The following is a 57,671-nucleotide window of genomic DNA, read 5'->3' as shown; positions in this document are numbered from 1 at the left end:
TCTTCATTACCTCTACCAAAACCTACAAAAGACAAAGCGTATTTTTGCTCCGGACGAACGGTTGTTCGAAGCAGATTCATACCTAAGACCTTGGTATAAAAATCAACTGAGCGCTGCATGTCGCCAACTCGGAGCATGGTATGGAGAATCATCATGTCGCTATTCACTTTCTTGGGGTGCTATTTCATGAGGTGCATAGGCATGAATGCTTAGCGCATGAATTTCCGCAGGAATATGGTCTTTCAGGGCCGCATAGACTGCACGATGCCTTGCAACAGAGTTAAGACCATTAAATTCAGGAGCAACCAGATGAATTCTGAAGTGTCCACCACCACTGGCAGCACCAGCATGACCAGCATGTAAATGGCTCTCGTCTTCGATCTCCAGATGCGAAAGCTTAAAGGCCTTGTACAAATCGCTTGTGAAGCGCTGGATTCTCTCTTGATTTTGGGTCATTAACTAGCTTGCTCCATGTGTTTGGAAAGCCACACGCCTTGCAATATGACAAACACGATCAGAAGCCCAGTACTACCGAAGAGTTTGAAGTTCACCCAGGTATCTTCAGAGTACTCAAATGCGACGTATAAATTCAGTGCCCCCATGAAAAAGAAAAAGAGGGCCCAAGCTGCGTTTAATTTTTGCCAAGCTGTTTTTTCACTATGGGGCTTTAGAGCAATTTGCTTACCCATCAGAACTTGTATCCAATTTTTCTGAAAAAAATGTGCACTAATCAGTAGCGTGCCAGAAAATAACCAGTACAGGGCTGTGGGCTTAAGTTGGATAAAAGTTTTGTCATGCAGAAAGATGGTTAGGCTTCCGAAGACCACAATGAGAACTAGGCTAACCCATTGCATGGCATCAATTTTGCGATGACGGTAATAGACCCAGAGGATTTGACCGATCGTTGCTACCATCGCAACAATCGTTGCTGTATAGATATCCGCAACTTTAAAGGCAATGAAAAAGAGGATGATTGGAAAGAGATCAAATAAAAATTTCATATACAGATTATGCCGTGATTAGCTCTCATCTATGGAGTTCGTCTTCAAAGCCAGATCGCTGGGCTCAAAACGCAGAGATGCAGAATTAATGCAATACCTTAGTCCAGTAGGGGCAGGGCCATCCTCAAATACATGACCTAGATGGGCATTGCAATTTGAGCAACGTACTTCGGTCCGGATCATGCCATGGCTGCTATCTTTTACCTCTTGTATTGCTGCTGTATTTTCAGGAGCGCTATAGCTCGGCCAACCACAACCCGCATCAAATTTAGTATTCGACATAAACAGAGGCGTATGGCAGCAAACACACTGGTATTGACCCTGATCCCAATGATCCCAATACTTCCCAGTAAATGGTCTCTCAGTCGCGGCTTCTCTGGTAACTTTGTATTCAATATCGCTTAAAGCAGATTTATATTCAGCATCCGTTTTTTTCATGTTGACTCCAGTAATTATGATGAGCAGCTTACTTCAACAGCGCGATGCTCAATAGAGGGTGGATTGGCGTAGGCTTCATTATCTTCTTGCTCATCAAAGGGATGCTCCAAAATACCCAATAGTTTGCTGACCTCAGAATAGTCATGTGCTTGAGCCTTTTCAATAGCATGTTGGGCTAAATGATTGCGCAAAATAAATTTTGGATTACAAGCCTTCATGAGTATCTTCCTTTTTTCATCAACACTCTTCTCGGATTGAAGTCTATGACCATAATCTTTAAACCATTCATCAATGACTGCAAGATGATTAAATAGATCGCGAGCCTCTTTGGGAGGTTGAAGATTGATAGAGTCGTAGTTAGCAAGTGCTCTAAAGAAGAAGGTGAAGTCTACCCTAGCATCGTGCATTGTTTGAAGCAATCTTTCGATGAGGGTGATGTCCTCATGTTGGCTTGTCTGCAGTCCTAGCTTAGTCCTGAATAAACTCTGCCAGTTGTTAGTATAGATCTTCGGAAATTCTTCTAAAGCAGTTCGCAATAATGTCTGTGCTATTTCGCTGGGGTGCTTGAGTTCAAGCAGGGGGCACATGGCACTGGCTAAGCAGGCCATATTCCAGTGCATGATTTGGGGTTGACGATGATAGGCATACCGACCACTGGTATCACTATGGTTACAAATATGATCAATCTGGAAATGATCTAAAAATCCAAATGGACCATAGTCGATGGTTAAGCCCAAGGCGCTGATGTTGTCGGTATTCAATACCCCATGGCAGAACCCAACCGCCTGCCATTGAGCGACTAAGCGTGCAGTTTTTGCTGAGATCGCTTTGAATAAATCAAGATATGGCTCAGTACTTGATTGGCATTCTGGATAAAAGTGCTTGATCAAGTAATCGGCAAGCTCTTGCAAGCGACCTTGCTTTTGTAGCGATGCGTAATGCTCAAAATGACCGATACGAAGAAAACTGGGAGCAAGTCGCGTACATACTGCAGCAGTTTCAATTTCCTCCCTGTGCACTGGTTCGTTTGAACCCACTACGGCAAGTGCTCGACTAGTTGGAATGCCTAAGCCGTGCATAGCCTCGCTACAGAGAAATTCTCTAATTGAAGAGCGGAGTACTGCACGACCATCTCCCATTCTGGAATAGCGGGTTTTTCCAGCGCCTTTGAGTTGCAGCTCCTGACCATGTATATCGCCCAGTAAGATTGCTCGGCCGTCACCTAATTGGCCTGCCCAAACACCAAATTGGTGGCCGCTGTAGGCGGTAGCAATGGGTCTGTCGAATTGGTGAGATCCATGATCAAGGCGATTGCCTGCAAGTACCTCAAGCCATTTAGGATCTTTTGGGTATTTGTCTTGTCCTAAGGGAATATCAATCAGCTTGGCGGCTGAAGCAGAAAAAGCGACCCAATAAGGATCGGGTAAGGGGCTGGGATTGACTTGATGTAATACATCGTCGCCTTGCAGTAAAAATGCCATAGTTTGTCTATTCTAGGGGGATTCTAGAAACTGGGTTGACACCGTAAAAGAGATCAACAATAAGCTTAAAATCAAGCCTATGACAACGCCATTACAAACTCAGACTTCCACCCAGCTAGCCAATTTGGGTGAGGAATTGAACGTCCCATTTTTAAAGTTATTGGGTGTTCGCCTTCTCAGTGCAGAAATGGGCAAGGGTGAAATTTTGCTGGCACTTAAGCCTGAGCATAAAAATACTTGGGAGGTTGCGCATGGTGGTGTTTTGCTGACCTTGATGGATGTGGCTATGGCAGTTGCAGCACGCTCGGCAGATCCTGGAGATCGTAGCGTTGTTACGATTGAATTGAAGAATAACTTTATGCAAGCGGCCAATGGAATCTTGCGCGTGAATGCTGAGACGGTTCGTCATACTGCCACAATGGCATTTTGCGAAGCGAAGTTATATAACGATCATGGTGAAGTCTGCTGTATGGCAACGGGGACATTCAAATACTTGAAACGCTTGCCAACTCGCAATGCCACAGGTGAAAAAGTCATCAACGACGACCTACGTTGGGAATAGTCCCGAACTAAACCGATAAATTGGAACCCGGTGCATTGCTCAGGACACCCGTGATGACATCATGCCCTATGGTTCCATTGGCATCAAAGCGACGTTCCACCATTTCAAAAGAACCATCTTTGCGGACTCTGAGTAGAGAGCTCGAACGAGTGCCGTACGAAGAAGTTTTAACAAACGCAGGAGAGAGCGCTTTCTCCCAATCTTTGCTTACACCAGTACTAGGCAATTCATGATCACTGGCTTCATGGGTGTCTGCCAGTAAACGTAAGTACTGGTCGGCATTCTTCAAACCACCATGATCCATTGCTAAAGTTTGTGCAAAGGCTGCTACACGATGATTTACCTTAGGCCAAGGTGTATCAAGCATGGCATTTGATAGGCCATAAACACCAGGCGTCAAAGGATTTTCAGGAAATACCTTGCGGGGACGAATCTGCTGACCCATCATGAGACGATTACTAACCCAGTGCATCTCCGCATTTGCAGGATTGCTGAAATCAGCCATCAATAGATTAAAGCCGTTGTATTGATCGAATCGCTTTGCATGAGTTTGAATAAATTCCTGGGGACGATCCTTGCCTGCAAGAAACATCAGGGACAGCTCACCACGGGTTCGCGTATCAGGTCGTTTTTCGCTTGGAGCTCTGACATTCGTTAAAGCAGCAAAGCGACCGGTTTTTGTGAAGCCTAGCCATGTACCAGGGCTGCCAAGAACATCTGCGCTATCTCTGCCCGCTAAGACGTCGGGATGCTCCGGCCACCAATGCATTGCTTGAGTGTCACGCTCATAAAATTCATCACGGTTTGCCGCTACTACCAAAGGGTAGTCAGGATGGGATTTCCAGGCAAAAAGAATTAGGCACATACTGGCGAGATCAAAAGTTTAGAAATTAGATTTCAATCAATGGGTAAGGTAATGGATCTATTTTTAACACAGGTCCATCTGCGCCTCCCAAATGAATTTCCCCTTTTTCGAGCGCCTCAAGCTTAAGCTCGACTTGGAGGTCAATTCTGTTGGGGTTGGATGGGTTTTTTGCTGAGAGTACGACCATGCCGGCCGGCTGATTTGGGTCGCTTGCATGAAATAGTTCTGTAGCGGGGCCGCAATGAATAACATCAGCATCCCCGCTTAGGAAGTGTGCCAAATGGAGGCGCCGTTTAATCACACCACGATATTGGCTTCTGGCAACGATTTCTTGACCTGGATAGCAACCCTTTTTGAAATCCACACCATCAACCGATTCAAAATTGATCATTTGTGGCACAAACTGCTCTTGGGTTGCCAGAACAATTCTGGGAATGCCGCTAATAACTTCAAGATCATTCCAAATCTCCAAGACTTCACTATGAGTAGCGTCGTAATGCGCTTGTTTTGGCTTAGCCGAAACAATGCGCTGAGTATTGCGGCTCTCAACACCTAGCTCTGGAAGTTGCAAGGCTATTTCATCAGAGGCAGAAAGATATTGAGCTTGTGCATCCTGATTGAGCTTGCCTTCAATCATCCAATGATCAGAGACGTCGGTGACTTTGACTTTAGATCTCAACACATACATGCCCAAACGCTTTGCAGTACTCCCCGCAATATCTTTTGAGATAAATAAGTAATAGCGTTTCACTTCACTGGACTCTACTGGGTATGTTTGCAGAGCCAGCCAAGCGCTAGCCAATAGACGCCCTTTAGGACTGCAGTAACCAACTAAGCGCACTTGATTATTGCCCTGGGCGACTTCAGTATCTTTCACAGACTGCATACCTAAAACTGTATTTGTCAGCTGGTTTTGGAGAAACTGCTCTGAATCAGGACCTTCCACTAGGATAAGACCCCAGCCTGATAGGGGGGTAGACTCCCAAGCGCCAGAGTTTTGTGTTTTTGTAGTGGAAATTGTGTTCACGCTTTTATCATAGCGTGATGAGTCAAAAATTTCAGAAAATGAATTTATTAAACCTAAAAAAGCAGCCAAGCTGGGTGTTATGGCTGCTTGGCGCATGTGCAGCCCTGTTGATGATTTTCTATGCTGCCATCTTCCTCGTCACAGTTGTGCCAGCAAATTCAAATTTCGCAGCTACCTCAGGCTACAAAGTCAAAATTCAGCCTAAATCTGGGCTTAGTAATATTGCCAGGCAAATGCAGGAGCAGGGCCTTTCAGTCAACCCCTTAGTTTTACAAATTAGTGCCCGAGCTCTATTTGTGGGCTCAAGATTAAAGCCAGGCACCTATCTTTTTCCACTTGATGCAGGGTTGGGAAGAATCTTATTGCAGATGGCTAGGGGGGATCGTGTCAAAGAGAGCGTTGCCATTATTCCAGGTATGACCATTTGGCAAGTCAGAGCTTTGATTGATGCGCATCCAGCTTTGATCCATCAAACACGATCCATGAGTTCAAAAGTGTTACTAGCTCAGTTGCATTTGGCTTATCCCAGTTTAGAGGGGGCATTTTTCCCAGATACTTATGTTTTTGATCCCGAGGAGCTTGATATCGTGATTTATCAGCGAGCAGCTCAAGCAATGCAAAAACAACTTTTATCTGCCTGGTCTGAAAAGACTATCAACAGCCCGCTGAAGACACCTTATGAGCTCCTCATATTGGCTTCCATCATCGAAAAAGAAACCGGGAGGCCCAGCGATCGAAATTTAATTGCCGCAGTATTTCTAAACCGCCTTAAACAAGGCATGAAGCTACAGACGGATCCGACCGTGATTTACGGTATAGGCCCTAAATTTGATGGAAATTTACGTAAAGCCGACTTGAGCAGGAGCAGTCCCTACAATACCTATATGCATATAGGTTTACCCCCCACGCCAATTTCAATGCCAAGTAAGGAGTCTTTACTTGCGGCCGTTGCGCCTGCTGATAGCAAGGCACTCTTTTTTGTTGCAAGGGGTGATGGCACTAGCCATTTCTCTACAACCCTCTCCGAACATGAATCAGCCGTTGATCAATATCAGCGCAAGAAAACATCCCCAATTCAACAACATTAAGTAATATGACGACTACTTCTAATCCGGGATATTTTATTAGCTTCGAAGGGATTGATGGGGCAGGCAAGAGTACACACATCGATGCTTTTGCTAAGCTGATGAAAGAACGTTTTCCTAATCGCGAAGTTGTTTTGACTCGAGAGCCTGGCGGGACAGCATTAGGGGAGCAATTGCGTCAGCTGCTATTAAATGCCCCCATGAATCTAGAGACCGAGGCATTACTCATGTTTGCGGCGCGGCGTGAGCACCTAATCCAAATCATTGAGCCCGCCTTATTGGCTGGGAAAATAGTCATCTCTGATCGTTTTACAGACGCGAGCTTTGCTTACCAAGGCGGCGGTCGAGGTCTGAGTCTTGATAAATTAAATACGCTTGAGAAATGGGTCCAAGGTAAATCTGATCAGACTATTTTGCAACCGAATCTCACGATTCTCTTTGACCTACCTGGATCCGTTGCAGAGGCTCGACGCTCCAAAGTGCGAGCTCCAGATAAATTTGAAAAAATGGACCTGGATTTCTTTGAACGTGTACGTCAAGAGTACTTACGTCGGGCAAAGAATGATATGAAACGTTTTCATATTGTTGATGCCACCCAAACGCAAGAGGTCATTTGGCGTGATCTAGAGCTACTCAAACTGCCAATCTAGCCGATGCTGAATTCATCTACCGATATTGCCGCGCCTAGCATTCCGCCTTGGCTTGAGCCTTTATGGAATAGTGTGGACCTGCAGAATTTTCCACATGCCGTTTTAGTTCATGGTCAGTCTGGTATCGGTAAGTTTGAATTTGCTATTGAATTAGCCAAGGCGCTACTTTGTGAATCGACTGCCACCTCTAAGCCCTGCAATGCTTGTGAGGCCTGTCATTGGTTTGATTCTGGAAATCATCCCGACTTCATTGCTCTCGCACCTGAAACCCATCAAAAAAGATTACCCAAATCAGATTTAGATTTAGATGCGGAGGCGCCGAAGAAAAAAACGGCAAGTGCTGATGATGAAGAAGCATCCGATAAAAAAGAAAAGAAAAATATAGCAATTGAGGATGCTCGAAAAGCCATTGAAGGCCTCTCTATTGGAACGCATCGCGGTGGTAATCGGGTGATCCTAATTTACCCCCTAGAGTCCTTGCGCCCAGACTCTGCTAATACATTACTAAAGTCTCTTGAAGAGCCGCCTGCTCAGACCATATTTCTTCTACTGGCTGATCGTCTTGAGAGAGTGCTGCCTACCATTCGCTCTCGCTGTCGTTTAATTGCAGCCCCAAGACCTGATCGAGAAACGGGTTTATCGTGGTTAAAGGATCGAGTGTCCAAAGCAACTGGTGGAAAGTTAAACGAGGATGAGCTTCAAACTATTTATGACGAACAGGGCGGTGCACCGTTCTCAGTTTTTAATTCTCTGCTTGCCAGATACCATCAAGATGATAAAGATGAACTCTCGATTGCGATACAAGCCTCCAGAATTTTGCTACAGGGCTTATCTCAAGGAAGCCGTATTAATTCTTTAGAGCTTGCTGAAAAAATTCATAAATCACCGATGGGACCCTTGCTCACTTCAGCACAACGATGGGTTGCCGATCTGCTGGCAGTTATAGAAGGGGGCAATGCTCGCTATTTTCCTAAGCATCAGCCAGGCATTCTCACTTTGAGCAAGCAAGCCCGCCTAGCTAAATTACTCCGTTTTTGGAAACTTTTGACAATCACTCGTCGTCACGAAAACCACCCTTTGGCAAATCGGGTTCAGTTGGAAGCTTTGCTTTCTCAGTATCAACAGATCTTTGAAGATTAAAATCACAGTCTATGTTCATAGACTCACACTGCCATCTCGATTTCCCGGAGTTTCAATCCAGACTGCCTGAGGTTTTAAGCAATATGGAGAAAGCCAATGTCCAGCATGCATTGTGTGTTTCGGTCGACTTGCCGGATTTCCCCAAAGTACTCAAGTTGGCCGAGGACCATACTCATCTTTATGCCTCGGTTGGAGTCCATCCAGACTACGAAGACACGCCCGAGCCCAGTTTTGAGTTTTTAGTAGAGACTGCAAAACACCCCAAAATTGTTGCTATTGGCGAAACTGGCTTGGATTATTACCGGATGGGCGACCGCAGCTATGAATCTATGGAGTGGCAACGCGAGCGTTTTAGAACCCATATTAGGGCCGCCATAGCTTCTAAACGCCCGCTAATCATCCATACCCGCTCCGCCTCTGCTGATACCCTCAGAATTCTCCAGGAGGAGGGCGCTAGCAAGATTGGCGGGGTAATGCATTGCTTTACTGAGAGCCTAGAAGTAGCTCAAGCAGCCATGGAAATGGGCTTTTTTATCTCCTTTTCAGGGATTGTGACCTTTAAAAGCGCGAAAGACCTCCAAGAGACGTGTCGTCAGGTCCCGCTCGATAAATTGCTAATTGAGACAGACTCGCCTTATTTGGCACCGGTCCCATATCGCGGCAAGACCAATGAGCCCGCATGGGTTGCCCAAGTGGGCGAGTTTGTGGCGGATTTAAAAGGGGTTTCTGTAGAGCGACTCGCTAAACAAACTTATGATAACTTTTTTGAATGTTTTCAGATAGATAGGGCATTTTCTTGAACATACGCTTGAAGTTATTTTATGCGCTTATCGCACTTAGTTTTTGCCTAGTTGGTGCAGCCAATAGTCAAACACCGTCTCAAATAGCGGATTTCACTAAGGCGGCCAAGTTTGATGATCTGTCTGAGGTTAAAGATCTTGTTAAAGCGGGCGTAAACGTCAATACGACGGATCCCTATGGCGATCCTATGCTGGTATTGGCCGTTAAAGAAAAGTCGCTCAAAGTGTTCGATTATTTACTCTCAAGCCCTGAAATTAACGTTAACAAAGCCAATTCCTATGGCGAAACCCCACTGATGATGGCTTCAATTAATGGGGATCTGGAAATGGTCAAGACTCTTGTTGAAAGCAAGAAAGCGGCTGTAAATAAGAGTGGATGGAATCCATTACTGTATGCCTGTTCAAAAGGCCGACTAGATGTAGCCAAGTATTTAGTCCAGCATGGTTCTGACGTTAATTCCGTCAGCCCAAATGGGAGTACGCCATTAATGATGGCCGCCATGTCTGGCAATGAATATGTTGTTAAATACTTGCTTGACCAAGGCGCTGACTTAAGAATGCGTAATTCTTTGGGCTACAGTGCGATTGATATGGCCGCACAGTATGACCATCCTTGGATAGAAGAAGGCTTGATATCGCGCTGGCAAAAGCTTTATAAAGAGCCATATCCAGGGCGTTCCAGGACCTAGTTTCATCATTGAGCCACAATCCATTATGCGTATAATCATTATTATGTCAAATAAGATATTTAACCATGAATATTGAAATACTCCACTCCCTTGAGAGCTTCAAAACTGTCTATAACCAAGTTGTACAAGAATCAGGCAACAGCGATATCTGGATCATTGCTTTGGCTACAGCGGTGACATTGGCCATTCATAGCTTCATTGTTCTTGCTATAGCAGGTGTATTTCACAATCTAGATAAAAAGATGAAGGATCGCCATATTTATGGGGGTAATTTCGTCGCTTACTTCGTGGCAGTTATGCTGATTGTTTTGAGCCACTTATTACAAATCATGACCTGGACTTATATTTGCCTGGCCTTTGAAGTTTTACCAGACAGCGCTAAAACGTTCTTCTTTGCTGGAGAGATGTACACCACCGTTGGATATGGAAATTATCACTTGAGCAATAAATGGGAAATACTCCCTATTTTTATCGCCTTTACTGGACTATTTGCTGTATCGACTTCGGGCGCGGCACTCTACTCAATGATGGGCGCCCTTGTAGACCGAGGCAATAATGGGAATAAACCTTAGCTTTTAATCCCAGTGGACCCCTACGCGTTTCAAGCTATCTAATAAGCGGCTGTTTTTAGGTAAGTTGGCTGCTAGAAAATCCATCTGATCGGCAAGAATATTCCTGCCCTTGAGGATCATGTCCTCATACAAGCTAGGCATATAGGGGGCATAAAGGAGGCTCATACCTGCATTTTCAGGTGTCCGGTTGCCCTTCCTTTGATTGCATGGCCGGCAAGAAATTACCAAATTCATCCAAGAGTATTTACCGCCGCGACTGTTGGGAACAATATGCTCTGCTTCCGCATCGCCCTCGTGAATGCGTTCCCCGCAGTATGCGCACAAACCTCGATCGCGCCGGAATAACTTTCGCTTGGTGATGCCAGGAATGACATCAAAGAGATTAATTTTTGCTGAACCTTTTACGGCGATGATCGAATGCAGCTCAATAACAGATTGAAGCCCTGTTGCACGGGAGATTCCGCCACGCATTTTTAGAATGGGGTCGCCAAGGGTCCAAAGCACACTGTTATCAGCGTAATGTTTGGTAGCTTCCTCTGCATTGACCCAGCACTGAGGGATACCCCCAGCATCTAATTTCAAAATGCTCAGCACAACCTCTCCTTTCTAGACTATGGCGTTTTAGCCGCTAGTCGTTTGATTCATCTTACCGAAGAATCATGACCGAAGCAATACAGCTGGCCAAAGGAAAGTTTATGCGGCAATAAAGCGTATAACCTCAGGCAAATGCTCTGCATATTCAGAGATGCCATGGTCGCTGCCCTCGAGAATAAGATGCCTTGCTCCTGGATAAAAATCAACCATTTCTTGCCAATCCAAAAGCTCGTCGCCCTTTGCTGCGATTAAAAAATAGCGATCCGGATGACTAATATGATCCACTTGCAGAGCCTTTAATTGATCAATGTATTCAGGACGAAAATCAAAAGGCTCATCACTATCGTAGGCTGTCATCATTCCAACATGGGGAGCCAATTCCCGGGCAGCATAGACTGCAGGATTTAAAACAATCGCTTTTGCTTGGTATTTTTCTGCCAGGTAGTTGGTATAAAAGCCACCCAAAGAGGAGCCAATGATCACCAATCGGTCTGCGCTGCTGTGATCGATATGCTTGGTCACCATGTCCATACTGAGTTTTGGTGAAGCCAGTAGTTGTGGGCAATACCACTCATAAGGGTGGCTAGGGGATGATATCAATTCAATCCCCTGCCCTGTCATAACGGCTTTGCTAGACCTCGGCGATGAACGAAAGCCATGTAAATAGACAACCAGAGTAGATGGCATCGCTTATCAAGTAACAGGTTAATTAAGCTTTCTGACCGATTTCGAAGTTGGCGAGCTTCTCTAAGGCCTTAACCATTGCTGAGTGATCCCACGCCTTACCACCATATGCAGCACAAGAATTAAATAAAGCTTGTGCAGTAGCGGTATTTGGCAGTGAAACACCCAGTTCCTTGGCGCTATTGAGGGCCAAGTTTAAATCCTTTTGATGGAGTTCAATTCTGAAGCCAGGATCAAATGTTCTTTTGACCATGCGTTCGCCATGAACTTCCAAAATTTTGGAGCTAGCAAAACCACCCATAAGTGCTTGGCGAACTTTTGCTGGATCAGCGCCCGCCTTAGCAGCAAATAAGAGCGCCTCGCCCACTGCCTCGATGTTCAAGGCAACAATAATTTGATTGGCGACCTTAGCGGTTTGACCATCACCGTTGCCGCCAACTAGATTAATATTTTTACCCATGAGCTCAAAAATTGGCTTAATGCGCTCAAACACTTTTTCATCACCACCAACCATAATCGATAGCGTTGCATTTTTAGCGCCAACCTCACCACCGGATACTGGGGCATCTAAGTAATCACAGCCTAAAGCATTAATCTTTTTGGCAAATTCCTTAGTCTGAATTGGTGAGATCGAACTCATATCTACAACAATCTTGCCCTTAGATAGGCCAGAGGCAATACCATGTTCACCAAACAAGACTTTTTCAACATCAGGTGTATCGGGCACCATCGTAAAAATAATATCGGCATGTTGAGCAACTTCAGCGGGTGTTTTGCATTGTGTAGCAGCAGATTGAGCAATGTCATCGGGAACCTTACTTCTCGTAGTAACAAATACATCATGCCCAGCTTTAATTAAATGCCCTGCCATAGGAGCGCCCATAATTCCTAGACCAACAAAGCCTAACTTTAATTTATTGCTCATTTCTGGAAACCTCTTCTAATTTGTGGGAAAAAATCTGCTTTAGGTGGGTATTTTAGTGCCATCGCTGCACAAGCGGGATGAAAAAAGCGCAAGATAGTTAGTCTTGCGCTCATGAAACACCGAGAAAGCCAGTCTTATTGTGTTTCAGCCTTCTTTTTATTTTGACGGTAAATAAATGCCGTCAAAATTGGAGTAAGAACAGCTGTGACGATTACAGAAGCCGCTACCTGAATTGTGGCGATTGGGGCAATCGCAGCAAAGGTAGGATCCGCGAGCGCAACTGCTTGGGGCGTGCCGGTCGCATTGCCTGCTGTACTTGAGGCTGCCGCACCGGCAACTCCAGAGCCACCCAATAAGCGATCAGCAAGAATACAAACAATACCTGTAATGACCAAAACGGAGAGGCCAAGCAATATTCCGGGGAGACCAGCCGTTGTTACGGCTGAAAGATTAATACCCTGCCCTAGTGTGAAGGCCATAAAAGGAATGATGATTGGCTCATGTTTACCAAAGAACTCGCGCAAATCTGAATCAAGATTACCCAGAATTGCTCCTGCAATAATTGGTGCGATCACAGAGAACATAGTCAACCAAGGAATGACGGCCAAGCCAGCGCCCACCAAAACCAACATTGTCAGGAAGGGGCCCGTTTCAATACTTTGAGGAACATAGGTTCCAGCATCCTCTTTATTCCCGAAAGTGCTGGTTAATGCTAGAAACATGCCGCCATTGGTATCGTTCATAGCAGCTAATACTGCTAGAGTCGTTAGACCAATGATGTCACCATTAAAGAAGTGGGCAATGCCGAGCGCAACTACGATTGCAATACCCACTTTTGCGAACATGATGCCGAAGCCACGCTTAAGCATCGTTGGCGCTGCATTGAGGGTCATTTTGGTACCCACAGTAAAGAGGTACATCGCTAAAAAGGTTGGATAGCCTTGATTGGTAAGCGCTTGAGTAAAGCCACCAATCTTCATGGCATTTGGTGCAAACGTATTGAGGAGCATACCGATAAACAGTGGCACAACCATCAACCCACCCGGCACCTTATTAATCGCTTGATAAATTTTCATGTAAACAACCCTTTACTTTAAATAGATTTATATCAAAGGCAAAAGCCTTATTGTTATTCTTCATAGATGCAGCTCGAGTAAAAAACTCCCCTGCATATCTATTAAATAGGCTTTGTACAGCATTGTTTATTGATTTAGGTCAATGCCTAGAGAAAACACCTAGTAAATATATAGTTTTTTTAGTGCAACGCAATAACTATGTTGAAACTACTTTAGTTGCTTAGTCATCCAACTCAGACCGCTTAAAGTGTCGGTAGCTGGCTTGTATTCACAGCCAACCCAACCCTTGTAGCCAATCTTTTCTAAAAAACGAAATAAGAATGGGTAATTGATTTCTCCAGTGCCGGGCTCATTACGCCCAGGGTTGTCAGCTAATTGCATGTGTGCAATCCGATGAAAGTATTTTGTGATGGTATTGGCCAATTCTCCTTCCATGCGTTGAGCATGATAGATATCGTATTGAAGGAAAAGATTATCTGCCCCTACCTCATCCAAAATGCTGATGGCTTGCTGAGTGCTGCACAAGTAAAAGCCGGGGATATCGTATTCATTGATTGGTTCAACGAGTAATTTGAGGTGATTCTTTTTGAGCTCAGCAGCTGCGAAACGAAGATTGTTTACGAAAGTTTGATGTAGCAGCTTGTGATCAACGCCAGCGGGAACTTTGCCAGCTAAGCAATTTAATTGACCAACACCCAATATGCCCGCATAACGAATTGCTTCTGCTACACCAGTCTTGAACTCTTCAATACGATCTGGCAGACAAGCAATACCTCTCTCCCCGCCATCCCAATTACCAGCCGGGAGGTTATGTAAAACTAGTTTTAAATGATATTGATCCAGCTTAGCCTTAATATCTTCGGCTGGTATGCCGTAGGGAAATAAAAACTCTACAGCCTTAAATCCTGCTTTGGAGGCCTGTTCAAACCGATCTAAAAATGGGAATTCGTTGAACAGCATAGTGAGATTGGCAGCGAACTGAATCATAAAGACTTTCAAAAATGTAGAAATAAAGAGATTTGATCTTATCAAAGAAAGGGGTGTCCGATAAAGGGGCTCATTTAAAAATGCGATAAGATCTAGAAGTACCGACTTCTCCCTTTTGAGGAATTTTATGAAAACGTATCAGAATCCCCTCACCTATTTAATAGCCTCAACTTGCTTAGTTGCTTCATTGGCGTACAGTCAGACCTCTACTCCTGCCGATAAGCCGATGGTTATTGATGCTGCAGTCACGCAGAATCAATACCAACTCTTTGAAGGTGATGTCCTTGGCATTAATTACAAAACTAGAACGATTACCTTTAAAAATAAAGATGGTGTCTCAAAGTTTGTAGCAGGCCCTGAAGTGAAAAACTTCAATCAACTCAAAAAAGGTGACCACCTCAGCCTGACCTACGAATTAGGGGTTGCGATTGAATTAATTAAAACAAAAAGTGATGGCGTCCGTAGCAAAGTAGAAACCAGTACTTTGACAGAGACCAAGGGTGATAAACCCTCAGAGAAATTAACCAATAAGACTACGATCATTGCCGATATTATTGCTGTCGATCGTGAAAAAAAGCTGGTGACTGTAAAAGGACCAAGCGGAAAAGTGACCACGGTTAGCGTTACCAACCCCACCCTACTCAATGATGTAAATGCAGGCGAACAGGTTAAGGTTATCTACACCGATGCAATGGCCGCCTCCATTACCCGATCCAAAAAATAATTTGTAGTAGATGTCATTCCAGGGAAATCACATGAGGCTTTTCATAAGCCTCATTTTTATTGCGTGCCTTACTGCATGTGCCAATACCACTAAACCAGGCGCTGTCGGAATCAATCGCTCACAATTTATGGTGGTGTCTTCTGCTGATGTAAATAAGCTATCAGCTATCAGCTTTGAAGAGCAAAACAAAAAGGCGAAAGAAAAGAATATTCTGATAACGACTGGCCCGACCTACGAACGCTTAAAACAAGTGGCGAATCGATTAATCCCCCAGACGACAGTTTTTAGAGACGATACCAAGGGCTGGGAATGGCAGTTAAGTTTGATCCAGTCCAATACGCTCAACGCAAGTTGCGCCCCCGGAGGAAAGATCACTTTTTATACCGGGATAATTGATCAACTCAACTTAACTGATGATGAAATTGCCGCCATCATGGGGCATGAGATGGCCCATGCTCTGCGTGAGCATGGTCGTGAGCGCCTATCTGAAGCTTTGGCCCAAAATGCCGTAACTAATGTTGCGCTTGCAGCTGCTGGAGCCAATTACGCCTCAGGCATAAACGCGGCTAACCAGGTTGCGCAATACGTTTTGGTATTGCCTAATTCACGACAGAATGAGTCTGAAGCAGATGCGATTGGTCTCGAGTTAGCCGCGCGAGCTGGTTATAACCCCCGTGCAGCCATCACCGTATGGCAAAAGATGCTCAAGGCCACGCAAGGCAAGAATCCACCAGAGTTTTTATCAACCCACCCTTCTGGCGAAACCAGAATTGAGCAGTTAAATGCCCTAATGCCTGCGGTGGAGCCACTCTATTTAGCGGCTACTAAGGCACCACAATCTCAGCCTGGTAAAACGATTAATAAAATGAATTAATTCTTTGCGGCTGGTGGTGTAGGAATATTGGGTCCCTGCTTTGATTTCACAGGTTGGGCACCAGGAGTAACCGGGGCAGTGGGCGCAGGTTTTACAGGCTGACTTGCAGGCCCTGAAGGACGGACGGCGCTGGAATTGCCTCCGGCAGAAGTCGGCGATTTACCAGCAAAGGGATCATAGCCAAAACCGGCCGCTTGGGCTGCAATGGACATAGAAAGACCGATAAGGATCGCTAGTAAAGACTTCATCCCAATATTCTCCCATAGGAAACCGGAATTTGCCAATATTTACCAGATATCGAGGTTTGAACCCCTTTAATCGCGTACTTCCTGCTCGCGTGCTTTTTTGAGGGAGAGGCTAGCTTGAGTTAAAAGGCGGAAATTGCTATCACTCACTTTAGAGATCAGGACAGCCTTGTAACGCTCTCGCTGGAGCCATTCCACAATCGCAACAGCGATAAACGCGATCGAAATATAAGAAATAAAAACAAAGCCGTCTTGTGGCGTTGGCATTTCATAAGAATCAAAAGGCGGTACAAAGAAGAAAAAGGCAATTGGTACAGAAAGAAAAATCGTCAACAGGCTGGGGATGAAGCCATAAAACAAGGCAATGATGATGGTGTTGAGGATAAAAAAGGTCATTGGAATATTGCCTTGCAAGAAATCATGGAGGCTATACCGTATGCTAAATGCGACAAAAACGCCGAATATTGCAAAAAAATACGCTTGGATCCCGGAATGAGCCCACCGTTTCGAATTCTTAATCTGCATAAGTAATAATGTCGTAATTAATTAATAGGCATCTAATTCGACTCAATGACATCCATAGCCGAGCAAACAGACCGATACGAGACATTCTATCAAGGTAATTCAGGCCATGCGGTAGTTTTATTGCCAGGCCTTTGCGGTTCAGAGCTGGAAATGGGCGTCATTCCCCGACTCCTAAAACAGTCAAATCACACCTATACAGTACCTAAGATCAATGGCTACTCTGCCCATACCGGCCTTTCAAACTATCAAGAGTGGATCGATAGCGTAGACCAATTTATTACTGACCTTGCCCAATCGCATAACTCTGTTTCTGTTGTTGGATTGAGTATGGGCGCGACGCTCGCTCTGGCGGTTGCAGCACGAAATAGTAAAGCTCATAGCGTGGTTGCTCTTTCCCCTGTTTTTATATTTGATGGCTGGGCAATCCCTTGGTATCACCCTTTCCTCGCCCTGGTATTTGCGTTGGGAATCCGTAATTGGCACTACAAAGAAAGAGAGCCGTTTGGCGTCAAAAACCTTGAATTAAGACGCCATATCCGAAAAGCGGTCATGGCTAATAGTGTGAGCGAGCTTGGCGCCGCCCATTTACCTGCAGTTCACCTCTATCAGTCCTTGGAGCTCATTAAGGCAACTAAAAAAGAACTCAGCTCAATAACAGCAGACGCTTTAATCATTCATGCGATTGATGACGAAACTGCATCGCCAAAGAATCCAGAAATAATCCTTAGGGGAATTTCCTCCGAAACCTGTCGAATGATTTGGCTTGGTAATTCTTACCACATGATCACTGTGGATAACGAACGAGAAGTGGTTGCAAATGAGGTCAATAATTTTATTAATCAGGCACTTGAAAAAGAAAAGATCGTTGATAGGCTTGCTGTAGACACGGCTAATCTCGTGATCAAAAATCGTTCTAGAAGTTAATTGATTATGAAAAAAATTTCTATCTCGATCTATAGCTTTCTATTCACATCATTTTTTGTAACGGGTGTCCAAGCACAGTCCTTGCCGCCTTTCAAAGTAGACAATACCCAGTATAGAAGCGTCAGTTTAGGCAACTATCTTAGCGAGCTAAACGAAGAAAATGCCAACCTCAAAATACGCAGGCTGAATATTGCCTCTGCCGACGCAAATGCTAAAGATGCTGGGATGCCCTATCTAAGTCCGATTCTTACCTATGCTCGCGGCAGTATGTATACCCAGGCTCCATATGCTGGTTATACCAACCCTGCCTCCAACACTTTGGGCGCCATGGTCACAATAGAAGGTTGGGGAAAGCGCTCTGCACGCGAAGCTCAAGCCCAAGCGGATGCCAAACGTAAATTGGCTGAGATGATTACGGAGGGCAAAGCAATTGAAACTGAAGCGATGTTTAACTATATAGACGCACTACGCACCAAACTCTTATGGCAGTCCTACCAAGAGGCGATCGATGCGCTAAATCAATATCGCGCTAGCGGATCTACTCAAGCTGCTGAGTTTATTGCTGCACAAAAGGTTCTTGCAAACGATTTGAAGTACTACTCCTATGGCATGGCCAATTTTGTTGGCAAGACAGGCTCCGAACTGATCATGCCGGTTGGCACCTTAAATATAGAAGCAAAAAACTTTAAAGTGGAAGACTTAATTGCTCGAGCTCAAGAAAATCGAGCCGATATTGCTTCAGGTCAGGCAGCTGTTGAGTCAGCAGCAGCCAATTTGGAGGTGGTCAAAGCAAGCAAAAATATTGATTTTTTACCTGGCGTTTACTATACCCAAACCCCCTCTTATGCATCCAGCGGCATCAACTATGGAACTCAACAAGCCTTTAGCTTTTTATTGAACGTCCCCCTGGGTAATGGTTTTCTGATGAATTCCGATGTAACCACTGCTGCTAATAGCCAGGCTGAGCTTGAGGTTAGCTTGATGGCAACAAAGGCCAAAATCGTGACCGAGATTAATCAGACCTATCTTCAATACCAGTCTGCAAAAGAGCGTTTGGAGGCAGCCACTAAGGCTTATAACCAAGCCAAAATGAGCAAAAATAACATCCAGGGAATTTTGCGATTTCGCGATGCGGAATATGAGCTTTTTGATGCTCGTACTGTGCATGCTAAAACTCTGATACTCTTAGAAAGACTAAGCGGCAATTTTGAAGTGCCTAATTTGCACTAGGAGCAATCATGAGACCGATTTCATTTATATCTGCGGCATTACTAGTAGCTTTCATTGGAGCAATGGGTTCCAGCGCATTAGCCGTTACAGAGACTGCAGCCCAAAAGGCTTCTGCTGCAGCCTTACTTGCCCAACAACAGGCAGCAGCTAAAGCAGCCGCAACCGCTGCGGCGGCAAAAGCAGCTGGAGCTGCAGCTGCTGCAAAAACAGCTGCAGCTGCTGCAAAAACAGCCGCCTTGAATACGGCTAGTAAAAGTACTACTTCTGTAAGCTCTTCAACCAGTAGTTCAACGACCACTTCAAGCGGTACGAGTAAATCTTCAACATCATCTACAACCTCTTTAGCAAGTACAGCCAAGACAAGCCCATCCAATGCAGTTACATCAGGCGGTACAGGCTCCTCTAAAGCCAATACCTCTTCAGGCAGTGCTAGTTCGAACGCAACTGATAGCTCTAATTATTTAAGCGCTTCGCCGACAGACAATAAAAAGTAATTTTTCAGAAATGGAATATAAAAAAGCCCTTTAAGAAGGGCTTTTTTATTGTATTTGGCGGAACGGACGGGACTCGAACCCGCGACCCTCTGCGTGACAGGCAGATATTCTAACCAACTGAACTACCGCTCCAAATTACAACGCATTTACTTCATGTCACTTTACTTCAACCAGAAAACTGGCGTCCCCAGGGGGATTCGAACCCCCGTACTCACCGTGAAAGGGTGATGTCCTAGGCCTCTAGACGATGGGGACCTGGAACCACGTAATTGTCTTGGTGGATTTCTTGGTGGAGATAAGCGGGATCGAACCGCTGACCTCTTGCATGCCATGCAAGCGCTCTCCCAGCTGAGCTATACCCCCTAAATCTCGCAAAATAACCACAAGACACTCAAAACAATCCAAGATTTTATCCTATTTTGCCCCTTTAGAGCAATTTGCCTACTGGACGACCTTGGCGAGCCGGTTGATGCTTTCCTGTTTCCCTAAAACGACTAAAACAGAGTCGATTGCTGGCGTTTGGGTGGTGGCAAATAAGGCATATCTCACTGGCATTGCTAGGGCTGGCATTTTCAGTTGGTGCTTGGCTAATACTTCTTTAAAAGCAGCCGAATAGCCCTCTTTTGTCGTATCCGCCTTTGTTATTGCCTCTATCAAATCACGAATCACTGGCTTAATCGCCTCAGGAATATTTTGAGCAATCTGCTCCTTTGAAAACTCTGGTGGAGGAGAGTAAAACAACTTAGCCCCTTCCGCAATTTCAATGAGGGTATTGGCCCTATCCTTTAATAAAGCGACAACCTGAACAAAGCTTGGCCCCTGATTGACATCAATGCCCCGCTCATCCGCAAATGGCCTAACTGACTCTGCCAGCTTTTCCGGGTCGGCTTCTTGAATGTAGTGATGATTGAGCCAGAGTAACTTTTCTGGGTTATGTTGGGCTGGTGATCTGCCAAGATTATCCAGATCAAACCAAGCTACAAATTGCTCTCTAGTAAAGACTTCGGCATCGCCATGTGACCATCCTAGTCGTGCAAGGTAGTTCAGAATGGCTTCAGGCAAATACCCTTCTTTTTGATAATCACGCACACTCATTGCACCATTGCGCTTACTCATCTTCTCGCCTTGGTCATTTAACACTGTTGGTAAGTGAGCATAAATGGGAGGAGCTGAGCCAAGGGCTTTGAGAATATTAATTTGGCGCGGTGTGTTGTTGACGTGGTCATCGCCTCGAATCACATGGGTGATTTTCATATCAAGGTCATCAACGACAACGCAGAAGTTATAGGTCGGGGTACCATCAGATCTTGCAATCACGAGATCATCAAGTTCATCGTTGCTAATTTCTATTCTGCCTTTAACAGCATCATCCCAAATGACGGAGCCCCCGATAGGATTCTTAAACCGAATCACAGGTGAAACACCTGGTGGAATTGCTGGCAAAGATTTGCCGGGTTCTGGTCGCCATAGGCCGTTATAGCGTGGCTTTTCTTTATTCGCCATTTGTTGATCGCGCAAACGATTGAGCTCATCCTCACTCATATAGCAAGGGTAAGCAAGCCCACTATCAAGCATTTGTTTGATAAGCTCTTGATAACGATCAATGCGTTGCATTTGATAGATCGGACCTTCATCTACATCTAAGCCTAACCAGGCCATTCCTTCCAGAATCACGTCAACGGATTCTTGGGTGGAGCGCTCTACATCGGTATCTTCAATACGCAGAATGAAATCGCCCTGGTTATGACGAGCAAAAGCCCAGGGATAAAGAGCGCTTCGGAGATTACCGAGATGGATAAAGCCAGTTGGGCTGGGGGCGAAACGTGTACGAATTTGCATAGACCCCATTATCTCAGGTCAGACGAAATCGGAAAAATTCTGAAAAACGTGGATACTTTAGGGTATGAACGAACTTCTTGTATTTATGTGTGATGGGGCCCCTGTTCGAGGTGAAATCGTCTCAATCGGCACCGCTTGGCAGGCGATCTTAGAGAGGCGGAATGATCCACCCGCAGTACGAAAAGTATTGGGGGATTTTGTAGCTGCAGCCACCCTTCTGAGCGCCAGCCTCAAATTTGATGGCACTCTCATTATTCAGGCGCAAAGCCTTGGTCCAATTTCTTTACTAGTGGTCGAATGTAAATCCGACCTCTCTATGCGAGCAACAGTCAAGCTGTCAGTAGACCCTACTGAAATACCTACTGATGCGACCTTAGCCCAAATGCTGGATGCTAGTAATAGCGGTCGTCTCGTTATTACCCTTGACCCTGCCGACCGTCAAGCCGGCAATCCACCTTATCAAGGGATCGTCGCTTTACAAGATCACCAAGGCGCCGTCATCCGCCCTGTTGAAAGTGTTGCCCAAGCAATAAGCTTGTATATGCAAAATTCTGAGCAATTAGAAACGCGAATTTGGTTAGCCTCGAATGAAACTCAAGTTGGCGGCCTACTTTTGCAACGTTTACCGAATTCTGGCGGCCACACCCATTTAGACCCTCAAACTGCTGACGAGGGTTGGATGCGGATTCAAACGCTTGGCGAGACCATTACCGATGAAGAGCTTTTGACCCTTCCGCCTCAAACAATTCTGCGCCGCTTGTTTCTAGAGGAATCTTCACACTATGGGGTGCGCAGCTTCCCCAGCAGACCCATTCACTTTGCTTGCCGCTGCTCACGTTCTAAAGTAGCCGATGTTTTGCGAATGTTAGGCGAACAAGAGGTTGAAAGTATTCTGAGCGAACGAGGTAAAGTAGAAACGGCGTGTGATTTTTGCGGCAAGGAATATCAGTTTGATCCAGTGGACTGTCGTCAGGTCTTTAGCACTGACCTGCTGAGCGATGCTACTAGTCCACCATCCAGTGGGCACTAAATTTTCCTATTTGGCTTTAGTAACCTTCACACCATCAGGTATATCTTGACTTGGGGATGTGGCATTGCTAGGTAGGATTTGGATAAAGAATTCACCGTCCTTAATCATTCCATGCTCTACGCGGGCACGCTCTTCAATCGCACGAGTCCCATCCTTTAAATCAGCAACATCCCCTGCCAGCTTGGCATTGCGCAGTGCTAAAGCACTATTTTTAGCCTGTTGGAGCGCAAGCTGCTTCTCCATCTCGTAGACCTTGAGCCAGCCGCCCTTACCTAGCCATAGTGGGTACTGAATAACCAGCAACAATACCAACATGGAATAGACAATGATGCGCATAGTCGAATCAGGGTGCTTATTTAACTAACGCTTGAGGTTGTAGAAAACAGATTTGCCTGGGTAACTGGCTACGTCACCTAAATCCTCTTCAATGCGGAGTAACTGGTTGTACTTGGCAATCCGATCAGAGCGCGATAAAGAACCTGTCTTGATCTGACCAGCATTGGTGCCCACCGCAATATCAGCAATCGTACTGTCTTCAGTCTCGCCAGAGCGATGTGAAATCACTGCTGTGTAATTAGCGCGTTTCGCCATCTCAATTGCGGCAAAGGTTTCTGTCAATGTGCCAATTTGGTTGATCTTAATCAAGATCGAGTTTGCAATACCCTTGTCGATACCCTCTTGCAAAATTTTGGTATTGGTAACGAAGAGATCATCACCCACTAGCTGAATCTTTTTACCTAGCTTGCGAGTAATGTCTGCCCAACCATCCCAATCACTCTCATGCATGCCATCTTCAATGGATACGATTGGGAATTGATCAGCTAATTGACCAAGGTAGTCAGCAAACTCGCTAGCTGAAAGTTGTAAGCCTTCGCCAGCCAATTGATATTTACCATCTTTATAAAACTCACTAGCAGCGCAGTCTAGAGCCAGCAGCACATCATTACCAGCTTCATATCCAGCGCCTTCTATTGCTTTAAGGATAGTACTTAAGCACTCATGATTACTTTTGAAGTTTGGCGCAAAGCCACCTTCATCGCCTACTGAAGTTGGCATGCCTTGCGCGCCGATAATTTTTTTGAGCTCATGAAAAATTTCAGCTCCACAACGCAAAGCCTCTCTAAAGCTCTTAGCGCCAACCGGCATGATCATAAATTCTTGAATATCCAAGCTGTTATTAGCATGGGCACCGCCGTTGACGATATTCATCATGGGGACAGGAAGCTGCATAGAGCCTGAACCTCCAAAGTAACGGTACAAAGGCAGACCAGCCTCTTCAGCCGCAGCTCTGGCAACTGCCATCGATACCGCAAGGGTTGCGTTCGCACCCAAACGCGCTTTATTCGGTGTGCCATCTAATTGAATGAGGGTGTGATCCAGAAAAGCTTGTTCAGAGGCATCTAAACCCAGAATAGACTCAGCAATTTCCAAATTGATGTTTTGAACCGCTTTTAGAACACCCTTGCCCAAGTAGCGTGATTTATCACCATCCCGTAACTCAATCGCCTCACGAGAACCAGTAGATGCTCCAGAAGGAACAGCAGCACGCCCCATCACACCAGACTCGAGCAGTACATCACACTCAACTGTGGGATTACCGCGAGAATCTAAAACTTCCCTGCCGATGATATCAACAATGGCACTCATGTAATTCTCCTAAAGACTGTAAATGTTATTTAAAACTGTTCTCTAAAAAGGAATTGCCCTTCTTAACGATCGTATCAATCGCTACCAAGGATTCCAGTAGCTCTTTCATACGATTTAAGGGAACAGCATTAGGACCATCTGATAGTGCTTTTGCAGGATCTGGATGGGTCTCCATGAAGAGGCCGCTAATACCCACGGCTACAGCCGCTCTGGCCAACACAGGAACAAATTCCCGTTGACCACCGCTAGTATTACCTTGGCCGCCAGGCAGCTGAACCGAGTGAGTCGCATCAAACACCACAGGTGCATTGGCTTCACGCATGATAGCTAGGCTACGCATATCTGAAACTAAATTGTTGTAACCAAACGAAGCGCCCCGCTCACAGACCATGAATTGATCTGGAAGATTAACTTCTTTTGCAGCAGCTCTTGCTTTTTCAATGACATTTAACATCTCATGCGGCGATAAGAACTGACCCTTCTTAAAGTTGACTGGCTTGCCGCTTTGAGCGCAGGCACGAATGAAATCTGTTTGTCGACATAAGAAAGCCGGGGTCTGTAACACATCAACGACTTTAGCTACTTCATCAATCTCGTTAATGTCGTGTACATCCGTCAACACTGGAACACCAATTTCACGCTTTACCTTAGCAAGTATCTCCAGGCCTTTTTCCATGCCGAGCCCTCGGAATGAAGAGCCAGAGGAGCGATTGGCCTTATCAAAAGATGATTTGTAAATGAATGGAATATTGAGTGCGCCAGTAATGCCTTTCAGTTCACCAGCGATATCCAGAGCAGATTGTTCTGATTCGATCACACAAGGGCCCGCAATCAGAAAGAAGCGTTGATCAAGGCCAACATTAAAGCCACAGAGTTTCATAAAGATGTCCTTAGAGATTCTGTTGAGTGTGAAGATTGATGCAGATACACATCAAGCTGCAATTTTGTGAGCAGTATCATGGTGGGCTAATGCCGCTTTGATATAAGCAAGAAACAAGGGGTGACCATCACGCGGTGTTGAGGTGAACTCTGGATGGAATTGAACACCAAAGAACCAAGGATGCATCGCTTGGGGCAGCTCCATCATTTCAGGAAGGGATTCACTTGGGGTTCTAGCAGAAATGATGAGACCTGACTTCTCAAGGCGCGGTACATAAATATTATTCACTTCGTAACGATGGCGATGACGCTCATTGACTTCTCCGCCATAGATCTTATGGGCCAGTGTATTTGGTAAAACAGGACAACGTTGCGATCCAAGTCGCATGGTTCCGCCGAGATCAGAATCATCACCGCGTTTCTCAACCCGTCCTTCACGATCCATCCATTCAGTAATTAAAGCAACGACTGGATGGTTGGTGTCAGGATCAAATTCGGTACTGTTGGCATGTTCAATATTAGCGACATGACGGGCAAACTCAATGACTGCTAACTGCATACCTAAACAGATACCTAAGTAGGGAATCTGGTTTTCTCTAGCATAACGAATTGCTGCAATCTTGCCTTCAGTTCCACGCTTACCAAATCCACCGGGCACAAGGATAGCGTCTAGATTTTGCAAGCAGTCAACGCCATTCGCTTCAATTTGTTCCGAATCAATATAGGTAATGTTGACTTTGGTGTGATTATGAATACCGGCATGACGCAGAGCTTCAATTAGCGACTTGTATGACTCTGTGAGGTCAACATACTTACCCACCATACCAATAGTGACTTCGTGTTGTGGGTTAGCCATTTCAAATACAAGCTTAGCCCAAACCGAGAGATCGGCAGGTTTAGCCTGAATATCCAGTTCGCGACAGATCAAGTCATCCATCTTTTGTGCGTGGAGCATTTCTGGGATCTTATAAATCGTATCCACATCCCAAACAGATATCACCGCTTCCTCGCGCACATTCGAAAACAGCGAAATCTTCGCTCTTTCATCTTCCGGAATCGGACGATCTGCACGGCAAAGTAATACGGTTGGCATGATGCCAATCTCACGTAATTTTTGAACTGAATGCTGAGTGGGTTTGGTTTTCAACTCACCTGCACTACTAATGTAAGGGACTAAGGTTAAGTGTACGAATGCGCAACTATGGGCTGGCAAACGCAAGCTCATCTGCCTCGCAGCCTCTAAGAATGGTAGTGATTCAATGTCGCCCACTGTTCCGCCAATCTCGCAGATGGCAACATCGGCTTTACCTTCATGGCTCGCAAGTGCACCACGCTCCACAAAGGCCTGAATTTCATTGGTAATGTGGGGGATAACCTGAACTGTTTTACCTAAATACTCGCCACGACGCTCTTTACGAATCACCGATTCATAAATTTGACCAGTTGTGAAGTTGTTGCTCTTGCGCATCTTCGCTGATACGAAGCGCTCATAGTGACCTAAATCCAGATCGGTTTCAGCCCCATCTTCAGTGACAAATACCTCGCCATGCTGAAACGGGCTCATCGTGCCAGGGTCAACGTTGATGTAGGGATCTAATTTTAGGAGGGTGACTTTCAGGCCGCGGGATTCAAGAATCGCGGCAAGCGAGGCAGCTGCAATTCCTTTCCCTAGGGAAGAAACCACGCCACCAGTGACAAAAACGTATTTAGTCATCGCTTAAGCTCTGTTGGAAAAAGTAATTATAACGATAGCTGGTTTGCTAGTTCAGATTTTAAGAAGGTTAAGATGACAGAAATATATCGCTGGACGACGCAGAAAAACATGAAAAATTGCTTCAAAATTGCAAATCCGACACGAATTTTTAGAGTCTGGGCATTGACAGCCCTTGGCGCTTTGATTGCTGGTTCAGCCCTCGCTCAAGATGCAGGCTCGATTGTTGGGCTATGGAAAACCTTTGATGACGAGACCAATCAAGCTGCTGCTCTAGTCCAGATCAGCGAACAAAACGGTCTTTTTGCCGGAAAAGTGATCAAAATTCTGGATCCCAGCGGAATGCCAACCTGCATTAAATGTACCGATTACCGAAAAGATAAGCCCGTAGTTGGCATGGAAATACTGAGCGGGCTCAAAAAAGATGGGGATAGCACATATTCTGGTGGTCGGATCTTAGACCCCGATGATGGGGAAATTTATCGTGCAGACATTAAGTTGCTAGATCAGGGCAATAAACTGGATTTAAGGGCTTACCTGGGCATTCCTCTCATTGGCCGGACCCAGAGCTGGATTCGTGAGAAATAGACTCTAATGCGCCTCTTTTTCGCCATCCTCATTAGCATCTGCACCCTCTTTTACCTTTTGCCGTTTGCTATCGCTTTTAATAAACGCCGCGCCAATACTGGGGCTATTTTTGCCTTGAATCTCTTTTTGGGGTGGTCCTTATTGGGATGGGTAGCGGCCTTAGTTTGGGCCTTAAAAGAAGAAACAGTGATTTGAGCCTTTTTTAGGGATTTTCCCCAAAAATCAGTAGTAAAACCCATATTCACCGCACTTTTGTGGATTTACAATGGGGGTGTTCAGGTATCGGTTTTCATCGGTCCTGCCTGGCTTTTCAATAGTTAACTTATCCCATAGGAAATACGATGTTAGACGCCTACAACGCCCAAGTTGCTGAAAGAGCAGCCCAAGGTATCCCAGCCCTTCCTTTATCCAAAGATCAAACCTCTAAATTGGTTGATTTATTAAAGAACCCAGCCAAAGGGACTGAGACTGAACTGCTTGAACTGATTACCCATCGTGTTCCCGCAGGTGTTGATGAGGCAGCTATGGTGAAGGCTGAGTTTTTGGCAGCGCTTGCCAAGGGCACAGAAAAATCACCTTTGATCTCGCGCATTAAAGCAACTGAACTTTTGGGCACCATGTTAGGTGGCTACAACATCAAACCCCTAGTTGATTTATTGGCTGACGCCGAATGCGGAGCAACGGCTGCACAAGCTCTCAAGAAAACCCTCTTGATGTTTGATTACTTTAATGACGTGCATGAGTTAGCCGATAAAGGCAATGCGCATGCCAAAGCAGTCATGAAAAGCTGGGCCGATGCGGAGTGGTTTACAAGCCGACCAGCGGTGCCAGAGAGCATGAAGCTGACCGTCTTTAAGGTCACTGGCGAAACCAACACCGATGATCTCTCCCCTGCTCCAGATGCTTGGAGTCGTCCTGATATTCCACTGCACGCAACCGTGATGTTGAAAAACCCGCGTGCGGGTATCGAGCCAGACGAGCCTGGCGTGCGCGGTCCAATGAAACAAATCGCTGAACTCCAGAAAAAAGGCAACTTGATTGCTTATGTTGGTGATGTGGTCGGCACCGGTTCATCCCGTAAATCAGCTACCAATTCAGTCTTGTGGTGGACTGGTCAAGACATTCCGTTTGTTCCAAACAAGCGCTTTGGTGGCGTATGTCTCGGTGGCAATATTGCTCCCATCTTCTTTAACACTATGGAAGATTCAGGCGCGTTACCGATTGAGCTTGATGTTTCTCAAATGCAGATGGGTGATGTCATTGAATTGCGCCCGTACGATGGCAAGGTTTTCAAAGATGGTAAAGAAATTACCAGTTTTGCTTTGAAGTCCCCTGTAATCTTGGATGAAGTCCGCGCTGGTGGTCGCATCCCCCTCATTATTGGTCGAGGCTTAACAGCCAAAGCCCGCGCTGCTCTGGGTCTTCCTGCTTCAACTGAATTCCGTTTACCAGTGAGCCCCGCTGATAACAAAAAAGGTTTCACGCTGGCCCAGAAAATGGTTGGTCGCGCTTGCGGATTACCCGAAGGTCAGGGTGTTCGTCCTGGGACTTATTGCGAGCCACACATGACTACAGTGGGCTCGCAAGATACTACCGGTCCAATGACCCGTGATGAATTAAAAGACTTAGCATGCTTAGGATTCTCTTCCGATTTGGTGATGCAAAGCTTCTGCCACACCTCAGCTTATCCAAAGCCAGTCGACATTCGAACTCAGCATGAACTGCCCTCTTTCATGACTAATCGCGGTGGCGTATCTTTGCGTCCAGGTGATGGCGTGATTCATAGTTGGTTGAACCGTTTACTATTACCTGATACCTGCGGCACAGGTGGTGATAGTCATACTCGCTTCCCTATTGGCATCTCCTTCCCCGCAGGTTCTGGCCTAGTGGCATTTGCTGCTGCAACGGGCGTGATGCCATTGGATATGCCTGAGTCTGTGCTGGTACGTTTCAAAGGCAAGATGCAGCCCGGTATTACTTTGCGTGATCTCGTCAATGCAATTCCGCTCTACGCTATCAAGCGTGGTTTGCTTACCGTTGAAAAGCAAGGTAAGAAAAATATCTTCTCAGGTCGCATTCTGGAGATCGAAGGCTTGCCTGAACTCAAAGTGGAGCAAGCTTTTGAATTGTCTGATGCTTCTGCCGAACGCTCTGCTGGTGGATGCACAGTGCATTTAAATAAAGAGCCCATCATTGAATACATGCGTTCCAATATCACTTTGATGAAGTGGATGATCGCCAATGGCTACGAAGATAAGCGGACCTTATCGCGCCGGATTAAATCGATGGAAGCTTGGATTGCTAATCCTCAGTTACTTAAGGCAGATGAAAATGCCGATTACGCAGAAATCATAGAGATCAATGTAGAGGAAATAAAAGAGCCTATCTTGGCATGCCCTAACGATCCAGATGATGTGAAGTTTTTATCTGAAGTTGCTGGCGACAAGATCGATGAGGTATTCATTGGTTCATGTATGACCAATATTGGCCACTTCCGTGCTGCTGGTCAGGTTCTGCAAGGTAAGAAAGATATGCCAACCCGTTTATGGATAGCGCCCCCTACCAAAATGGACGCCATGACGCTAATGGAAGAAGGCTATTACGGCATGCTCGGCAGTACAGGTGCCCGCATGGAAAGCCCGGGTTGCTCTCTTTGCATGGGTAACCAGGCTCAAATTCGTAAAGGCTCGACTGCTGTGTCTACCTCTACTCGCAACTTCCCGAACCGATTGGGTATCGATACCCGTGTCTATCTTGCCTCTGCTGAATTGGCTGCAGTAGCTGCCTTGCTCGGTAAGCTCCCTACTCCTAAAGAATATTTAGAGCAGGTGCAAAACCTCAATAGTAAGGCTGCGGAGGTATACCAGTACATGAACTTCGACAAGATGAAATCTTTCAGCGATGTTGCTGATACTGTCACTATCTAGGTAACTCTTTATGGTTACATTAAAGGCGATCATTTGATCGCCTTTTTCTTTATCAAATTAGATTCTGAGTTGTGATTCTTGCCGGGCATTGACCTGACTTAAGCCCTTGACCCAAGATCGGGTTGGCAAGCCCGTTTGCTGTTCAAGTAATTTCGCGCGTTTAGATACATCTTGCCACTCGACTTCTAGTAACGGACCTTTGAAAGCCATGGCTACAACGTTACAGTCATGCGATTCAGGAAATAGTAAAACGCGGTTATCAAAAGCTTCGCAAATATTATTCAGATTGATATCAAAGCTCTTATGCCTAGAAAACAAGTTAACTGTCATGACTCCCGGTGATTTGAGGGTCTGAAAGCAGTCTCGATAAAAGCGCAAAGAACTTGCTGATGGCCCATCACAAATGGCATCGTATAAATCAATTTGAATCGCATCAAATTTGTGATGATTAGTAGGATCTGCAACAAAAACTTTGGCATCAACTTGAATCGTTTTGAGGCGTCGACCATCATCAGGTGTGTTGAACATAGTTCGAGCAGACACAATGACTGCTGGGTTCAGTTCAATCACAGTGCTGGTCACGGATGGGCAGTAACGATAAGTGAACTTCGTTAAAGCACCCGTACCTAGACCAAGTTGAGCGATTTGCATCTTAGGTCTAGTTTCTAGGAACAATAGCCATGCCATCATCTGCTGGTTGTACTCCAGATAAATCTCATCAGGGTCGCGTATACGCATAGCCCCTTGAATCAGTTCACTACCAAAATGAAGATAACGAATGCCGCCACTCTCAGAGAAGGTTACTGGCTCCATTCCAAGCAAGTTAATTGGCCCAGCGACGGGCATTTTGAAATAGCCTCAGCCAAGGGCTTGCATCTTGTGTATTAAGCCACTCAGAAGGACACCAACTCATTTGAACTGCTCTAAATACACGCTCTGGATGCGGCATCATCACGCTAAAACGACCGTCCGCTGTCGTTACACCCGTTAAACCACCAGGCGATCCATTGGGGTTCAGTGGATAAGTCTGCGTTGCTTGACCATAGTGATCCACGAAACGCATGGTTGCCAAACTGTGTTTCTGAATAGCTTCAAGATTACCTTGCTGACTAAAGTTTGCATAGCCTTCACCATGGGCAATCGCAATAGGTAGCTGACTACCAGCCATGCCTTGAGTGAATATAGAGGGCGATGACATCACTTCTACCATTACCAAGCGTGCCTCGTATTGTTCTGATTGATTGCGGGTGAACTTGGGCCAGGCTTGTGCGCCAGGGATGATGCTCGACAAATTACTCATCATCTGACAACCATTACATACGCCCAGAGCAAAGCTATCTTGACGATTAAAGAAAGCTGAAAATTGATCGCGTAAGGCTCCATTAAATAGGATCGTTTTAGCCCAACCTTCGCCAGCCCCCAGAACATCGCCATAGCTAAAGCCACCACATGCAATCAAGCCGCGGAAGTCACTTAATTTAGCCTTGCCTGAGAGGAGATCAGACATGTGGACATCATGACTATCAAATCCAGCTGAGTGAACAGCATAAGCCATTTCTACATGAGAGTTCACACCTTGTTCTCGCAAGATAGCTACCTTGGGTCTAGCATTAGACTGAATGAATGGCGCAGCTACATTCTCTGTCATATCAAAATTGAGCTTAGGTGACATTCCAGGATCTGCAAGATCATCTAAACGTTCAAACTCACTATCAGCGCAATCGGGATTGTCACGCAATCTAGCGATTTGGTAGCTCGTATTACTCCACATTTTTTGGAGTACTTGACGCGGTTCAGAAAAGACTTTTTTGGCATCACGCCAAATTTCGATATGACCATTTTGATTTGGTTTAGCAACAACGTGACTAAAAGCGCTTAAGCCATGTTCACGAAGGACGGCGAAGACTTCATCCCGTTGCTCACGACGCACTTGAATCACTACGCCCAACTCTTCATTAAATAGGGCCCGCAGGGTTTGTTCGTGACGTCGACCTTCGACTTGTTGCGCCCAGTTCTTAGCATCACCATAGTCAGATTCATGATCTTGATCGAGAGTGATCATATCCACGTTGATGGAGATGCCGCAATGGCTTGCAAATGCCATTTCAGAGATACAAGCAAATAGACCGCCATCAGAACGGTCGTGATAGGCAAGAATTTTTCCTTGCTGTCTCAAGATATTCAGAGACCGAACAAGAGCCTTGATATCCTCGGGATGATCCACATCAGGCGTGAAATTGCCTGCCTGATTAAGTACTTGGGCCAAAATACTTCCAGCCATTCGGTTTTGACCTCTGCCCAGATCAATCAAAATCAGTTCGCTCTCGACGGGCTTACCAGCTTGATCATTCAACTTTAGTAGCGGGGTCAGAGTCTTGCGAACATCCGCAACGGCCGCAAAAGCTGAAATAATTAGTGACACTGGCGCGGTTACTTTTTTATTCTGCTGACCATCTTTCCACTCGGTAGCCATCGATAAAGAATCTTTACCTACCGGTATAGAGATGCCAAGCGCTGGACATAAATCCAACCCAATTGCTTTGACGGAATCAAAGAGCTTGGCATCTTCCCCGGGGGACCCACAAGCTGCCATCCAGTTTGCAGAGAGTTTTACACCTTGTAGACCTGAAATATCGGCTGCTAGTAAATTGGTTAGAGCCTCACCCACTGCCATTCTGGCTGCTGCTGGAGCATTGACCACAGCTAGCGGAGTACGTTCACCCATCGTCATGGCTTCGCCACGAAAACCTTGGTAATCCATCAGAGTGACAGCACAGTCCGCAACGGGAACTTGCCATGGCCCAACAAAAGGATCGCGCGCATTAAGACCACCAACAGTGCGGTCGCCAATCGTAATTAAGAAGGATTTACTTGCTACTGTAGGCTGTTGCAGAACCCAGGCAACACAATCCGATAACTTAGCATCAGTGAGATTGAGGTCTGGAAAGTGTTGTTCAATAGTTTGAACATCACGATGCATGCGAGGTGGTTTGCCTAACAATACTTCCATTGGCATATCAATTGGTAAAGCAGCATCTGGGTTATTCGTCTGTGTGCTATCGCTCAACTGAAGCTGTCTCTCGCTCGTAGCAACACCCACAATGGCATATGGGCAAAGCTCACGCTCACAAAGTGACTTCAACAAGTCGATATCTTTTTCTGCAATAGCCAGAACATAGCGTTCTTGTGATTCATTGCACCAGATCTCTGCTGGACTCATACCGCTCTCTTCGAGCAGAATCTTTCTCAACTGGAACTGAGCGCCAAGATTAGCGCCATCTGCTAATTCAGGAAATGCATTCGAGAGCCCGCCTGCACCTACATCATGAATAGAAACAATAGGATTGCGCTCACCCATCGATCGGCAGGCATTAATCACTTCTTGTGCACGACGCTCCATCTCTGGATTACCTCGTTGTACAGAGTCAAAATCGAGATCAGCCGTATTAGTGCCCGTTGCTACTGAGCTACCAGTCGCCCCGCCCATACCAATGCGCATGCCAGGACCACCTAATTGCACAAGCAAATGCCCTGCCTCAATGGGTTTTTTATGGGTATGAATCGAGTCAATTGCCCCAATCCCACCTGCAATCATGATGGGCTTGTGATAACCGCGACGTGAGCCGTCTAAAGTTTGTTCAAAAACGCGGAAGTAGCCGCCCAATACCGGTCTGCCAAATTCATTATTGAATGCCGCTCCACCCAAGGGAGCATCAATCATGATCTGCAAAGGAGTCGCAATCCGATCTGGCTTGCCATAGACTTCGGCTTCCCAAGGTAAGTCGGTCCCGGGAATTTGTAAATTAGAAACAGAAAAGCCCGTTAAGCCTGCTTTAGGACGTCCGCCAATACCTGTTGCGCCCTCATCCCGTATCTCGCCGCCAGCACCTGTTGAAGCACCAGGAAACGGTGCAATTGCAGTCGGGTGATTGTGGGTTTCTACCTTCATTAAGGTATGAACCAAGCGGGTATCTTTTTGGTACTGATGATTTGTACCTTGTGGGTGCCACACTTCTGCTTCACAACCCTCCATAATCGCCGAATTGTCCGAATACGCCACCACAGTACCTTCAGGATTCAATTGATGGGTATTGCGGATCATGGCAAATAAAGAGCGATCTTGATCTACACCATCGATTGTCCAGCTTGCATTAAAGATTTTGTGGCGACAATGTTCACTATTAGCCTGCGCAAACATCATTAATTCGACATCGCTAGGATTACGCTTTAAACGCTGAAAGTTCTCAAGCAAATAAATAACTTCATCTTCAGATAGCGCCAAGCCGAGCTCTTGATTAGCTTGATCAAGGGCATTCTTACCCTCACTGAGAATGGGGATACGTTTTAATGGACGATCAGAAAGGGTTTGGTAAAGCGGATCGGCCGCAGACAGATCATCTACGAGAGCCTCAGTCATACGATCATGAAGTGCTGCCAGAATCATTTCTCTTTGTTTGGCATCTAAATCCTGACTACTTTGCCAAGAGTATTCAACACCCCGTTCTATCCGCAGAACATTTAGCCCACATTGGCGGGCAATCTCTGTCGCTTTACTAGCCCAGGGTGAAACCGTACCAAAGCGCGGTATTGCAATCGTCTGGTATTTTTTATTGGAGTGCTTATTAAACCAGCTACCTTTGGTCTTTAAATGACTAACAAAAGGATTGCCATAAGTTAATAGCTGACTTAATAAATCTCGGCTGTTTGGTGAGAGCTCTACATCGGTCCAAACAAAATGAATGTATTGCGCTTCAATCGCATCTAGCTTGATACCTTGAGCGGAAAGCAAGGCTAAAAGTCGCTGCTGGCGAAAGGCAGAAAGGGCGTCGGCCCCAGGTAAAAAACTGAAAAAGGACATGCCTAGATTATAAGGTTAAGCTAGGCAATTACCCTCCAGCATTACCGGCATTCATGGGCTTGAGTGGGTTAATGATTTTCACATTAGCCGCATCTCGCCAATAGCTCATAAATCCTGCAAATTCCTCTTGTGCAGATAAAGCCTGAATTTGTTGGGCCTGGGCTTTATGAAGCGCAGGATCGGCACCAGTCGCCTGCCTGACTTGATCAATGCGGTAAAGAGTCGCACCAACACCGGGATTATTAATAGAAACTACTGCTGGCAATTGCTTGCTGTCTACCGTCATGATCTGATCCATAGCAGCCCCCGCAAGACTACCCGGTTTATTCCTAGAAACCCAAAATGCTTTTGTAAATCCCGCAGCATTTTGTGGATCTGCTTTCAATGCAGCTAATTTTTCTGCAGCAGCATTCGTAGCCAGTTTTTCTGCGGCCCGTTGGGTAACTTGACGCTTAATCTCGGCACTGACTTCTTCAAATGGAAGAACTTGTGCTGGGTGAAAGGCGACTACCCTAGCCGATACATAAACACCTGGTGAAATCTGTACTGCCTCAATATTGCGCTTATTCTTTAAAGCATCATCACTAAATAGGGATTGAATCACCTTGGTATTAGTTAAGGGATGACCATTTACCAATCCAGGCGCACCACCTCGTGTGAGATGCTGTTGCGTTTGAATTGGAAGTTTGAGTTTGTCTGCTGCAGGCTTGAGGCTATCAGGCTGATCATAGGTGACGTTAGCAAATTGATCTGCTTTATCAGCGAAAGCTTTCGGATCAGCCTTTGGATCTAACTTTAAGACGATATATTCGACGTCGATATATTCAGGGCTCTGAAAGAGCTGTGTATTTGCAGCATAGAAATCCTTTAATTCTTGTGTTGAAGGATTGACCTTGCTCAAATAATCTTTAGCAGAGAACTCCAAGGCTTGCACCTCGCGCTCAGACTCATACAAAGCAGAAATAGTTTCAGATAACTTTGGACTACCTAATTCGGTTCGGGCTACAGAACCAACCAATTGTTGAATCTTGAGATCAAAACTTTGGCTGGCATAAAACTGCTCTTCGTTCATGCCATTGCTGGAAAGCAATTGCTTGAAACGAACATCATCGAAGCTGCCATCTTGGCGATATAGGGCTCGAATTTGCGGAATACTTTGCAGACTACGAATTAATTCTTCTTTGCTCACTTGTAGCCGCAATGTATTAACAGCAAAGCCCAGTAGTTGTTGTTGTAGCAATTCATTCAGAATGGCTTGACGAAATGGCAAGCTTTGCGCGATTTGAGGACTACCGCCCACACGCTGGGCTTGGCGCTTTGCAGCGTTTTCGACTTCTTGAGCAGTAATTGCTCGACCGTTGACTTTGACTAAATCGGTTTCTTTATCGAAAAATCCGGTGTAACTTGAGACCCCGAACATCACGAACGAGGGAACTATGAACAGCATCAGAACGATTTGAAGAATCTTTTGATGCTTACGAACGGTATCGAACATGAAGGTATTGCCGATGTACTAGGCTAAGAATGGGGACTGGTGGGCGCTGACGGGATCGAACCGCCGACATTCTGCGTGTAAGGCAGACGCTCTACCATCTGAGCTAAGCGCCCCAAATAAATACAGACGAGATTGTAACCCAGGAGCACTAATTTCGGTACTTTGACCCGAAACTAGTGCTTCAGGACATCTCCGCCGGTAGCCTTTTCAGAGGCTTTGCTCGCTTCGCTGGCTTTTTTTGCCAACTCTTCGGGGCTGGGCTCTGGCAAAGCTTCGGGTTTGCGCTCTAAGGCAAGCTCAAGCACATTATCAATCCAGCGTACGGGAACAATCTCAATCGCATTCTTGACGTTATCTGGAATATCAATCAAATCCTTCACGTTCTCTTCTGGTATCAAGGCTAACTTGATACCGCCTCGGTGAGCAGCTAACAGCTTTTCTTTAAGGCCGCCAATGGGTAACACTTCGCCGCGCAGAGTAATCTCACCTGTCATCGCTACATCAGAACGAACTGGAATACCCGTGAACACAGATACCAAGGCGGTAGTGATCGCAATACCCGCTGATGGGCCATCCTTAGGAGTTGCACCTTCAGGGAAGTGAATATGAATATCCTTCTTCTCAAAAGCTTCATCGGTAATGCCTAGGCGACGTGAGCGTGAACGTACTACAGTTCTAGCCGCTTCAACTGATTCTTTCATGACATCGCCTAGAGAGCCAGTACGAGTAATAACACCTTTACCTGGCATCACGGCAGCTTCAATTGTGAGAAGATCTCCACCCACTTCAGTCCATGCTAAACCAGTTACCTGACCGATCTGATTTTCTTTAGCTGCTAAGCCAAAGTCATACATACGCACTGAGAGGAACTTCTCTAAATTGTCCGCGTTAACTGTAACTGGGGCAGATTCTTTTTTGAGTAGAAGGAGTTTGACAACCTTACGGCAGATTTTGCTGATCTCGCGCTCTAAAGAGCGAACGCCCGCTTCACGAGTGTAGTAACGAATCATGCTACGAACTGCACTCTCCTCGATCTTCAATTCATCCTTTTTCAAGCCATTATTCTTGACTTGTTTAGGAATGAGATAGTTCATCGCGATACTGGTTTTTTCATCTTCGGTGTAGCCAGCCAAGCGAATAATTTCTAGGCGATCCAATAAAGGACCGGGAATATTTAAAGAGTTGGCGGTAGCAACGAACATCACATCTGACAAGTCAAAGTCAACTTCGACATAGTGATCTTGGAAAGTATTGTTTTGCTCAGGATCTAAAACCTCAAGCAAAGCACTTGCTGGATCGCCCCTGAAATCCATACCCATTTTGTCCACTTCGTCAAGCAAGAACAGAGGATTGCGGACACCAACTTTAGTTAAGCTAGTCAAAATCTTGCCAGGCATAGAGCCAATATAGGTACGACGATGACCACGAATTTCTGACTCATCACGAACACCGCCCAATGCCATGCGAACAAACTTGCGGTTTGTTGCACGAGCAATAGATTGACCCAATGATGTTTTGCCAACGCCTGGAGGACCTACTAGACAGAGAATCGGAGCCTTAACGCGATCAACTCGTTGTTGAACTGCGAGGTACTCCAAGATCCGTTCTTTAACTTTATCTAAGCCATAGTGATCTTCATCCAATACTTTTTCAGCATTAGTTAAATCATTATTGATCTTGCTTTTCTTTTTCCAAGGCAAATTAACCAAGGTATCAATGAAATTACGGATCACCGTTGCTTCAGCAGACATCGGCGACATGAGTTTGAGTTTCTTCAACTCAGACTCTGCCTTTTTCAATGCCTCTTTTGGCATGCGGGCAGTCTTAATCTTTTTCTCTAACTCCTCAAGATCTGCGCCCTCTTCGCCCTCGCCCAATTCCTTTTGAATAGCCTTTACTTGTTCGTTGAGGTAGTACTCGCGTTGACTCTTTTCCATCTGACGCTTCACACGTCCGCGGATGCGTTTCTCTACTTGCAGAATATCAATCTCGCTCTCGAGATCAGCCAATAGACTTTCTAAGCGCTGAACAACATCATTCATTTCAAGCAAGCGCTGTTTCTGTTCAAGCTTCACTGGCAAATGCGCGCAGATGGTATCGGCTAAACGACTAGGCTCGTCAATACCCCCCAATGAAGACAGGATCTCTTGTGGAACTTTTTTGTTGAGTTTTACATACTGATCAAACTGGGCCATGATGGCACGACGCAGAGCTTCAGTCTCGTGAGCATCTAGCGCGTTAATCGCGGTTGGGGTTGCTTCACAGTTGAAATAACCAAGGCTATCTTCTACTTGGCTCACTTCAGCACGCTGAACACCTTCAACCAAAACCTTTACGGTTCCGTCTGGTAATTTCAGCATTTGGAGAATATTGGCAATACAACCCACTTCATAGAGATCCTCTACGGAGGGCTCATCTTTAGCGGCCGCTTTTTGGGCAACCAAGAGCACGCTCTTGCCAGTTTCCATGGCAGCTTCAAGCGCTTTAATTGATTTAGGGCGACCTACGAATAGGGGAATCACCATATGTGGAAAAACAACCACATCCCTCAGGGGGAGCAATGGCAGTTGAATTGGTTCAGAGGGTAGTAATAAGTGGCCAGGCATGGGGCAAATCCTCCAAAGTAGTCAATTCTCGATATATACCCAAAATAATATAAACACTATATAGGGTATGTATTTCTGAATAGGATACTACCTATATGGGTCACACTTTGTAAAAAACAAGGGTGAAAATGCCAAAAGTGAAGAAAAAATGGCCAAAATGGGTCAAAAAGAGGAAAAAATTATGCTTTTTTGCTCAAATCTGCCTGTTCGGCAATCTGTTTGTAGACCAGTAGTGGTTTACCACCCTCTTGAATGCTGCTTTCGTCGATGACGACCTTTTGAACATTCTTTAAGGAAGGCAGGTCATACATGACATCCATTAATGAACCTTCGAGGATGGATCTCAGTCCCCGAGCGCCGGTCTTACGAGCGATTGCCTTCTTAGCTATAGCCGATAGAGCCGCGGGTCTGACTTCTAGTTCAGAGCCTTCCATGGTCAGCAAGGCTTGATATTGTTTAACTAAAGCATTCTTTGGTTCAGTCAGAATCTGGATCAAAGCTTCTTCATCTAATTGAGACAATGTTGCTACAACGGGCAAACGACCGATCAACTCAGGAATGAGGCCGAATTTAATCAAGTCTTCGGGCTCGACTTCTACCAAAAGATCTGTAATACCCCGATCGTCTTTACCAGGAACGGTGGCATTGAAGCCAATGCCGGTTTTGGCAGTGCGCTGTTGAATGACTTTTTCTAGCCCATCAAAGGCGCCACCACAAATAAATAGGATGTTTGTGGTATCGACTTGTAAGAAATCTTGATTGGGATGTTTGCGACCACCCTGAGGTGGAACCGATGCCATCGTTCCTTCAACCAATTTGAGAAGCGCTTGTTGAACGCCCTCGCCCGAAACGTCACGGGTAATCGAGGGATTATCTGACTTGCGAGAAATCTTATCGATCTCATCGATGTAGACAATGCCACGCTGGGCTTTTTCTACGTTGTAATCACAGGCTTGTAACAATTTCTGAATAATGTTTTCTACATCCTCGCCAACATAGCCCGCTTCAGTCAAAGTAGTCGCATCAGCCATCACGAATGGCACATCCAACATACGAGCCAAAGTTTGTGCAAGCAAGGTCTTACCTGAACCGGTTGGGCCAATTAGGAGAATATTACTTTTGGCCAACTCAACGCCATCCACAATGGCTTTACCAGGTTTTGGCGTTTCTTTTTTATCACTTGCCTCGACGGGTTTGCCATCTTTATCCAGCTTGGGTGTTCTGGGTTTAGGCAGGTACTGCAAACGTTTGTAGTGGTTGTATACCGCTACAGCTAGGGTTTTCTTGGCATGATTTTGGCCAATCACGTATTGATCTAAATTCTCACGAATCTCATGGGGTGTCGGTAAAGCAGCATCGCCATCTTCTTTGGGAAGCTTAGCAATCTCTTCTTGAATAATGTCAGTACACAGATCAATACATTCATCGCAGATAAAGACGGAAGGCCCAGCAATGAGTTTTTTTACCTCGTGTTGGCTTTTGCCGCAGAAAGAGCAGTACAGCAGTTTTTCTGAGTCACCGGTTGTCTTTTTATCGCTCAAAATAATCGCCTGGTATTAAGGACGCTTCTCAATCACTTTATCGATAAGGCCATAGTCTTTAGCCTGCTCTGCTGACATGAAATTATCACGATCAGTATCTTTTGCAATCGTTTCAATCGACTGACCAGTCCGATCAGCAAGGATCTGATTCAGACGTTCACGCAGATAAAGAATCTCGCGAGCTTGAATTTCAATATCGGAAGCTTGACCACGGGCGCCCCCTAAAGGCTGATGAATCATGACGCGTGAATTGGGTAAGGCATAACGCTTGCCCTTCTCACCAGCGCAGAGCAAGAATGCACCCATACTGGCTGCCATGCCCATACATAAAGTGCTGACATGAGGCTTAATAAATTGCATAGTGTCATAAATCGCTAGGCCAGCAGAAACAGAGCCGCCTGGAGAATTGATATAAAGAGAGATCTCTTTATCTGGGTTCTCACTCTCCAAGAAGAGTAATTGGGCGATAACTAAGTTAGCGGTTTGGTCATTCACTTCGCCAACCAAGAACACCACCCGTTCACGCAGGAGGCGAGAGTAAATATCATAAGCACGCTCGCCACGACCAGAGGTCTCTATCACCATGGGTACCAAACCCAAACCCTGGGGTTCAATATGCTCAGAATGCATTTGATTTTGACTCATGGTGTTGACCTTAGAAAATAGACGTTATTAGTTAAGTTTACTCAGTTCTTCAAAGCTCACTGGCTTTTCACTCACTTTTGCAAGAGAGGTGAAATACTGGATGACATTGTTCTCGAGAACGAGGTTTTCGATTTCCTTCAGACGGCTAGGGTTGCTATAGAACCAACGCACTACTTCTTTTGGATCTTCGTAGGTTGCAGCTTGTTCTTCGATTTCAGTCTTAATTTGGTCTGCAGTAGCGGTCAGGTTCTGTTGCTTAACCAGGTCGCTCAAAATCAGGCCCAAGCGCACACGCTTAAGGGCTTGTTCAGCAAACATTTCGACTGGAATAGGTGCATCCTTAGCATTAGGAATGCCGCGTTGCATTAAATCTGCTCTAGCAGACTCAACTAATCGCTCTTGCTCCGAAGCCACTAATGACTTAGGAACGTCTAACTCACACAGGCTATTCAGCTTATCCATTACTTCATTCTTAAGCAAAGCGGTAATGCGGCGGTTGACTTCGCGATCCAAGTTTTCCTTTACTTCGGAACGCATCTTTTCAACACCACCTTCAGTAACGCCCAATGACAAAGCAAATGCCTCATCTACAACAGGCATATGGGGCCAGTTCACTGATTTCACAGTAATCGTAAAGTCCGCTGTTTTACCTGCAACATCTTTGCCGTGGTAATCGGCTGGAAAAGTTAATGGGAAAGTTTTGCTCTCACCTGCTTTAAGACCTAAGGTGGCAGCCTCAAATTCGGGAAGCATTCTTCCCTCGCCTAAAACATACTCAAAGTTTTCTGCTTTGCCACCAGCAAACTCAACGCCATCGATCTTGCCAACAAAGTCGATCACAACTTGATCGCCAGATTGAGCTGCAGTGTTAGCGCCGCCATCACCATGGGCACTTGCGGTGCCGCGTGGGTGGTAATGCACTTGTTGTTTACGTAAAACATCCAAGGCGCGGTCAATCTCTGCTTCGCCAATGCTTGTGCTGTATTTGCTGACTTCAGCTTTGCTCAAATCACCGATTTTGACTTCGGGTAATACTTCAAAGAAAGCATCAAACACAATCTTGTCTGCATCGAGTTCGCTCTTGGGTTCTAAGCGAGGTTGTCCAGCTAACTTAATGCCTTCTTTCTTACTCAACTCAAAAAAGAGCTCAGAAGCTTTATCGAACTGAATCTCAAAATCGACTTGCAGGCCATATTGTTTTTCAACAATATTTTTAGGAACCTTGCCTGGACGAAAACCAGCCATCTTCATAGTCTTGCCTAGTTTGGCTAAACGCTCGTCACGTGCTTTTGCTAAATCAGCACGGGTGAACTCTAAAGTCATTTTTCGGTCTAACTGACCTAAATTTTCTATTTGCAAAGCCATTCTCGTCTCTTCAATGAATTACAGGATATGAAGTCCAAGCCAAGTAACAACCTTGTGGTGCGAGGAGGGGGACTCGAACCCCCACACCATTTCTGGCGTCAGGACCTAAACCTGGTGCGTCTACCAATTTCGCCATCCTCGCGAACTTCGCTGAGCGCTACCGTGCTTAAACTTCACTCTAAAGACGCCAATTCTACAATGCCCAGCCTATTTAAGCCCTGTATAGAGGGTTTGAAGCCTTAGAAAGGCAATTTAGGAGGGCTTATAGAGTAAAGCGACGGCATGAACCGCGATGCCCTCGCCTCTACCTAAGTGACCCAGGGATTCGTTCGTTTTAGCTTTGAGGTTGATATGACTGGGCGTTACCGCTAGGTCAGCTGCAATATGACCGATCATCTCTGGCAAGTAAGTAGCCAATTTAGGCTGCTGGCAAATAATGGTGGCATCGATATTGCCCACCTGAAATCCTGCGGCCTGGACTTTTTGCAATGCAGATCGCAACAAAATTCTGCTGTCCATTCCTTGATATTGGGGATCGGTGTCTGGAAAAAGTTGGCCAATATCATTTAAACCTGCTCCCCCAAGAATGGCATCCGTAATCGCATGCAACAAAGCGTCTGCATCAGAGTGCCCAAGCAAACCTTTTGCAAAAGGGATATGCACTCCACCCAAAATCAATTTGCGATCTACCACTAAAGCATGAACATCGTAACCTTGTCCGATTCGAAACGGGGGTGGATTTATTTCGTTACTCATAGCGCTCTCGTTTATAGATCAAAGATTGGTTATGGATTCGCTACTGCACCCAACACAGACTGCATGAGATCCCAGTCTGCCGGATGCGTCACTTTGAAATTACGCGTTGCACCTTCTATTAAAAGCGGCTTCTCACCTTGTAATTCCATGGCACTTGCTTCATCAGTAACATCAGCCTCATTGCGAATGGCTTGTTCAAGCGCATCGTAGAGTTTTTTTACGCCAAACATTTGTGGGGTTTGTGCCTGCCATAAATGATTGCGAGAGACTGTTGCTTCTGCTCGAGTGAACTGATTGGCTACAACTGAGCTTAAATCGGCTCGCTTGAGAGTGTCTGCAACAGGTAGTGCTAACAATCCACCGCTATTGTTTTCAACAACTGCAGAAATCAACTTTTGAATTAAGGTAGTTGTAATACCGGGTCTTGCTGCATCATGAACCAATACCCAATCATCCTCAGAAACACCACCTTGCAGCATCGCTTCTAGGGTGTTCTTGACTGTCTCTTGCCGTGTAGTGCCACCGGTTGGTAAAAAAGCCAGTGTCTTCGTGTTTTGCTTGAGCTCATTCAAAATTGGGTTATGCGCAAAATGTGGGTTAACACCAACCCAGATGGAATGAATTTCTGGGGTATTTTGAAAAGCTTCAATGGCATAAGCCAACATTGGCTTGCCAGCCAAAGTCTGAAACTGCTTAGGCAAATCGCCGCCTAAACGCGAGCCACTCCCAGCGGTGGGAAGTAAGGCGTGGCACTGGCGACCGTTTAGTGGAATCGGGCTGGTATTAGACATACCTGATTCTATAATGAGCCTAGATGTCTGAAGCGGTAAAACCAACACCCCCTATCCCCGCCCCGCGGGTTGGGCAGCGCTTTACCTTTTCTGGTCTAGTGGGCTCATCTGATGCAGCTTTAATTGCGCAAGCAGCCCAGCAAAATCGCGGTAATTTCTCAGTTATGGTGGTCTTTTGTGCGCAGGCACAAGAAGCCCAGCGGTTACTGGAAGAAATCCCGGCCTTTGCACCTCAACTCAAAACCCGCTTACTGCCCGATTGGGAAATTCTTCCCTACGATCATTTTTCGCCCCATCAAGACTTAGTCTCAGAAAGACTAGCGACCTTATATGAGTTTCTCAATGGAAGCTGCGACATTGTCCTAGTCCCAGTAACTACTGCGTTGCAACGAATGGGTCCACCCAGTTTCTTATCGGGCCATACCTTTTTCTTTAGACAGGGTGACAAGCTCAATGAAGCGGCGCTCAAACTGCAACTTCAGCAAGCAGGCTACGACCCTGTAAGTGCCGTGATGCGTCCTGGTGAATACAGTATTCGGGGTGGTCTGATTGATTTATTTCCAATGGGCTCGAACCTACCCTATCGCTTAGATCTCTTTGGAGATGAGATTGAACAGATTCGCTCCTTTGATCCCGATACACAGCGCAGTCTTTTCCCCGTTAAAGAGATTCGACTACTTCCAGGTCATGAATTTCCGTTTGATGATATTTCGAGAACGGCTGCACGAGGTCGATGGCGCGAAGTATTTGAAGGAGACCCTAGCCGATGTTCTATCTATAAAGATATCAACTTGGGTATTCCTAGTGCGGGTATTGAATCCTATTTACCGATCTTTTTTGATCAGACTGCAACCATCTTCGATTATTTTCCTCGCTCGGGTGATCCAGTCTGGCTCGTCACTATCGGCGATATCGAGTCCAGCATTCGCGGCTTCTGGAAAGATACTCAGCAGCGCTATGACTTTCTCAAACATGATTTAGATCGCCCCGTTCTTCCTCCAAAGGAATTATTTCTCGATGTAGATCAATTTTTTGCTAACGCAAAAGATAATGCCCGCCTGGTTTTAGAGCGTGATCCCAACGACGGGCAAGTATTCTTACCAGTTCCAGATGTAGCTGTCCATCGCAAAGATGCTGACCCTGTCAATCGTTTGCGTCAGCTCGTTGAGCATGGTCAATCGCGGGTATTAATTTGTACTGATAGCGCAGGACGCAAAGAATCCATCCGGCAACTTTTTGAAGAAAGTAATTTCGTAGTCGATGGTGGAACTACGGCCGTCTTTCAATTAAGACCTGACAGCATTGAGACGATCCCTGAATTTTTACAAAGTCCCTCCCGATTTGGTTTGGTCAGCAGTCCATTATCTGGTGGCTTTGCTTGGCCCCAAGAGAGAATCATTCTGATAACTGAGGCAGAACTATTTACCTCAACTGCACGTCAAAGACGCAGAAGCAAGGGAAATGAAACTGCAGATCCTGATATGTTGTTCAAGGATCTCTCAGAACTCAAAATTGGTGACCCAGTAGTGCATGCAGAGCACGGTATCGGTCGTTACCAAGGCTTAGTTCTCCTCAATCTTGCACCCGCGAAGCAGGAGCCTATCTTTGAAGAGTTCTTACATCTCGTGTATGCCAATGAAGCAACTCTATATGTCCCAGTTCAACAACTACAGCTCGTTACTCGCTACGCAGGCTCCGATCCGGATACCGCACCTTTGCATCAGCTGGGTTCTGGTCAATGGGATAAAGCCAAGCGTAAAGCTGCTAAACAAATTCGGGATACCGCAGCAGAGCTACTGGGACTCTATGCTGCTAGAGCGATACGTAAAGGCCATGCCTTTGAATACTCCCATCACGATTACGCTGCGTTTGCCGAAAGCTTTGGCTTTGAAGAAACACCAGACCAAGCTAATGCTATTACCGCTGTCATTGGAGATATGACCAGCGGCACACCCATGGATCGACTAGTGTGCGGTGATGTTGGCTTTGGCAAGACTGAGGTTGCTTTGCGGGCCAGCTTTATTGCTGTCATGGGCGGCAAGCAGGTTGCTATCTTGGCTCCAACCACGCTCCTTGCGGAGCAACATGTTGCCACCTGGAAAGATCGCTTCGCTGATTGGCCAGTCCGGATTGTGGAATTATCTCGCTTCAAAAGCACCAAAGAAATTAATGCTGCGCTCGAAGCAATAGCTAAGGGCGAAGCCGACATTATTATCGGCACGCATAAATTACTCTCCAAAGAAACTCAGTTTTCTAACTTAGGCCTCGTCATCGTGGATGAAGAGCATCGCTTTGGCGTTCGTCAAAAAGATGCTCTGAAAGCCTTGCGCGCCGAAGTCGACATCCTGACATTAACGGCAACTCCCATTCCGAGAACCCTCGGTATGGCGATGGAAGGCTTACGGGAGTTCTCGATCATTGCTACGGCCCCGCAAAAACGACTAGCGATTAAGACCTTCGTACGACGCGAGGGCGATGGTGTCATTCGAGAAGCCGTATTACGAGAGATCAAGCGTGGCGGACAGGTCTATTTTCTGCACAATGAGGTTGAAACCATTCAAAACCGCAAACATGCATTACAAGAGCTAATTCCTGAAGCACGTATTGGAGTTGCCCATGGGCAGATGCATGAGCGTGATCTTGAAGCGGTCATGCGAGAGTTTGTTACTCAGCGCACAAATATTTTATTGTGTACCACCATCATTGAAACGGGCATCGACGTTCCTACCGCAAACACCATCATCATGCACCGGGCTGATAAGTTCGGCTTAGCGCAGCTTCACCAATTGCGCGGTCGGGTTGGACGCTCACATCACCAGGCCTATGCTTATCTTATGGTTCCAGACCCAGAGGCCTTAAGTAAACAAGCACAACTCCGTCTCAATGCCATCCAAGCGATGGAAGAGTTAGGCTCTGGTTTTTATTTAGCAATGCATGACCTCGAGATTCGGGGCGCTGGTGAAGTGCTAGGGGATAAGCAATCCGGTGAGATTCATGAGATTGGGTTCCAGTTATATACCGAGATGCTCAATCGCGCAGTTAAATCTTTACGTAGTGGTAAAGAGCCTGATCTGTTAGCACCACTTCAATCCATTACCGATGTCAACTTAGGTGTGCCCGCCCTATTACCTGAAGACTATTGTCCCGATGTTCATGAACGGCTCTCACTCTATAAACGCTTTGCTGGCACAAATGATTTTTCTGAACTGATGGGCTTACGTGAAGAATTGGTGGATCGCTTTGGCGATTTACCAGATCAAGCCAAATCTTTTTATGAAACCCATCGCTTACGCCTTGAAATGACTGGATTTGGGATCAAGAAAATCGATGCATCAGAAAATGCCATTCAAATGCAGTTCATACCTAACCCACCGATTGACCCCTTAAGAATTATTCAGTTAATTCAGAATTCAAAATATATCCAGCTCAATGGTCAAGATAAGCTAAAGGTTCTACCCCAAAAGGAAGGTAGCTTTGATCGTCTAGAGCAGCGTTTAGATCAAATCCGCCAAATCCTGAAGCGCTTAAATGAGGGTGTTGCTCTAGCGAACGCTATATGATTCCTCTATGACTAAGCTTGAAACTACCACCCTCGTTGCGATCTCCAAAGAGTCGATACCTAGGGCTTTAGATTCTGCTTTTAAGGATTTTTCCTCAAAGCAAGGCATCGAGTTCAATAGTAAACAGTCAGGCCTTTCTAGCAGCCCTTATTTTTCAAAACGCTGGTTTGTGCAGACCTTAAATGAAGGTGATCGCACTACCTTGAGAAATATTGCAGCGGAGCATGATGCGGATCTGGCTTTTCTATCTCCATCCTTTAATCCTGAAGCCATTCGGGTTCTCGCTATGGATATGGATTCAACCTTGATTAATATCGAGTGTATCGATGAGATTGCTGACTTTGCTGGTAGAAAAGCAGATGTTGCCAAAATCACTGAAGCAACCATGCGCGGTGAAATCAAAGACTTTAAAGAAAGCCTGCGTAGACGTGTTGCTCTTTTAGAAGGCATCTCCGTTGACGTGTTGGAATCGGTATATCAAGAACGGTTACGACCTAATCCCGGCGCAACACAATTATTGGCAGCCGCCCATCAACGGGGTCTGCACACCCTTCTAGTCTCTGGCGGATTTACTTTTTTTACCGATAAGCTGCGCGAGCAACTTGGCTTTACACAAACACAATCCAATACTTTGGAAATCATTGATAACAAACTGACTGGCAAAGTACTGGGTAATATTGTGGATGGGGCGGCTAAAGCAACTTACCTAGAGCAAGCATGCGCATCATTAGGGGTGAGCAAAGTTCAAGCAATTGCGATGGGTGATGGAGCAAATGATCTACTCATGATGCATGGCGCTGGTTTGAGCGTGGCATATCAAGCGAAGCCCGTCGTTAAAGAAAAAGCCGACGCGGCTTTTGACCGGGTCGGCTTAGATGCTACTTTGTTATTACTAGACTAGATTCGCTCGAAAATAGTCGCAATACCTTGGCCACCGCCAATGCACATTGTTACCAAAGCATACTTGCCATTCACGCGTTGTAACTCATGCAGTGCTTTTGTTGCAATTGCTGCACCAGAACAACCAATAGGATGACCCAAAGCAATTGCACCACCATTGACGTTGGTCTTTGCAGGGTCAAGGCCTAGGCCTTTAGTAACAGCCAAGGCTTGGGCAGCAAATGCTTCATTCGATTCAATCACATCAATCTGATCTAACTTCAAGCCAGCTCTAGCCAATGCCAATTTAGATGCAGGGATTGGGCCTTCACCCATAATGTGATTTGGTACCCCTGCTACCGCATAAGAAACTAGGCGAGCAATTGGTTTATGACCTGCTTTCGCTGCGGCATCTGCTGCAGCCAACACAAAGAAGGCTGCGCCATCGTTAATACCAGAGGCATTACCTGCGGTAACCGAACCACCTTCTTTTTTGAAAACCGCTTTCATCTTGCCCAAAGTTTCCATGGTGGTATCTGGCTTGCAGTGCTCATCAGTATCAAACACAACATCACCCTTACGTGACTTGATGGTGATCGGAACAATTTGAGATTTGAAGCGACCTTCTTTAATCGCAACCGCTGCCCGGCGATGGGATTCACAAGCGAGAGCATCCTGCTCTTCACGAGTGAGTTTCCATTTCTCAACCAAGTTCTCAGCTGTGACACCCATATGGCCAACGCCGAATGGATCAGTCAACACAGCGACCATTAGATCAATCATTTTGCTATCGCCCATTCGCGCACCGCTTCGCATTGCAGGAGATCCATACATGCCGCGCGACATGACCTCAACTCCACCGCCAATACCGTAGTCGCAGTCATTAAGCATGATTGCTTGAGAAGTACTCACAATGGCTTGTAAGCCAGAGCTACATAAACGATTGAGGGCCATGGCTACAGATTCCATTGGCAAGCCAGCTTGAATTGCAGCGACACGCGCAACATAGGCGTAACGACTATCGGTTGGAATGGTGTTGCCAACAGTTACGTAATTAATTAAAGCCGGATCGACACCAGATCGTGCAACGGCCTCCTTCATCACGATGCCACCGAGTTCTGCTGGTTCAAAAGAGCTCAATGAGCCACCAAAGCTGCCAATAGCAGAACGTACTGCACTTAAAACGACGACATCACGGCTCATATAATCCCCTTCTTTTTACCTCGCTCGAGGCCTCATTTATCAGCAAAAATCCTATTTTGATTGACTTAGTCAAGTCTCGGCTATTAGGTCATGCCCTTGTGCCTCGATTATCATGCCTCGGACAAACTCACCGGCCCGATAGCGTTTAGAGAGCTTATTAGGTGGCAAAACCCGCACCAGACCATCAATTTCAGGGGCATCGCCAGCGGTTCGACCAATCCCGCCCGCCTCATCAACCCGGTCAATCAAGATCTGGGTCCGCTTACCCACTTTTTTACGTAGGCGCCGAATCGAGATTTCTTCAGCTTTTTCCATAAATCGGGCCTGCCGTTCATTCCGAATTGTCTCTGGAACAGGATTAGCCAACTCATTAGCAGTGGCACCTGCTACTGGTGAGTATGCAAAACATCCAGCGCGATCAATTTGGGCTTCATCCAAGAAATCCAACAGGTATTGAAACTCTTCTTCAGTTTCACCAGGGAAACCAGCGATAAAAGTGCTCCGAATCACGAGATCTGGACAAGCTTTTCTCCAAGCCTGAATTCGCTCAAGATTTTTCTCGCCGCTAGCGGGTCGCTTCATCCGTTTAAGTACATCGGGGTGAGCGTGCTGCAAGGGAATATCGAGATAAGGCAGAACGCCATAGCCATGTTCTGAAAACTGTGCCATGAGAGGCAAGATCTCGTCCACATGGGGATAGGGATAAACATAATGCAGCCTGACCCAAGCTTGATGTTTGCGCGCAATGGAATTCAAGGCATTGACTAAATCAAACATGCGGGTTTTGACTGGCTTGCCATCCCAAAAACCCGTGCGGTATTGAATATCGACGCCATAGGCACTAGTGTCTTGAGAAACAACGAGTAATTCTTTTACGCCTGACTCAAATAGTCTTTCTGCTTCAAGCAATACCTCACCAATCGGTCTTGAAACTAAATCTCCGCGCATGCTAGGAATGATGCAAAAGGTACAGCGATGATTGCAGCCCTCAGAGATCTTCAGATAGGCATAATGCTTGGGCGTCAGTTTGACCCCGATCGGTGGCAAGAGATCGGTAAAAGGATCGTGCGGCTTAGGCAAATGTTGATGGATAGCCTGCATTACTTCATCAGTAGCGTGCGGGCCACTAACTGCAAGGACCTTCGGGTGGATGCTTTGAATCAAGTCTGAACCATCAGCATTCTTGCGAGCACCAAGGCAACCCGTCACAATCACCTTGCCATTTTCAGCGAGGGCCTCGCCAATCGCGTTCAAACTCTCCTCTACGGCAGAGTCGATAAAGCCACAGGTATTAACAACAACCAGATCCGCACCGGAGTAATCTTTCGCAGTCTCATATCCTTCGGCACTAAGTTGTGTGAGGATGAGTTCAGAATCTACTAAGGCCTTAGGGCAGCCTAAGGATACAAAGCCAACTTTTCCAGCCACGTTATTCTTTTTCTGCTGACTTAGCTGGCGGTGTGAAGGGGAAGTTATTGAACAGACCTTGAGATCCCTGCATCTGCTCTTGCATCTTGACGAATAAATCTTTGCTTTGATCCATATAGGTACCCATTAAATTTTGCATCAGTGGGTTTTGTAGACTCAGAAGCTGAGACCATGCATCAGGGCCAGTAGAGCCCATGCCTTTAGATTGATCGCTGACCTTATTATGAATATCAACAAAGGATTGCATTGTCTTCTCAAGATAATTGCCCATCAGACCTTGCATTGAGTTGCCATAGAAACGAATGATTTGAGACAGCATTTGACTTGAAAAAACAGGTGCGCCACCCGCCTCTTCCTCAAGAATGATCTGCAGCAGAATATTACGCGTCAGATCTTCGTCTGTTTTAGCATCGAGCACCTTGAAGACTTCATTGGCCATTACTAGACCTTTGATATCACTCAAGGTCACATAGGTGCTGGTCTGAGTATCGTAAAGACGACGATTCGGATACTTCTTAATTAGTCGCTCTTCACCAACTCGTTTTGCGCGGGTAGCCATAAATATTCCTAGGTCTGCTGGGTCTTTACTGCAATGCAATAAGGGGCTAGTGTAGCCCTAGTTTGGATTAGGGTAAAGAGCCAGCAGTTTCGCTTAACCAGTATGAATACCACCATTGAGGGAAAAGTCTGCCCCAGTAGCGTAGCCGCTATCGCCAGAAGCAATCCAGCAGCAAATAGACGCGATTTCATCTGGGGTACCCAAACGTTTTACTGGAATGCCGGCGACGATTTTTTCGAGAACATCCTCACGGATGGCCTTGACCATATCTGTACCAACATAACCAGGAGAAACTGTGTTCACGGTAACGCCTTTGGTTGCAACTTCTTGCGCTAAGGCCATTGTGAAACCATGCAAACCTGCTTTAGCAGTTGAGTAGTTACATTGGCCAAACTGACCCTTTTGTCCGTTGACAGAAGAGATATTGATAATTCGACCCCAATTTTTATCGCACATGCCATCGATAACTTGCTTGGTGACATTAAACAAAGAATTGAGGTTGGTATCGATCACTGCCTTCCATGCATCGGGCGTCATCTTACGGAATACCCCATCACGGGTAATGCCGGCATTGTTGACAAGTACATCAACACGACCAACTTCAGCCTTCACCTTATCGAAGGCGGCGACGGTGCTATCCCAGTCAGATACATTTCCTTCGGATGCGATGAAATCGAATCCTAAAGCCTTTTGTTCGCCAATCCAGCGATCTTTACGAGGCGAGTTTGGGCCGCAACCCGCAATAACCTTAAAGCCATCTTTAGCCATTCTCTGGCAAATTGCGGTACCAATTCCGCCCATTCCACCTGTAACGTAGGCAACTTTTTGTGACATTGTTTTCTCCCTGTGTTTTTTATTTCTGTTCTGAAATCTTTTCTTTGACGTACTTTCCTGGCGCAGCGATTAATTTCGGGTAATTTTTATTGCCAAGAATTTTTGAGGCTACTTTTTTCTCACCACCAAAAGGCGCTAACCAATTGATGTAATCGGGCCACCAGCTTCCGCGTTCATCTTTCGCAGCCTTGAACCAGTCATCGGCTGTTTTAACTAACTTCTCGTTAACAAAGTAGTGACGCTTATTTTTGCTTGGTGGATTAATGACGCCCGCAATATGTCCAGACGCACCTAGGACAAAACGATTTTTGCCTTTAAGTAGATGGGTAGATTCATAAGCTGATTTCCAGGGAACGATGTGATCATCGTGCGAAGCGTAAATGTAGGCTGGACAATCAATCTTACCCAGATCAATCTTCTCTCCACAAATAGTGAGCTTGTTGGGCTTAATCAGCTCATTCTGAAGATAGGTGTGACGCAAGTACCAGCAATACATTGCCCCTGGTAAATTAGTTGAGTCTCCATTCCAGTAGAGCAAATCGAATGGCGGTGGTGATTTACCTTTTAGATAGTTTTCGACAACGTAGTTCCAGACCAAATCGTTGGGACGCAGGAAGGAGAAGGTATTTCCAAGCTCTAAGCCCGACATCATGCCAAAGTTTCCAGACTCTCCACCAATCGTGCTCTCTCGTAATTTGACACTACCCTCGTCTACAAAAATATCCAGAATTCCGGTGTCACTGAAGTCCAATAAAGTTGTAAGCAGTGTTAGGCTTGTAATCAGCTTCTTTTTGCGGGCCGCAAGAACGGCGAGGGCTGAAGCAGTGAGGGTGCCGCCTACGCAAAATCCCAAGACATTAATTTGCTCAGTACCACCAATGTCTTTGGCGACCTCGATAGCCTGAATCACTCCCTTGCCAACGTAATCATCCCAAGTGACTTGACTCATAGAGTCATCGGGATTTTTCCAGGACACCAAGAAAATCGTGTGACCCTGCTCGACCAAATAACGAACCACTGAATTATCGGGTTGCAAATCCAGAATATAGTACTTATTAATACACGGCGGGACCATCAAGAGCGGTCGCTCATAAACTGTCTCCGTCAATGGCGTGTATTGAATCAATTCAAACAAATCATTGCGAAATACAACTGCCCCTTCGGTGGTTGCTAGGTTCTTACCGATTTCAAAAGCAGTTTCATCCGTCTGAGAAACTTTTCCTTTTTTTAAATCACCTAATAAGTTGCTGATGCCATTTTGAATGGATTGCCCCTGCGAACTAATGATGTTCTCAAGGACCTCAGGATTGGTCGCTATGAAATTGGCTGGTGACATAGCATCGATCATTTGTTCAGTTGCAAACACAATGCGATGTTTTGACTTATCGTCAGTATCAACGGCATGCGCCAATGCCAATAAATGTTTTGAGTTCAGCAAATAACTCGCGGCAATTGTTTTACTCCAAGCAGAATGCCATGCTTGTCCTGCAAAGCGTCGATCTTTAATTTCAATTGCATTAGGATTGGTCGCCAGGTGCGCCAACTCCTCAAAATATTGTTTCTGAATTTCCGCTAAGCGCTCAGGTGGAATGAGGGCCATATGATGAGGTGCCAATGCCGGCGATGTAGTTTGATTCATTCCAGAAAACATAGTGATCTCTTATTAATGAAAACATTCTCCTGCTATCAACGCAGAAGGGTTATACGCACTAACCCTAGCCTTAGGGTCTATTTTGAGTCAGGGCTGGATCCAAATTAGGGATGCAAAGCGACCCGAAACCCCATCTCGGCGGTGTGAAAAGAAACTAATTGGATCGCTATAAGTGCATAGATCACCGCCATAAATTCGCTCAATACCGGTTTTTTGTAGGGCTTGACGGGCCAATACCGCAAGATTGGCTAAATACTTATTTGGTTTAGACGGTATCGGGATAAAGCTATCTGGACCAATCTGAAAGCCTTGCTTTGCAAAAGCCTCCATCACGTCTACACCAACCTCAAAATGGTTTGGGCCAATCGTAGGTCCCAGCCAGGCCATAAAGGCTGAAGGCGACAACCCCCCTGACTGCCTCACTAAGGTATCCAGAGTATTTTGCAAAATACCAGCACAAAGGCCCCGCCAACCTGCATGCGCTACCCCAACGTGCTTACCATCTACACTACAAAAAAATATTGGCATACAGTCTGCAGTTAATACAGCAAGCACTTCATTAGGTCGATCCGTTATTGCTGCATCCGCCTCGGGCAACTGTGCAGATCCCTTGATTCTGAAGTGAGTACTGCTTACAGATGTCCCATGAACTTGTCGCATCCAAATCGGCTCGCTGGGGAGGAATGGCTGCAATGCTTGACGATTCAGTAAGACTGCATTTGGGTCATCACCAACATGATCGCCTAAATTTAATGAGGAATATGGACCGACACTATTTCCATTAGTCCTTAATGTAACTAAGGTGTGAACGCTATTAGGGGCTGGCCAATCCGCTGAAATGAAATTCATTAATTCCGATTACTGATCGAGTAAATCGTGGCTGAGGCATTTGGCAAGTCAGTCTCGCTCAGATTGAGCTTTTCCTGCAAAGTCATTAAATCGGCTGGTGGCAACTGAAACCAAGCCATTGCTTGGTGTGTTCCAGGATGCGCTAAGCCCAAAGCAAAAGCATGGAGCGCTTGTCTTTCAAAACCAATAGTCTTAGCAATACCCGGAATTTTTTTGCGATAGACGGGATCCCCAATTAATGGAAAGCCTAAAGATTCAAGATGTACCCGAATTTGATGGGTCCGACCAGTCTCCAAGCGACACTCCAATAATGAAATCGCTTGCTCTTGAAAATGTCCTTGGGCTAAGCGACGATACTGAGTTGCCGCAGGTTTTCCTTGAGTAACACCGGCTGCCATTTTGAGTCGATCGCGTTGATCGCGACCTACCGTTGCTAGAACCTTGCCCTGGCTAGGTGTGCTGCCCCACACCCAGGCTAGATAGCGACGGCTTACAGTTCTATCTTGAAGTTGGCGAACCAAGGCAGTTTGCGCTTCTGCAGTTCGAGCCACCACCATCAGACCAGAGGTATCCTTATCTAGCCGATGAACAATACCTGCCCTTGGGAGGTTTTTTAGTTCTGGGTAATAAAAGAGTAAGGCGTTGAGTAACGTGCCGCTCCAATTTCCAGCTGCAGGATGAACAACTAAGCCGACCGGCTTATTGATCACAATGATGCTGTTGTCTTCATAAACCACATCGAGCGGAATTTCCTCTGGGCTAAAGGCAAATTGCTCGGGCATTTCTTGTGGAAAAACCTTAATACTCTCGCCACCGCGCAGCATAAATCGAGCCTTAGTTACCTTCCCATCGACCGTAACTGCCCCAGCCTCGACCCAAGACTTCAGTCGATTTCGAGAATATTCAGGCAATAAAGTCGCCAAAGCCTTATCCAGCCGTTCGCCACCTCCATCCATGGGGATTTCTAGGGCAATGAAATCCTCTTCATCGATATAATCAATGGGATTCGATTCTGGAGTTTCCGGCAATGCCACGCTTAAAAGGCCTTTTTATCATGTCCGACGTATTTTCAGACGCCAGTTTAAGGCTTGCCGCTGCTATCCAGAAAATTGTTTCACTGAAGCAAGGGCGTCGGGCAATCGCGCTGATGCTGATTTCCACTGCAAGTGTATTGCTGGGCGCTTGTGCTGGTAGTGATGGTCAGAAAGATGATGCGGATATTTGGTCTGAATCCCGCCTGTACTCTGAAGCTACAGACAAACTCAAGGATGCTGATTTCGCAAAATGCGGCAAATATTTTGACAAACTTGAGGCACGCTTCCCATTCGGCCCCTACTCACAACAAGCTCAAATTAATGCTGCTTATTGCTACTGGAAAGCACAGGAACAAGCCCAGGCATTAGTGGCAATTGATCGCTTCATTAAGCTATATCAAGGCAGCCCCAATTTAGATTACGCCTATTACCTTAAAGGCCTCATCACCTTTAATGATGATTTAGGTTGGCTGGGTAAATTCACAGGTCAAGATCTCAGTGAACGGGATCCAAAAGCGGCCAAAGAGGCATTTGAATCTTTCAAGATGGTGGTCACGCGCTTTCCCGATAGTAAATATGCACCCGACTCAATCGATCGGATGCGTTACATCGTGAACTCCCTTGCAGAAGCTGATGTCATTGTGGCTCGTTATTACTATCAACGCGGCGCTTACTTGGCTGCTGCTAATCGGGCCCAATTGGTAATTCGTGACTATGATCGCGCACCCGCTGTTGAAGAAGCGCTTTACATCCTCATTAAGTCTTACAACAAGCTAGATATGCCAGATTTAAGTTCTGATGCTGAGCGCGTCTTTAAATTAAACTTCCCTGATAGTCAGATGCTGATTACGGGTCAGCGTATCAAAAAAGAGAAGAAATGGTGGCAGTTCTGGATCAAAGAGAACGACGGTCAAATTAAATAATCTTGACAGGAACTCGGGGGGCTACAGCACAGATGAGCTCGTAGCCTATGGTGCCACTCTGGTAAGCAACCTCATCAACCGGAACATGTGCACCCCATAATTCCACACCAGTGCCTAAATTTGCTTTAGGCGCTCCGCGCAAATCAATGGTTAACATATCCATCGAGACCCGACCCACAATCGGACAAATGACTCCGCCATTCTTCATCGATGGATCTGAGACCCACACCGGAGTGCCTTCTTTAGCATGTCTTGGGTAACCGTCAGCGTAACCGCATGCAACAATGCCAATCCTCATTGGCTCGCTGGCTTCATATACTCCGCCATACCCTACTCGTTCTCCGACCGCTAACTCTTGAGTATCAATAATTTCACTTGTCAGTGACATTACAGGGTTTAAACCGCCGTGCTCAATATCAGAATATCTTCCCGTTGGTGAAGCGCCATACAAAATCACGCCTGGTCTAACCCAATCACCCAA

The 57,671-nt window shown here is 45.9% G+C and carries 55 protein-coding genes and 5 tRNA genes (2 of these 60 only partly in view); 18 read left to right on the top strand and 42 right to left on the bottom strand.

The features are described from left to right. The 5 genes in view from gloA to Pas1_RS05075 are tightly spaced (at most 18 nt apart) and all read right to left on the bottom strand, a layout consistent with a single transcriptional unit that may run on beyond the window. Positions 1-155: the 5' end (the start) of a lactoylglutathione lyase gene (gene gloA / locus Pas1_RS05095; protein WP_112203946.1), read on the bottom strand. It extends 232 nt beyond the left edge of the window; only the first 155 of its 387 coding nucleotides appear in the window; the start codon lies at positions 153-155; its stop codon lies beyond the left edge, outside the window. 4 nt (positions 156-159) lie between these two features. Further along, positions 160-456, bottom strand: coding sequence for a BolA family protein (locus Pas1_RS05090; RefSeq protein ID WP_112209196.1), 297 nt, complete (start codon positions 454-456; stop codon positions 160-162). Beyond that, entirely contained in the window at positions 456-1,001 is a 546-nt protein-coding gene (locus tag Pas1_RS05085; protein ID WP_112203950.1) for a septation protein A, read from the bottom strand. The genes Pas1_RS05090 and Pas1_RS05085 overlap by 1 nt, the downstream gene beginning before the upstream one ends. Before the next feature lie 18 nt (positions 1,002-1,019). Continuing rightward, on the bottom strand, positions 1,020-1,439 hold the full coding sequence (gene msrB, locus Pas1_RS05080; RefSeq protein WP_112294679.1) for a peptide-methionine (R)-S-oxide reductase MsrB: 420 nt from the start codon (positions 1,437-1,439) through the stop codon (positions 1,020-1,022). Positions 1,440-1,453: 14 nt separating this feature from the next. Beyond that, on the bottom strand, positions 1,454-2,920 hold the full coding sequence (locus tag Pas1_RS05075) for a protein adenylyltransferase SelO (protein WP_112294678.1): 1,467 nt from the start codon (positions 2,918-2,920) through the stop codon (positions 1,454-1,456). Positions 2,921-2,999: 79 nt separating this feature from the next. Between Pas1_RS05075 and Pas1_RS05070 the strand changes: the two genes are divergently transcribed. After that, complete coding sequence (locus Pas1_RS05070; RefSeq protein WP_112294677.1) at positions 3,000-3,482, top strand: PaaI family thioesterase; 483 nt, start codon at positions 3,000-3,002, stop codon at positions 3,480-3,482. Positions 3,483-3,489: 7 nt separating this feature from the next. On the opposite strand, the gene Pas1_RS05065 is transcribed toward Pas1_RS05070, so the two are convergent. Together Pas1_RS05065 and ygfZ are read right to left on the bottom strand one after the other, a co-directional pair. After that, on the bottom strand, positions 3,490-4,347 hold the full coding sequence (locus Pas1_RS05065) for an NRDE family protein (RefSeq protein ID WP_112294676.1): 858 nt from the start codon (positions 4,345-4,347) through the stop codon (positions 3,490-3,492). Positions 4,348-4,372: 25 nt separating this feature from the next. Then, positions 4,373-5,374, bottom strand: coding sequence for a CAF17-like 4Fe-4S cluster assembly/insertion protein YgfZ (gene ygfZ / locus Pas1_RS05060; RefSeq protein WP_225971583.1), 1,002 nt, complete (start codon positions 5,372-5,374; stop codon positions 4,373-4,375). Positions 5,375-5,391: 17 nt separating this feature from the next. Between ygfZ and mltG the strand changes: the two genes are divergently transcribed. From mltG to Pas1_RS05030, 6 genes are all read left to right on the top strand, one after another. Further along, positions 5,392-6,462, top strand: coding sequence for an endolytic transglycosylase MltG (gene mltG, locus Pas1_RS05055; protein WP_112295171.1), 1,071 nt, complete (start codon positions 5,392-5,394; stop codon positions 6,460-6,462). 5 nt (positions 6,463-6,467) lie between these two features. Further along, positions 6,468-7,109: a dTMP kinase gene (gene tmk, locus Pas1_RS05050; protein ID WP_112294674.1), complete on the top strand. Its 642-nt coding sequence runs from the start codon at positions 6,468-6,470 to the stop codon at positions 7,107-7,109. A gap of 3 nt (positions 7,110-7,112) precedes the next feature. Further along, complete coding sequence (locus Pas1_RS05045) at positions 7,113-8,249, top strand: DNA polymerase III subunit delta' (protein ID WP_112294673.1); 1,137 nt, start codon at positions 7,113-7,115, stop codon at positions 8,247-8,249. An 11-nt stretch (positions 8,250-8,260) separates the two neighbouring features. Then, complete coding sequence (locus tag Pas1_RS05040) at positions 8,261-9,049, top strand: TatD family hydrolase (protein WP_112294672.1); 789 nt, start codon at positions 8,261-8,263, stop codon at positions 9,047-9,049. After that, on the top strand, positions 9,046-9,738 hold the full coding sequence (locus Pas1_RS05035; RefSeq protein WP_112294671.1) for an ankyrin repeat domain-containing protein: 693 nt from the start codon (positions 9,046-9,048) through the stop codon (positions 9,736-9,738). The genes Pas1_RS05040 and Pas1_RS05035 overlap by 4 nt, the downstream gene beginning before the upstream one ends. 65 nt (positions 9,739-9,803) lie before the next feature. Beyond that, the gene (locus Pas1_RS05030; RefSeq protein WP_112203969.1) at positions 9,804-10,310 is read left to right on the top strand and encodes an ion channel; all 507 of its coding nucleotides are present in this window, start codon (positions 9,804-9,806) and stop codon (positions 10,308-10,310) included. Positions 10,311-10,313: 3 nt separating this feature from the next. On the opposite strand, the gene Pas1_RS05025 is transcribed toward Pas1_RS05030, so the two are convergent. The 5 genes from Pas1_RS05025 to hyi all read right to left on the bottom strand — a co-directional run bounded on the left by Pas1_RS05025 (position 10,314) and on the right by hyi (position 14,576). Beyond that, positions 10,314-10,904 (bottom strand): HNH endonuclease, encoded by a 591-nt coding sequence (locus tag Pas1_RS05025; protein WP_404824866.1) that lies wholly within the window; start codon positions 10,902-10,904, stop codon positions 10,314-10,316. Positions 10,905-11,003: 99 nt separating this feature from the next. Beyond that, entirely contained in the window at positions 11,004-11,591 is a 588-nt protein-coding gene (locus tag Pas1_RS05020; RefSeq protein WP_112203971.1) for a YqiA/YcfP family alpha/beta fold hydrolase, read from the bottom strand. A gap of 22 nt (positions 11,592-11,613) precedes the next feature. Next, complete coding sequence (gene glxR / locus Pas1_RS05015) at positions 11,614-12,513, bottom strand: 2-hydroxy-3-oxopropionate reductase (RefSeq protein ID WP_112203973.1); 900 nt, start codon at positions 12,511-12,513, stop codon at positions 11,614-11,616. A gap of 134 nt (positions 12,514-12,647) precedes the next feature. After that, positions 12,648-13,589 carry a 2-keto-3-deoxygluconate permease gene (locus Pas1_RS05010; RefSeq protein WP_112203975.1) on the bottom strand — a complete coding sequence of 314 codons (942 nt, stop codon included), beginning with the start codon at positions 13,587-13,589 and terminating at the stop codon, positions 12,648-12,650. 207 nt (positions 13,590-13,796) lie between these two features. Next, positions 13,797-14,576: a hydroxypyruvate isomerase gene (gene hyi / locus Pas1_RS05005; RefSeq protein ID WP_112294670.1), complete on the bottom strand. Its 780-nt coding sequence runs from the start codon at positions 14,574-14,576 to the stop codon at positions 13,797-13,799. Positions 14,577-14,703: 127 nt separating this feature from the next. On the opposite strand from hyi, the gene Pas1_RS05000 reads away from it, so the two are divergent. Both Pas1_RS05000 and Pas1_RS04995 read left to right on the top strand, forming a co-directional pair. Then, positions 14,704-15,300, top strand: a complete 597-nt coding sequence (locus Pas1_RS05000) for a hypothetical protein (RefSeq protein ID WP_112203979.1) — start codon at positions 14,704-14,706, stop codon at positions 15,298-15,300. Positions 15,301-15,331: 31 nt separating this feature from the next. Beyond that, a complete protein-coding gene (locus Pas1_RS04995; protein ID WP_204881686.1) occupies positions 15,332-16,174 on the top strand; it encodes a M48 family metallopeptidase in 843 nt (280 codons plus the stop codon). On the opposite strand, the gene Pas1_RS04990 is transcribed toward Pas1_RS04995, so the two are convergent. Further along, positions 16,171-16,422 carry a hypothetical protein gene (locus Pas1_RS04990; protein WP_112294669.1) on the bottom strand — a complete coding sequence of 84 codons (252 nt, stop codon included), beginning with the start codon at positions 16,420-16,422 and terminating at the stop codon, positions 16,171-16,173. The two genes, Pas1_RS04995 and Pas1_RS04990, sit on opposite strands and share 4 nt — an antisense overlap. Before the next feature lie 66 nt (positions 16,423-16,488). Next, positions 16,489-16,944, bottom strand: a complete 456-nt coding sequence (locus Pas1_RS04985) for a DUF4118 domain-containing protein (RefSeq protein WP_112294668.1) — start codon at positions 16,942-16,944, stop codon at positions 16,489-16,491. Positions 16,945-16,989: 45 nt separating this feature from the next. On the opposite strand from Pas1_RS04985, the gene Pas1_RS04980 reads away from it, so the two are divergent. Together Pas1_RS04980 and Pas1_RS04975 are read left to right on the top strand one after the other, a co-directional pair. After that, positions 16,990-17,868, top strand: a complete 879-nt coding sequence (locus tag Pas1_RS04980; protein ID WP_112294667.1) for an alpha/beta hydrolase — start codon at positions 16,990-16,992, stop codon at positions 17,866-17,868. A gap of 6 nt (positions 17,869-17,874) precedes the next feature. After that, positions 17,875-19,098 carry a TolC family protein gene (locus Pas1_RS04975; RefSeq protein ID WP_112209209.1) on the top strand — a complete coding sequence of 408 codons (1,224 nt, stop codon included), beginning with the start codon at positions 17,875-17,877 and terminating at the stop codon, positions 19,096-19,098. Here the strand turns inward: Pas1_RS04975 and Pas1_RS04970 are convergent. The 5 genes from Pas1_RS04970 to gltX all read right to left on the bottom strand — a co-directional run bounded on the left by Pas1_RS04970 (position 19,085) and on the right by gltX (position 21,440). Continuing rightward, positions 19,085-19,510: a hypothetical protein gene (locus Pas1_RS04970; RefSeq protein WP_112294666.1), complete on the bottom strand. Its 426-nt coding sequence runs from the start codon at positions 19,508-19,510 to the stop codon at positions 19,085-19,087. The genes Pas1_RS04975 and Pas1_RS04970 overlap by 14 nt on opposite strands. 137 nt (positions 19,511-19,647) lie before the next feature. Then, a tRNA-Asp gene (locus Pas1_RS04965) sits at positions 19,648-19,724 on the bottom strand. A gap of 47 nt (positions 19,725-19,771) precedes the next feature. After that, positions 19,772-19,847: transfer RNA gene (locus tag Pas1_RS04960), tRNA-Glu, on the bottom strand. Positions 19,848-19,879: 32 nt separating this feature from the next. Next, positions 19,880-19,955, bottom strand: a tRNA-Ala gene (locus tag Pas1_RS04955). A 78-nt stretch (positions 19,956-20,033) separates the two neighbouring features. Then, the gene (gene gltX / locus Pas1_RS04950) at positions 20,034-21,440 is read right to left on the bottom strand and encodes a glutamate--tRNA ligase (protein ID WP_112209211.1); all 1,407 of its coding nucleotides are present in this window, start codon (positions 21,438-21,440) and stop codon (positions 20,034-20,036) included. Positions 21,441-21,495: 55 nt separating this feature from the next. Between gltX and hslO the strand changes: the two genes are divergently transcribed. Beyond that, a complete protein-coding gene (gene hslO, locus Pas1_RS04945) occupies positions 21,496-22,461 on the top strand; it encodes an Hsp33 family molecular chaperone HslO (RefSeq protein ID WP_112294665.1) in 966 nt (321 codons plus the stop codon). A gap of 6 nt (positions 22,462-22,467) precedes the next feature. Here the strand turns inward: hslO and ftsB are convergent, their stop codons facing one another. From ftsB to Pas1_RS04925, 4 genes are read right to left on the bottom strand one after another with little or no spacing between them, the layout of a single operon-like run. After that, positions 22,468-22,797: a cell division protein FtsB gene (ftsB, locus tag Pas1_RS04940; protein WP_112203996.1), complete on the bottom strand. Its 330-nt coding sequence runs from the start codon at positions 22,795-22,797 to the stop codon at positions 22,468-22,470. A gap of 24 nt (positions 22,798-22,821) precedes the next feature. Then, positions 22,822-24,108 carry a phosphopyruvate hydratase gene (gene eno / locus Pas1_RS04935; RefSeq protein WP_112203998.1) on the bottom strand — a complete coding sequence of 429 codons (1,287 nt, stop codon included), beginning with the start codon at positions 24,106-24,108 and terminating at the stop codon, positions 22,822-22,824. Positions 24,109-24,133: 25 nt separating this feature from the next. Then, positions 24,134-24,988: a 3-deoxy-8-phosphooctulonate synthase gene (kdsA, locus tag Pas1_RS04930; RefSeq protein WP_112294664.1), complete on the bottom strand. Its 855-nt coding sequence runs from the start codon at positions 24,986-24,988 to the stop codon at positions 24,134-24,136. A gap of 51 nt (positions 24,989-25,039) precedes the next feature. Then, positions 25,040-26,701, bottom strand: a complete 1,662-nt coding sequence (locus tag Pas1_RS04925; protein WP_112204002.1) for a CTP synthase — start codon at positions 26,699-26,701, stop codon at positions 25,040-25,042. 108 nt (positions 26,702-26,809) lie between these two features. Between Pas1_RS04925 and Pas1_RS04920 the strand changes: the two genes are divergently transcribed. From Pas1_RS04920 to Pas1_RS04910, 3 genes are all read left to right on the top strand, one after another. Beyond that, positions 26,810-27,286 carry a DUF2147 domain-containing protein gene (locus Pas1_RS04920; RefSeq protein WP_112294663.1) on the top strand — a complete coding sequence of 159 codons (477 nt, stop codon included), beginning with the start codon at positions 26,810-26,812 and terminating at the stop codon, positions 27,284-27,286. Between the two features lie 6 nt (positions 27,287-27,292). Next, positions 27,293-27,481, top strand: coding sequence for a superinfection immunity protein (locus Pas1_RS04915; RefSeq protein ID WP_112238159.1), 189 nt, complete (start codon positions 27,293-27,295; stop codon positions 27,479-27,481). Positions 27,482-27,627: 146 nt separating this feature from the next. Beyond that, positions 27,628-30,213, top strand: a complete 2,586-nt coding sequence (locus Pas1_RS04910; RefSeq protein WP_112209216.1) for a bifunctional aconitate hydratase 2/2-methylisocitrate dehydratase — start codon at positions 27,628-27,630, stop codon at positions 30,211-30,213. A gap of 57 nt (positions 30,214-30,270) precedes the next feature. On the opposite strand, the gene Pas1_RS04905 is transcribed toward Pas1_RS04910, so the two are convergent. The 11 genes from Pas1_RS04905 to ispD form a co-directional block, all read right to left on the bottom strand. Further along, positions 30,271-31,059 (bottom strand): spermine/spermidine synthase domain-containing protein, encoded by a 789-nt coding sequence (locus Pas1_RS04905; protein WP_225971410.1) that lies wholly within the window; start codon positions 31,057-31,059, stop codon positions 30,271-30,273. Next, the gene (purL, locus tag Pas1_RS04900; RefSeq protein ID WP_112294662.1) at positions 31,037-35,071 is read right to left on the bottom strand and encodes a phosphoribosylformylglycinamidine synthase; all 4,035 of its coding nucleotides are present in this window, start codon (positions 35,069-35,071) and stop codon (positions 31,037-31,039) included. Before purL ends, Pas1_RS04905 begins: the two co-directional genes overlap by 23 nt. Positions 35,072-35,099: 28 nt before the next feature. Beyond that, the gene (locus Pas1_RS04895; RefSeq protein WP_112294661.1) at positions 35,100-36,566 is read right to left on the bottom strand and encodes a peptidylprolyl isomerase; all 1,467 of its coding nucleotides are present in this window, start codon (positions 36,564-36,566) and stop codon (positions 35,100-35,102) included. 37 nt (positions 36,567-36,603) lie between these two features. Continuing rightward, positions 36,604-36,679, bottom strand: a tRNA-Val gene (locus Pas1_RS04890). Between the two features lie 60 nt (positions 36,680-36,739). Next, positions 36,740-39,172 carry an endopeptidase La gene (gene lon / locus Pas1_RS04885; RefSeq protein WP_112204014.1) on the bottom strand — a complete coding sequence of 811 codons (2,433 nt, stop codon included), beginning with the start codon at positions 39,170-39,172 and terminating at the stop codon, positions 36,740-36,742. Between the two features lie 179 nt (positions 39,173-39,351). Next, positions 39,352-40,713, bottom strand: coding sequence for an ATP-dependent Clp protease ATP-binding subunit ClpX (gene clpX, locus Pas1_RS04880; RefSeq protein ID WP_112294660.1), 1,362 nt, complete (start codon positions 40,711-40,713; stop codon positions 39,352-39,354). Positions 40,714-40,728: 15 nt separating this feature from the next. Further along, positions 40,729-41,358, bottom strand: coding sequence for an ATP-dependent Clp endopeptidase proteolytic subunit ClpP (gene clpP, locus Pas1_RS04875; protein WP_112204018.1), 630 nt, complete (start codon positions 41,356-41,358; stop codon positions 40,729-40,731). Positions 41,359-41,385: 27 nt separating this feature from the next. Further along, positions 41,386-42,723, bottom strand: a complete 1,338-nt coding sequence (gene tig / locus Pas1_RS04870; protein WP_112294659.1) for a trigger factor — start codon at positions 42,721-42,723, stop codon at positions 41,386-41,388. 55 nt (positions 42,724-42,778) lie between these two features. Continuing rightward, positions 42,779-42,865: transfer RNA gene (locus tag Pas1_RS04865), tRNA-Leu, on the bottom strand. 110 nt (positions 42,866-42,975) lie between these two features. Then, on the bottom strand, positions 42,976-43,479 hold the full coding sequence (ispF, locus tag Pas1_RS04860) for a 2-C-methyl-D-erythritol 2,4-cyclodiphosphate synthase (protein WP_112294658.1): 504 nt from the start codon (positions 43,477-43,479) through the stop codon (positions 42,976-42,978). Positions 43,480-43,508: 29 nt separating this feature from the next. Continuing rightward, the gene (ispD, locus tag Pas1_RS04855; protein WP_112294657.1) at positions 43,509-44,270 is read right to left on the bottom strand and encodes a 2-C-methyl-D-erythritol 4-phosphate cytidylyltransferase; all 762 of its coding nucleotides are present in this window, start codon (positions 44,268-44,270) and stop codon (positions 43,509-43,511) included. A 23-nt stretch (positions 44,271-44,293) separates the two neighbouring features. Here ispD and mfd point away from each other — a divergent pair, with 23 nt between their 5' ends. Both mfd and serB read left to right on the top strand, forming a co-directional pair. Continuing rightward, positions 44,294-47,830, top strand: coding sequence for a transcription-repair coupling factor (mfd, locus tag Pas1_RS04850; protein WP_112294656.1), 3,537 nt, complete (start codon positions 44,294-44,296; stop codon positions 47,828-47,830). Between the two features lie 7 nt (positions 47,831-47,837). After that, positions 47,838-48,731, top strand: a complete 894-nt coding sequence (serB, locus tag Pas1_RS04845; RefSeq protein ID WP_112204026.1) for a phosphoserine phosphatase SerB — start codon at positions 47,838-47,840, stop codon at positions 48,729-48,731. Here the strand turns inward: serB and Pas1_RS04840 are convergent. From Pas1_RS04840 to Pas1_RS04810, 7 genes are all read right to left on the bottom strand, one after another. Further along, positions 48,728-49,912 (bottom strand): acetyl-CoA C-acyltransferase family protein, encoded by a 1,185-nt coding sequence (locus tag Pas1_RS04840; protein ID WP_112294655.1) that lies wholly within the window; start codon positions 49,910-49,912, stop codon positions 48,728-48,730. The two genes, serB and Pas1_RS04840, sit on opposite strands and share 4 nt — an antisense overlap. Before the next feature lie 69 nt (positions 49,913-49,981). Beyond that, on the bottom strand, positions 49,982-51,340 hold the full coding sequence (gene rimO / locus Pas1_RS04835) for a 30S ribosomal protein S12 methylthiotransferase RimO (protein ID WP_112294654.1): 1,359 nt from the start codon (positions 51,338-51,340) through the stop codon (positions 49,982-49,984). Between the two features lies 1 nt (position 51,341). Next, on the bottom strand, positions 51,342-51,899 hold the full coding sequence (gene phaR / locus Pas1_RS04830; protein ID WP_112204033.1) for a polyhydroxyalkanoate synthesis repressor PhaR: 558 nt from the start codon (positions 51,897-51,899) through the stop codon (positions 51,342-51,344). 93 nt (positions 51,900-51,992) lie between these two features. Beyond that, positions 51,993-52,733, bottom strand: coding sequence for a 3-ketoacyl-ACP reductase (locus tag Pas1_RS04825; RefSeq protein WP_112294653.1), 741 nt, complete (start codon positions 52,731-52,733; stop codon positions 51,993-51,995). A 19-nt stretch (positions 52,734-52,752) separates the two neighbouring features. Then, positions 52,753-54,384 carry a class I poly(R)-hydroxyalkanoic acid synthase gene (phaC, locus tag Pas1_RS04820; RefSeq protein ID WP_112294652.1) on the bottom strand — a complete coding sequence of 544 codons (1,632 nt, stop codon included), beginning with the start codon at positions 54,382-54,384 and terminating at the stop codon, positions 52,753-52,755. 87 nt (positions 54,385-54,471) lie between these two features. Beyond that, complete coding sequence (gene pgeF / locus Pas1_RS04815; protein ID WP_112294651.1) at positions 54,472-55,233, bottom strand: peptidoglycan editing factor PgeF; 762 nt, start codon at positions 55,231-55,233, stop codon at positions 54,472-54,474. Beyond that, on the bottom strand, positions 55,233-56,267 hold the full coding sequence (locus tag Pas1_RS04810; RefSeq protein ID WP_225971657.1) for an RluA family pseudouridine synthase: 1,035 nt from the start codon (positions 56,265-56,267) through the stop codon (positions 55,233-55,235). The genes pgeF and Pas1_RS04810 overlap by 1 nt, the downstream gene beginning before the upstream one ends. 113 nt (positions 56,268-56,380) lie before the next feature. On the opposite strand from Pas1_RS04810, the gene Pas1_RS04805 reads away from it, so the two are divergent. Continuing rightward, positions 56,381-57,190, top strand: a complete 810-nt coding sequence (locus Pas1_RS04805) for an outer membrane protein assembly factor BamD (RefSeq protein ID WP_404824863.1) — start codon at positions 56,381-56,383, stop codon at positions 57,188-57,190. Here the strand turns inward: Pas1_RS04805 and alr are convergent. Then, positions 57,183-57,671 carry the 3' portion of an alanine racemase gene (gene alr, locus Pas1_RS04800; RefSeq protein ID WP_112238475.1) on the bottom strand. 612 nt of this gene lie beyond the right edge of the window, so the window shows 489 of its 1,101 coding nt (coding positions 613-1,101); its start codon lies beyond the right edge, outside the window; it ends in the stop codon at positions 57,183-57,185. The two genes, Pas1_RS04805 and alr, sit on opposite strands and share 8 nt — an antisense overlap.

Source organism: Polynucleobacter paneuropaeus, from assembly GCF_003261235.1.
GTDB classification, from domain to species: Bacteria; Pseudomonadota; Gammaproteobacteria; order Burkholderiales; family Burkholderiaceae; genus Polynucleobacter; species Polynucleobacter paneuropaeus.
This window is presented reverse-complemented; position numbering and strand designations above follow the sequence as displayed.

Excerpts from the sequence above, each read along its gene's own strand:
- Pas1_RS05000 (WP_112203979.1), top strand. The coding sequence starts at position 14,704 with ATGAAAACGTATCAGAATCCCCTCACCTATTTAATAGCCTCAACTTGC.
- hslO (WP_112294665.1), top strand. The coding sequence starts at position 21,496 with ATGAACGAACTTCTTGTATTTATGTGTGATGGGGCCCCTGTTCGAGGT.
- mfd (WP_112294656.1), top strand. The coding sequence starts at position 44,294 with ATGTCTGAAGCGGTAAAACCAACACCCCCTATCCCCGCCCCGCGGGTT.
- phaC (WP_112294652.1), bottom strand. The coding sequence starts at position 54,384 with ATGTTTTCTGGAATGAATCAAACTACATCGCCGGCATTGGCACCTCAT.
- hyi (WP_112294670.1), bottom strand. The coding sequence starts at position 14,576 with ATGATTCAGTTCGCTGCCAATCTCACTATGCTGTTCAACGAATTCCCA.
- clpP (WP_112204018.1), bottom strand. The coding sequence starts at position 41,358 with ATGAGTCAAAATCAAATGCATTCTGAGCATATTGAACCCCAGGGTTTG.
- Pas1_RS05075 (WP_112294678.1), bottom strand. The coding sequence starts at position 2,920 with ATGGCATTTTTACTGCAAGGCGACGATGTATTACATCAAGTCAATCCC.
- pgeF (WP_112294651.1), bottom strand. The coding sequence starts at position 55,233 with ATGAATTTCATTTCAGCGGATTGGCCAGCCCCTAATAGCGTTCACACC.
- Pas1_RS04915 (WP_112238159.1), top strand. The coding sequence starts at position 27,293 with ATGCGCCTCTTTTTCGCCATCCTCATTAGCATCTGCACCCTCTTTTAC.
- Pas1_RS05010 (WP_112203975.1), bottom strand. The coding sequence starts at position 13,589 with ATGAAAATTTATCAAGCGATTAATAAGGTGCCGGGTGGGTTGATGGTT.
- mltG (WP_112295171.1), top strand. The coding sequence starts at position 5,392 with ATGAGTCAAAAATTTCAGAAAATGAATTTATTAAACCTAAAAAAGCAG.
- Pas1_RS05040 (WP_112294672.1), top strand. The coding sequence starts at position 8,261 with ATGTTCATAGACTCACACTGCCATCTCGATTTCCCGGAGTTTCAATCC.
- Pas1_RS05045 (WP_112294673.1), top strand. The coding sequence starts at position 7,113 with ATGCTGAATTCATCTACCGATATTGCCGCGCCTAGCATTCCGCCTTGG.
- tmk (WP_112294674.1), top strand. The coding sequence starts at position 6,468 with ATGACGACTACTTCTAATCCGGGATATTTTATTAGCTTCGAAGGGATT.
- Pas1_RS05070 (WP_112294677.1), top strand. The coding sequence starts at position 3,000 with ATGACAACGCCATTACAAACTCAGACTTCCACCCAGCTAGCCAATTTG.
- msrB (WP_112294679.1), bottom strand. The coding sequence starts at position 1,439 with ATGAAAAAAACGGATGCTGAATATAAATCTGCTTTAAGCGATATTGAA.
- Pas1_RS04805 (WP_404824863.1), top strand. The coding sequence starts at position 56,381 with ATGCTGATTTCCACTGCAAGTGTATTGCTGGGCGCTTGTGCTGGTAGT.
- phaR (WP_112204033.1), bottom strand. The coding sequence starts at position 51,899 with ATGGCTACCCGCGCAAAACGAGTTGGTGAAGAGCGACTAATTAAGAAG.
- Pas1_RS04925 (WP_112204002.1), bottom strand. The coding sequence starts at position 26,701 with ATGACTAAATACGTTTTTGTCACTGGTGGCGTGGTTTCTTCCCTAGGG.
- Pas1_RS04825 (WP_112294653.1), bottom strand. The coding sequence starts at position 52,733 with ATGTCACAAAAAGTTGCCTACGTTACAGGTGGAATGGGCGGAATTGGT.
- Pas1_RS05085 (WP_112203950.1), bottom strand. The coding sequence starts at position 1,001 with ATGAAATTTTTATTTGATCTCTTTCCAATCATCCTCTTTTTCATTGCC.
- Pas1_RS05020 (WP_112203971.1), bottom strand. The coding sequence starts at position 11,591 with ATGCCATCTACTCTGGTTGTCTATTTACATGGCTTTCGTTCATCGCCG.
- serB (WP_112204026.1), top strand. The coding sequence starts at position 47,838 with ATGACTAAGCTTGAAACTACCACCCTCGTTGCGATCTCCAAAGAGTCG.
- gltX (WP_112209211.1), bottom strand. The coding sequence starts at position 21,440 with ATGGGGTCTATGCAAATTCGTACACGTTTCGCCCCCAGCCCAACTGGC.
- tig (WP_112294659.1), bottom strand. The coding sequence starts at position 42,723 with ATGGCTTTGCAAATAGAAAATTTAGGTCAGTTAGACCGAAAAATGACT.
- Pas1_RS04905 (WP_225971410.1), bottom strand. The coding sequence starts at position 31,059 with ATGCCCGTCGCTGGGCCAATTAACTTGCTTGGAATGGAGCCAGTAACC.
- Pas1_RS04985 (WP_112294668.1), bottom strand. The coding sequence starts at position 16,944 with ATGCAGATTAAGAATTCGAAACGGTGGGCTCATTCCGGGATCCAAGCG.
- eno (WP_112203998.1), bottom strand. The coding sequence starts at position 24,108 with ATGAGTGCCATTGTTGATATCATCGGCAGGGAAGTTTTAGATTCTCGC.
- ispF (WP_112294658.1), bottom strand. The coding sequence starts at position 43,479 with ATGAGTAACGAAATAAATCCACCCCCGTTTCGAATCGGACAAGGTTAC.
- ftsB (WP_112203996.1), bottom strand. The coding sequence starts at position 22,797 with ATGCGCATCATTGTCTATTCCATGTTGGTATTGTTGCTGGTTATTCAG.
- Pas1_RS04975 (WP_112209209.1), top strand. The coding sequence starts at position 17,875 with ATGAAAAAAATTTCTATCTCGATCTATAGCTTTCTATTCACATCATTT.
- Pas1_RS05065 (WP_112294676.1), bottom strand. The coding sequence starts at position 4,347 with ATGTGCCTAATTCTTTTTGCCTGGAAATCCCATCCTGACTACCCTTTG.
- Pas1_RS05030 (WP_112203969.1), top strand. The coding sequence starts at position 9,804 with ATGAATATTGAAATACTCCACTCCCTTGAGAGCTTCAAAACTGTCTAT.
- Pas1_RS04840 (WP_112294655.1), bottom strand. The coding sequence starts at position 49,912 with ATGAGCCGTGATGTCGTCGTTTTAAGTGCAGTACGTTCTGCTATTGGC.
- purL (WP_112294662.1), bottom strand. The coding sequence starts at position 35,071 with ATGTCCTTTTTCAGTTTTTTACCTGGGGCCGACGCCCTTTCTGCCTTT.
- ispD (WP_112294657.1), bottom strand. The coding sequence starts at position 44,270 with ATGTCTAATACCAGCCCGATTCCACTAAACGGTCGCCAGTGCCACGCC.
- Pas1_RS04995 (WP_204881686.1), top strand. The coding sequence starts at position 15,332 with ATGAGGCTTTTCATAAGCCTCATTTTTATTGCGTGCCTTACTGCATGT.
- Pas1_RS04980 (WP_112294667.1), top strand. The coding sequence starts at position 16,990 with ATGACATCCATAGCCGAGCAAACAGACCGATACGAGACATTCTATCAA.
- glxR (WP_112203973.1), bottom strand. The coding sequence starts at position 12,513 with ATGAGCAATAAATTAAAGTTAGGCTTTGTTGGTCTAGGAATTATGGGC.
- Pas1_RS04920 (WP_112294663.1), top strand. The coding sequence starts at position 26,810 with ATGAAAAATTGCTTCAAAATTGCAAATCCGACACGAATTTTTAGAGTC.
- Pas1_RS04910 (WP_112209216.1), top strand. The coding sequence starts at position 27,628 with ATGTTAGACGCCTACAACGCCCAAGTTGCTGAAAGAGCAGCCCAAGGT.
- Pas1_RS04990 (WP_112294669.1), bottom strand. The coding sequence starts at position 16,422 with ATGAAGTCTTTACTAGCGATCCTTATCGGTCTTTCTATGTCCATTGCA.
- lon (WP_112204014.1), bottom strand. The coding sequence starts at position 39,172 with ATGCCTGGCCACTTATTACTACCCTCTGAACCAATTCAACTGCCATTG.
- Pas1_RS05090 (WP_112209196.1), bottom strand. The coding sequence starts at position 456 with ATGACCCAAAATCAAGAGAGAATCCAGCGCTTCACAAGCGATTTGTAC.
- kdsA (WP_112294664.1), bottom strand. The coding sequence starts at position 24,988 with ATGAAACTCTGTGGCTTTAATGTTGGCCTTGATCAACGCTTCTTTCTG.
- Pas1_RS04895 (WP_112294661.1), bottom strand. The coding sequence starts at position 36,566 with ATGTTCGATACCGTTCGTAAGCATCAAAAGATTCTTCAAATCGTTCTG.